The sequence below is a fragment of the Blastococcus sp. SYSU DS0973 genome (assembly GCF_054051055.1).
In genome coordinates this window covers 280,727-336,144 of sequence record NZ_JBJHAN010000002.1, presented here as the reverse complement: position 1 = coordinate 336,144, position 55,418 = coordinate 280,727, and the positions used below count along the sequence as shown (strand labels likewise).

The 55,418-nt window shown below is 74.7% G+C and carries 57 protein-coding genes and 1 tRNA gene; 34 read left to right on the top strand and 24 right to left on the bottom strand.

Annotated features, from left to right (window positions below):
* The first annotated feature begins 171 nt into the window (after positions 1-171).
* From ACI791_RS05445 to mnhG, 9 genes are all read left to right on the top strand, one after another.
* Positions 172-774: a helix-turn-helix domain-containing protein gene (locus ACI791_RS05445; RefSeq protein ID WP_456585108.1), complete on the top strand. Its 603-nt coding sequence runs from the start codon at positions 172-174 to the stop codon at positions 772-774.
* Entirely contained in the window at positions 771-2,075 is a 1,305-nt protein-coding gene (locus ACI791_RS05440) for an MFS transporter (RefSeq protein WP_456585107.1), read from the top strand. Before ACI791_RS05445 ends, ACI791_RS05440 begins: the two co-directional genes overlap by 4 nt.
* 26 nt (positions 2,076-2,101) lie before the next feature.
* Positions 2,102-3,922 carry an ABC-F family ATP-binding cassette domain-containing protein gene (locus ACI791_RS05435; RefSeq protein WP_456585106.1) on the top strand — a complete coding sequence of 607 codons (1,821 nt, stop codon included), beginning with the start codon at positions 2,102-2,104 and terminating at the stop codon, positions 3,920-3,922.
* Between the two features lie 213 nt (positions 3,923-4,135).
* A complete protein-coding gene (locus ACI791_RS05430) occupies positions 4,136-7,021 on the top strand; it encodes a Na+/H+ antiporter subunit A (RefSeq protein ID WP_456585105.1) in 2,886 nt (961 codons plus the stop codon).
* Positions 7,018-7,545 carry a Na(+)/H(+) antiporter subunit C gene (locus tag ACI791_RS05425; protein ID WP_456585104.1) on the top strand — a complete coding sequence of 176 codons (528 nt, stop codon included), beginning with the start codon at positions 7,018-7,020 and terminating at the stop codon, positions 7,543-7,545. The genes ACI791_RS05430 and ACI791_RS05425 overlap by 4 nt, the downstream gene beginning before the upstream one ends.
* The gene (locus ACI791_RS05420; RefSeq protein WP_456585103.1) at positions 7,542-9,305 is read left to right on the top strand and encodes a Na+/H+ antiporter subunit D; all 1,764 of its coding nucleotides are present in this window, start codon (positions 7,542-7,544) and stop codon (positions 9,303-9,305) included. The genes ACI791_RS05425 and ACI791_RS05420 overlap by 4 nt, the downstream gene beginning before the upstream one ends.
* Complete coding sequence (locus ACI791_RS05415; protein ID WP_456585102.1) at positions 9,302-9,889, top strand: Na+/H+ antiporter subunit E; 588 nt, start codon at positions 9,302-9,304, stop codon at positions 9,887-9,889. Before ACI791_RS05420 ends, ACI791_RS05415 begins: the two co-directional genes overlap by 4 nt.
* Complete coding sequence (locus tag ACI791_RS05410) at positions 9,886-10,197, top strand: monovalent cation/H+ antiporter complex subunit F (protein ID WP_456585101.1); 312 nt, start codon at positions 9,886-9,888, stop codon at positions 10,195-10,197. Before ACI791_RS05415 ends, ACI791_RS05410 begins: the two co-directional genes overlap by 4 nt.
* Positions 10,194-10,649 (top strand): monovalent cation/H(+) antiporter subunit G, encoded by a 456-nt coding sequence (mnhG, locus tag ACI791_RS05405; RefSeq protein ID WP_456585100.1) that lies wholly within the window; start codon positions 10,194-10,196, stop codon positions 10,647-10,649. The genes ACI791_RS05410 and mnhG overlap by 4 nt, the downstream gene beginning before the upstream one ends.
* A 25-nt stretch (positions 10,650-10,674) precedes the next feature.
* Here the strand turns inward: mnhG and leuA are convergent, their stop codons facing one another.
* From leuA to ACI791_RS05390, 3 genes are all read right to left on the bottom strand, one after another.
* Positions 10,675-12,411, bottom strand: coding sequence for a 2-isopropylmalate synthase (leuA, locus tag ACI791_RS05400; RefSeq protein WP_456585099.1), 1,737 nt, complete (start codon positions 12,409-12,411; stop codon positions 10,675-10,677).
* Positions 12,412-12,583: 172 nt separating this feature from the next.
* Positions 12,584-13,228 (bottom strand): helix-turn-helix domain-containing protein, encoded by a 645-nt coding sequence (locus ACI791_RS05395; RefSeq protein WP_456585098.1) that lies wholly within the window; start codon positions 13,226-13,228, stop codon positions 12,584-12,586.
* A 273-nt stretch (positions 13,229-13,501) separates the two neighbouring features.
* The gene (locus ACI791_RS05390; RefSeq protein ID WP_456585097.1) at positions 13,502-15,097 is read right to left on the bottom strand and encodes a phospholipase D family protein; all 1,596 of its coding nucleotides are present in this window, start codon (positions 15,095-15,097) and stop codon (positions 13,502-13,504) included.
* A gap of 74 nt (positions 15,098-15,171) precedes the next feature.
* Between ACI791_RS05390 and ACI791_RS05385 the strand changes: the two genes are divergently transcribed.
* The 3 genes from ACI791_RS05385 (at position 15,172) to ACI791_RS05375 (ending at position 18,060) form a co-directional block, all read left to right on the top strand.
* The gene (locus ACI791_RS05385) at positions 15,172-16,437 is read left to right on the top strand and encodes an aspartate kinase (RefSeq protein WP_456585096.1); all 1,266 of its coding nucleotides are present in this window, start codon (positions 15,172-15,174) and stop codon (positions 16,435-16,437) included.
* Entirely contained in the window at positions 16,434-17,489 is a 1,056-nt protein-coding gene (locus ACI791_RS05380; protein ID WP_347059138.1) for an aspartate-semialdehyde dehydrogenase, read from the top strand. The genes ACI791_RS05385 and ACI791_RS05380 overlap by 4 nt, the downstream gene beginning before the upstream one ends.
* Positions 17,490-17,577: 88 nt before the next feature.
* On the top strand, positions 17,578-18,060 hold the full coding sequence (locus ACI791_RS05375) for a hypothetical protein (protein WP_456585095.1): 483 nt from the start codon (positions 17,578-17,580) through the stop codon (positions 18,058-18,060).
* Here the strand turns inward: ACI791_RS05375 and ACI791_RS05370 are convergent.
* The 5 genes from ACI791_RS05370 to ACI791_RS05350 form a co-directional block, all read right to left on the bottom strand.
* A complete protein-coding gene (locus ACI791_RS05370; RefSeq protein WP_456585094.1) occupies positions 18,057-19,871 on the bottom strand; it encodes a prolyl oligopeptidase family serine peptidase in 1,815 nt (604 codons plus the stop codon). The genes ACI791_RS05375 and ACI791_RS05370 overlap by 4 nt on opposite strands.
* Positions 19,872-19,875: 4 nt before the next feature.
* Positions 19,876-20,985 (bottom strand): hemolysin family protein, encoded by a 1,110-nt coding sequence (locus tag ACI791_RS05365; protein ID WP_456585093.1) that lies wholly within the window; start codon positions 20,983-20,985, stop codon positions 19,876-19,878.
* Entirely contained in the window at positions 20,982-22,346 is a 1,365-nt protein-coding gene (locus tag ACI791_RS05360; protein WP_456585092.1) for a hemolysin family protein, read from the bottom strand. The genes ACI791_RS05365 and ACI791_RS05360 overlap by 4 nt, the downstream gene beginning before the upstream one ends.
* Positions 22,347-22,438: 92 nt before the next feature.
* Positions 22,439-22,512, bottom strand: a tRNA-Pro gene (locus ACI791_RS05355).
* Between the two features lie 109 nt (positions 22,513-22,621).
* Positions 22,622-23,533, bottom strand: a complete 912-nt coding sequence (locus ACI791_RS05350) for a metallophosphoesterase (RefSeq protein ID WP_456585091.1) — start codon at positions 23,531-23,533, stop codon at positions 22,622-22,624.
* Positions 23,534-23,585: 52 nt separating this feature from the next.
* Here ACI791_RS05350 and ACI791_RS05345 point away from each other — a divergent pair, with 52 nt between their 5' ends.
* Positions 23,586-24,038 carry a GatB/YqeY domain-containing protein gene (locus ACI791_RS05345; RefSeq protein ID WP_456585090.1) on the top strand — a complete coding sequence of 151 codons (453 nt, stop codon included), beginning with the start codon at positions 23,586-23,588 and terminating at the stop codon, positions 24,036-24,038.
* 45 nt (positions 24,039-24,083) lie between these two features.
* Here the strand turns inward: ACI791_RS05345 and ACI791_RS05340 are convergent, their stop codons facing one another.
* Genes ACI791_RS05340 through ACI791_RS05330 form a run of 3 tightly spaced genes read right to left on the bottom strand, consistent with a single transcriptional unit; the run spans position 24,084 to position 28,630 of the window.
* Entirely contained in the window at positions 24,084-26,342 is a 2,259-nt protein-coding gene (locus ACI791_RS05340; RefSeq protein ID WP_456585089.1) for a transglycosylase domain-containing protein, read from the bottom strand.
* A 42-nt stretch (positions 26,343-26,384) separates the two neighbouring features.
* Positions 26,385-27,602: an ArsA family ATPase gene (locus ACI791_RS05335; protein ID WP_456585088.1), complete on the bottom strand. Its 1,218-nt coding sequence runs from the start codon at positions 27,600-27,602 to the stop codon at positions 26,385-26,387.
* Positions 27,602-28,630: an ArsA-related P-loop ATPase gene (locus ACI791_RS05330; RefSeq protein WP_456585087.1), complete on the bottom strand. Its 1,029-nt coding sequence runs from the start codon at positions 28,628-28,630 to the stop codon at positions 27,602-27,604. The genes ACI791_RS05335 and ACI791_RS05330 overlap by 1 nt, the downstream gene beginning before the upstream one ends.
* Before the next feature lie 104 nt (positions 28,631-28,734).
* Between ACI791_RS05330 and ACI791_RS05325 the strand changes: the two genes are divergently transcribed.
* From ACI791_RS05325 to ACI791_RS05315, 3 genes are read left to right on the top strand one after another with little or no spacing between them, the layout of a single operon-like run.
* A complete protein-coding gene (locus tag ACI791_RS05325; protein WP_347059149.1) occupies positions 28,735-28,905 on the top strand; it encodes a hypothetical protein in 171 nt (56 codons plus the stop codon).
* Complete coding sequence (locus tag ACI791_RS05320) at positions 28,902-29,393, top strand: RidA family protein (RefSeq protein WP_456585086.1); 492 nt, start codon at positions 28,902-28,904, stop codon at positions 29,391-29,393. The genes ACI791_RS05325 and ACI791_RS05320 overlap by 4 nt, the downstream gene beginning before the upstream one ends.
* Positions 29,390-30,184 (top strand): NUDIX hydrolase, encoded by a 795-nt coding sequence (locus tag ACI791_RS05315; RefSeq protein WP_456585085.1) that lies wholly within the window; start codon positions 29,390-29,392, stop codon positions 30,182-30,184. Before ACI791_RS05320 ends, ACI791_RS05315 begins: the two co-directional genes overlap by 4 nt.
* Positions 30,185-30,391: 207 nt before the next feature.
* On the opposite strand, the gene ACI791_RS05310 is transcribed toward ACI791_RS05315, so the two are convergent.
* Together ACI791_RS05310 and ACI791_RS05305 are read right to left on the bottom strand one after the other, a co-directional pair.
* A complete protein-coding gene (locus ACI791_RS05310; RefSeq protein ID WP_347059153.1) occupies positions 30,392-31,066 on the bottom strand; it encodes a Crp/Fnr family transcriptional regulator in 675 nt (224 codons plus the stop codon).
* A gap of 142 nt (positions 31,067-31,208) precedes the next feature.
* Entirely contained in the window at positions 31,209-31,451 is a 243-nt protein-coding gene (locus ACI791_RS05305) for a hypothetical protein (protein ID WP_347059154.1), read from the bottom strand.
* A 98-nt stretch (positions 31,452-31,549) separates the two neighbouring features.
* On the opposite strand from ACI791_RS05305, the gene nth reads away from it, so the two are divergent.
* The 5 genes from nth (at position 31,550) to ACI791_RS05280 (ending at position 35,400) form a co-directional block, all read left to right on the top strand.
* Entirely contained in the window at positions 31,550-32,350 is an 801-nt protein-coding gene (gene nth / locus ACI791_RS05300; protein WP_456585084.1) for an endonuclease III, read from the top strand.
* The gene (locus ACI791_RS05295) at positions 32,350-32,925 is read left to right on the top strand and encodes a redoxin family protein (protein WP_456585083.1); all 576 of its coding nucleotides are present in this window, start codon (positions 32,350-32,352) and stop codon (positions 32,923-32,925) included. The genes nth and ACI791_RS05295 overlap by 1 nt, the downstream gene beginning before the upstream one ends.
* Entirely contained in the window at positions 32,922-33,683 is a 762-nt protein-coding gene (locus ACI791_RS05290) for an NUDIX hydrolase (protein WP_347059157.1), read from the top strand. Before ACI791_RS05295 ends, ACI791_RS05290 begins: the two co-directional genes overlap by 4 nt.
* A gap of 17 nt (positions 33,684-33,700) precedes the next feature.
* Positions 33,701-34,150, top strand: coding sequence for a cupredoxin domain-containing protein (locus tag ACI791_RS05285; RefSeq protein ID WP_456585082.1), 450 nt, complete (start codon positions 33,701-33,703; stop codon positions 34,148-34,150).
* Between the two features lie 68 nt (positions 34,151-34,218).
* Positions 34,219-35,400 (top strand): MarP family serine protease, encoded by a 1,182-nt coding sequence (locus tag ACI791_RS05280; protein WP_456585081.1) that lies wholly within the window; start codon positions 34,219-34,221, stop codon positions 35,398-35,400.
* An 89-nt stretch (positions 35,401-35,489) separates the two neighbouring features.
* Here the strand turns inward: ACI791_RS05280 and ACI791_RS05275 are convergent, their stop codons facing one another.
* The 3 genes from ACI791_RS05275 to acs form a co-directional block, all read right to left on the bottom strand.
* Positions 35,490-36,416 carry an alpha/beta fold hydrolase gene (locus ACI791_RS05275; RefSeq protein ID WP_456585080.1) on the bottom strand — a complete coding sequence of 309 codons (927 nt, stop codon included), beginning with the start codon at positions 36,414-36,416 and terminating at the stop codon, positions 35,490-35,492.
* 5 nt (positions 36,417-36,421) lie between these two features.
* Positions 36,422-36,919, bottom strand: a complete 498-nt coding sequence (locus tag ACI791_RS05270; protein ID WP_456585079.1) for a phage holin family protein — start codon at positions 36,917-36,919, stop codon at positions 36,422-36,424.
* Between the two features lie 168 nt (positions 36,920-37,087).
* Positions 37,088-39,043, bottom strand: coding sequence for an acetate--CoA ligase (gene acs, locus ACI791_RS05265; protein WP_456585078.1), 1,956 nt, complete (start codon positions 39,041-39,043; stop codon positions 37,088-37,090).
* A gap of 134 nt (positions 39,044-39,177) precedes the next feature.
* Between acs and ACI791_RS05260 the strand changes: the two genes are divergently transcribed.
* The 4 genes from ACI791_RS05260 to ACI791_RS05245 all read left to right on the top strand — a co-directional run bounded on the left by ACI791_RS05260 (position 39,178) and on the right by ACI791_RS05245 (position 42,077).
* A complete protein-coding gene (locus ACI791_RS05260; protein ID WP_456585077.1) occupies positions 39,178-39,888 on the top strand; it encodes a (2Fe-2S)-binding protein in 711 nt (236 codons plus the stop codon).
* A 79-nt stretch (positions 39,889-39,967) separates the two neighbouring features.
* A complete protein-coding gene (gene ygiD, locus ACI791_RS05255) occupies positions 39,968-40,819 on the top strand; it encodes a 4,5-DOPA-extradiol-dioxygenase (protein ID WP_456585076.1) in 852 nt (283 codons plus the stop codon).
* A gap of 285 nt (positions 40,820-41,104) precedes the next feature.
* Positions 41,105-41,464 (top strand): hypothetical protein, encoded by a 360-nt coding sequence (locus tag ACI791_RS05250; protein ID WP_456585075.1) that lies wholly within the window; start codon positions 41,105-41,107, stop codon positions 41,462-41,464.
* Positions 41,442-42,077, top strand: a complete 636-nt coding sequence (locus ACI791_RS05245; RefSeq protein ID WP_456585074.1) for a class F sortase — start codon at positions 41,442-41,444, stop codon at positions 42,075-42,077. The genes ACI791_RS05250 and ACI791_RS05245 overlap by 23 nt, the downstream gene beginning before the upstream one ends.
* Positions 42,078-42,080: 3 nt before the next feature.
* Here ACI791_RS05245 and cobA read toward each other — a convergent pair whose 3' ends face one another.
* Both cobA and cobC read right to left on the bottom strand, forming a co-directional pair.
* On the bottom strand, positions 42,081-43,304 hold the full coding sequence (cobA, locus tag ACI791_RS05240) for a uroporphyrinogen-III C-methyltransferase (RefSeq protein ID WP_456585073.1): 1,224 nt from the start codon (positions 43,302-43,304) through the stop codon (positions 42,081-42,083).
* Positions 43,305-43,315: 11 nt separating this feature from the next.
* The gene (gene cobC / locus ACI791_RS05235) at positions 43,316-44,434 is read right to left on the bottom strand and encodes an Rv2231c family pyridoxal phosphate-dependent protein CobC (protein WP_456585072.1); all 1,119 of its coding nucleotides are present in this window, start codon (positions 44,432-44,434) and stop codon (positions 43,316-43,318) included.
* A 206-nt stretch (positions 44,435-44,640) separates the two neighbouring features.
* Here cobC and ACI791_RS05230 point away from each other — a divergent pair, with 206 nt between their 5' ends.
* Both ACI791_RS05230 and ACI791_RS05225 read left to right on the top strand, forming a co-directional pair.
* On the top strand, positions 44,641-45,705 hold the full coding sequence (locus tag ACI791_RS05230; RefSeq protein ID WP_456585071.1) for an AbrB family transcriptional regulator: 1,065 nt from the start codon (positions 44,641-44,643) through the stop codon (positions 45,703-45,705).
* A gap of 141 nt (positions 45,706-45,846) precedes the next feature.
* Positions 45,847-46,062, top strand: a complete 216-nt coding sequence (locus ACI791_RS05225) for a hypothetical protein (protein ID WP_347059173.1) — start codon at positions 45,847-45,849, stop codon at positions 46,060-46,062.
* A gap of 7 nt (positions 46,063-46,069) precedes the next feature.
* On the opposite strand, the gene ACI791_RS05220 is transcribed toward ACI791_RS05225, so the two are convergent.
* Complete coding sequence (locus tag ACI791_RS05220; protein ID WP_456585070.1) at positions 46,070-46,573, bottom strand: type II toxin-antitoxin system PemK/MazF family toxin; 504 nt, start codon at positions 46,571-46,573, stop codon at positions 46,070-46,072.
* Between the two features lie 172 nt (positions 46,574-46,745).
* Here ACI791_RS05220 and ACI791_RS05215 point away from each other — a divergent pair, with 172 nt between their 5' ends.
* Positions 46,746-46,943, top strand: coding sequence for a hypothetical protein (locus ACI791_RS05215; protein ID WP_347059176.1), 198 nt, complete (start codon positions 46,746-46,748; stop codon positions 46,941-46,943).
* Between the two features lie 7 nt (positions 46,944-46,950).
* On the opposite strand, the gene ACI791_RS05210 is transcribed toward ACI791_RS05215, so the two are convergent.
* Positions 46,951-47,574 (bottom strand): MSMEG_1061 family FMN-dependent PPOX-type flavoprotein, encoded by a 624-nt coding sequence (locus tag ACI791_RS05210; protein WP_456585069.1) that lies wholly within the window; start codon positions 47,572-47,574, stop codon positions 46,951-46,953.
* Between the two features lie 40 nt (positions 47,575-47,614).
* On the opposite strand from ACI791_RS05210, the gene ACI791_RS05205 reads away from it, so the two are divergent.
* A complete protein-coding gene (locus tag ACI791_RS05205; RefSeq protein WP_456585068.1) occupies positions 47,615-48,004 on the top strand; it encodes an acyl-CoA thioesterase in 390 nt (129 codons plus the stop codon).
* Here the strand turns inward: ACI791_RS05205 and ACI791_RS05200 are convergent.
* From ACI791_RS05200 to ACI791_RS05185, 4 genes are all read right to left on the bottom strand, one after another.
* Positions 47,991-49,505, bottom strand: a complete 1,515-nt coding sequence (locus ACI791_RS05200) for a cobyric acid synthase (RefSeq protein WP_456585067.1) — start codon at positions 49,503-49,505, stop codon at positions 47,991-47,993. The genes ACI791_RS05205 and ACI791_RS05200 overlap by 14 nt on opposite strands.
* Positions 49,502-50,167, bottom strand: a complete 666-nt coding sequence (locus ACI791_RS05195; RefSeq protein ID WP_456585066.1) for a lysophospholipid acyltransferase family protein — start codon at positions 50,165-50,167, stop codon at positions 49,502-49,504. Before ACI791_RS05195 ends, ACI791_RS05200 begins: the two co-directional genes overlap by 4 nt.
* 117 nt (positions 50,168-50,284) lie before the next feature.
* Positions 50,285-50,998 carry an ANTAR domain-containing protein gene (locus ACI791_RS05190; RefSeq protein WP_456585065.1) on the bottom strand — a complete coding sequence of 238 codons (714 nt, stop codon included), beginning with the start codon at positions 50,996-50,998 and terminating at the stop codon, positions 50,285-50,287.
* A gap of 334 nt (positions 50,999-51,332) precedes the next feature.
* Positions 51,333-52,349 (bottom strand): cobalamin biosynthesis protein, encoded by a 1,017-nt coding sequence (locus ACI791_RS05185; RefSeq protein WP_456585064.1) that lies wholly within the window; start codon positions 52,347-52,349, stop codon positions 51,333-51,335.
* 67 nt (positions 52,350-52,416) lie between these two features.
* Between ACI791_RS05185 and def the strand changes: the two genes are divergently transcribed.
* From def to ACI791_RS05160, 5 genes are all read left to right on the top strand, one after another.
* Positions 52,417-52,974, top strand: a complete 558-nt coding sequence (def, locus tag ACI791_RS05180) for a peptide deformylase (RefSeq protein WP_456585063.1) — start codon at positions 52,417-52,419, stop codon at positions 52,972-52,974.
* A gap of 30 nt (positions 52,975-53,004) precedes the next feature.
* Positions 53,005-53,139: an FBP domain-containing protein gene (locus ACI791_RS05175; RefSeq protein WP_456585062.1), complete on the top strand. Its 135-nt coding sequence runs from the start codon at positions 53,005-53,007 to the stop codon at positions 53,137-53,139.
* Positions 53,140-53,149: 10 nt separating this feature from the next.
* Entirely contained in the window at positions 53,150-54,328 is a 1,179-nt protein-coding gene (locus ACI791_RS05170) for a glucose-1-phosphate adenylyltransferase family protein (protein ID WP_456585061.1), read from the top strand.
* Positions 54,329-54,366: 38 nt separating this feature from the next.
* Positions 54,367-54,696 carry a tetratricopeptide repeat protein gene (locus ACI791_RS05165; protein ID WP_456585060.1) on the top strand — a complete coding sequence of 110 codons (330 nt, stop codon included), beginning with the start codon at positions 54,367-54,369 and terminating at the stop codon, positions 54,694-54,696.
* Between the two features lie 135 nt (positions 54,697-54,831).
* Entirely contained in the window at positions 54,832-55,344 is a 513-nt protein-coding gene (locus ACI791_RS05160) for an FKBP-type peptidyl-prolyl cis-trans isomerase (RefSeq protein ID WP_456585059.1), read from the top strand.
* Positions 55,345-55,418 lie beyond the last annotated feature (74 nt).

Below are 55,418 nucleotides of genomic sequence, written 5' to 3'. Positions count from 1 at the left end.
GTAGCGCCGCTGAGCCCCGCTGTCTTCCCGCCCGCCGGGGCGAGATCGCCGATCTCGTCCGCATCAGCCCCGTGCAGTCGGCGAGATCGCCGATCTCGCCCGCGGAGTGGGGGTGGCGGAGGAATGCAAACACTCCTTTGCAAGCAAAGCTTTGCGACCTAGGGTGCGCTCGTGACCACACCGCCCGAACCGCTGGAACCAGCCGTCGAGGTGACCGACGTCCGCGCCCTGCGCGCGCTGTCCCACCCGCTGCGCAACCGCCTGCTCGGCCAGCTGCGCCTGCACGGGCCGGCGACGGCCAGCCGGCTGGGCCGGGCCGTGGGGGAGAGCAGCGGATCGACGAGCTACCACCTGCGGCAGCTGGCGACCTACGGCTTCGTCGAGGAGGTCGAGGGTCAGGGGACCGGCCGCGAGCGCTGGTGGCGCGCCCGGCACCGGATGACCGGTTGGCGCGCCGCCGACCTCGTCGCCCAGGAGGGCGGTGCGGAGGTGCAGGAGGAGATGACCCGGCTGCAGATCGACCAGCACGCGAGGGTGCTCGACGGCTGGTACGAGCAGCGGGACCGGCTCGGCCCGGGCTGGACCGACGCCGCCTCGCTCAACGACTACGCGCTGCGGCTGACGCCCGAGCAGGCCCGCGCGCTGACCGGGGAGCTGGCCGCCACGCTGGCCCGCTGGCTGGCCGCCCACCCCGCGAGCGCCTGTCCCACCGAGGGGAGCGAGCAGGTCTGCGTCCTGCTCGACGTGCTGCCGCTGCCGGAGTGGCCGTCGTGACCGGCCCGGTGACCGTCCGTTCCGCGACCCGGCGGCTGGTCGGCCTGACGGCGCTGCGCTGGCTCCCGGTCGGGCTGACCACGCCGATCACCGTGCTGCTCGCGCAGGCCCGGGGGCTGTCGCTGGCCGAGATCGGCCTGCTGTTCACCGTCCACGGCGTCGTGGTGCTCCTGCTCGAGCTGCCCACCGGTGGGCTGGCCGACGTGCTCGGCCGTCGCCCGGTCGTGATCGCCGGCGCCCTCCTGCATCTCCTCTCGTGCGTCGTCTACGCCACTGCCACCGGCTTCGCGGGCTTCCTCGTCGGCGTGCTGCTCCTCGGCCTGGGTAGGGCGCTGGACTCCGGGCCGGTCGAGGCCTGGTACGTCGACACCGTCCAGCGTCTCGACCCGGCGGCCGACGTCGCGCCCGGCCTGGCGAAGCACTCGGCGGCCGACGGCGGGGGCCTCGCGCTCGGCGCGGTGGTGGGCGGGTTCCTCCCGGGGCTGCTCGGCGGCGTCGGCGACGGAGCTGTGGGAGACGCCCTGGCCGTGCCCTACCTGACCGCGGCCGCCCTCGACCTGGTGTTCGTCGCCGCCGTGTTCCGGCTGCTCTCCGAGGCGCGGCCGCCGCACGAGGGCCGCGCCCGCGCCGTCCTCGTGGCCGGGGTGCGCGCGGTGCCGGCGACCGTGGCGGGCGCGGTGCGGTTGTCGGTGACCGACGGCCCCATGCGCCTGGTCCTCCTGCTGACCGCGCTCGGCGCGGTCGGCCTGGTCGGCTGCGAGCTCCTGGGCCCGGTGCGCTTCGCCGACCTGGCCGGAGGCAGCGACGACGGCGCCGCCGTCTACGGCAGCGTGCTGGCTATCTCGTTCGGCGCCGCGGCCGCCGGGGCAGCAGCCGCCCCAACCCTGCGGCGGCTGCTGCGGGGCTCGACCCGGGCCGCCTGCGCGGTGCTCGCCGCCGTCGGCGGGCTGGCGCTGGCCATCCTGGCCGGCCCCGACGTCCTGGCGGTGGCCGCCACCGGCTTCGCTTGCTACTACGTCGCGCACGGGGCCTCGTGGCCGCTGCTCAGCGCGGTCCTGCACACCCGGGTGATCGCCGTCCACCGGGCCACCGCGGTCTCGGCGATGTCCCTGGCCATGGCGCTGGGCGGCATCGTCGGCAACCTGACGGTCCCGCCGCTCGTCGCGGCCGCCGGCCTGGAGGCGGGGTTCGTGGCGGTCGCGGCCGTGGTCGCTCTCGGCGTGCTCGGCTGCCTGCGCCTGCCCCGGTCGACCGTCGTGGAGACCGCCGTGGCCCCCGGGGAGGTGCCCGTCGGATACTGAGGGCCCATGACTTCTCCGAGCAGCCGATGAGCGCGCCCCTCAACCTGGTCAACCTAGAGCGGGTGCACAAGGCGCACGGCACCACCGTGATCCTCGACGACGTCTCCCTCGGCGTCGCCGCCGGCGAGCGGATCGGCGTGGTGGGCCGCAACGGCGGCGGCAAGAGCACCCTCCTCTCGCTGCTCACCGGCGCCGACGAGCCCGACTCCGGCCGGGTGACCCGCCGCGGCGACCTGGCGATGGGGGCCCTCGACCAGAGCGGCACCCTCCCGCCGGGGACGACGGTGCGTGACGTCGTCCTGCCCCCGTCGATGTTCGCCGCCGAGCACGAGTGGGCCGGCGACCCCGCCGTCCGCTCGGTGCTGACCGGCCTGGAGCTCGACCGGCTGGGCCTGGACGCCCCGGTGGCCCCGATGTCCGGTGGCGAGCGTCGCCGGGTCGCCCTGGCCGCGCAGCTGATCCGGCCGCTGGACCTGCTGATCCTCGACGAGCCGACCAACCACCTCGACGTCGAGGGGGTGGCCTGGCTGGCCGAGTACGTGAAGCAGCGGGCCGGCGGCATGGTCGTCGTCACCCACGACCGGTGGTTCCTCGACGAGGTGTGCACGACGACGTGGGAGGTCGCCGACGGGAGCGTGCACGCCTACGACGGGGGCTACTCCGCCTACACGCTGGCCCGGGCGGAGCGGGCGCGGATCTCGGCGGTGACCGAGGAGCGGCGGCTCAACCTGGTGCGCAAGGAACTGGCCTGGCTGCGCCGCGGCCCGCCGGCCCGCACCAGCAAGCCCAAGTTCCGCATCGAGGCCGCGCAGGCCCTGATCGCCGACGAGCCTCCGGCCCGGGACTCCATGGCGCTCAAGGGCTTCGCCGCCCGGCGCCTGGGCAAGACCGTCTACGACGTCGAGGGCGTCGACTACGCCGTTCCCACCGACGACGGCCCGCGCACGCTGTTCCGCGACCTGACCTGGCACGTGGGCCCCGGCGACCGGATCGGCATCGTCGGGGTCAACGGCGCGGGCAAGACGTCGCTGCTCAAGCTGCTCGTCGGGGAGACGGAGCCGGACTCGGGGACCGTCGTCGTCGGGCAGACGGTGGCGCCGGCGTACCTGTCCCAGCACGTCACCGAGCTGCCGCGCACGCTGCGGGTGGTCGAGGCGGTGCAGGACGTCGCCCGCGTCGCCCGGATCGGCAACCAGGAGATCTCGGCGTCGTCGCTGGCCGAGCGCTTCGGCTTCGCCGCGAACCGGCAGTGGACGCCGGTGGGCGACCTGTCCGGCGGCGAGCGGCGGCGGCTGCAGCTGCTGCGCCTGCTGATGGCGGAGCCGAACGTGCTGGTGCTCGACGAGCCGACCAACGACCTCGACATCGACACCCTCACCGCGCTGGAGGACCTGCTCGACGGCTTCCCCGGCACCGTGCTCGTGGTGAGCCACGACCGGTACTTCGTCGACCGGGTCTGCGACAAGGTGGTCGCCCTGCTGGGCGACGGAACGCTCGCCGAGCTGCCCGGCGGGGTGGACGAGTACCTGCGCCGACGCGCGGCCGGTGGTGCGCCGCTGACCACGGCGTCGGGGGACGGCGGGCCGCGTCCGGTGGGCGCGCCGTCGACGTCGCCTCCCGCGGTCTCCGCGGCCGAGGCGCGGGCGGCGAAGAAGGAGGCGAGCAAGCTGGAGCGACGGATGCTCAAGCTGGACGCCGACGAGAAGAAGCTGCATGAGCAGCTCGCCGCCGCGGCCACCGACTACGCGAAGGCGGCGGAGCTGGACGCCCGGCTCAAGGAGCTGCAGGCGGAGAAGGAGCAGGTCGAGGAGGCCTGGCTGGTCGCCTCCGAGACGGCCGAGGGCTGAGCGCCGTCGGATAGGTGTCCTCGACTGCGCGGCAGAGTGCGGGTCGGGTCAGCCGACCGCCGGGGCCGGGCGCAGGCCGTGGCGTTCGCCCACGGAAGCGGGCTGGTCACACCCGGCGGCCGGTGACCACCGCCGGTAATCTGGGCTGACCGCCCGCCGGCCGTCCGAGGACGTAGTGGTCGTCCCCGAGCCCACCGAGACTCCCGGAGACCCGTGCTCGCTGTCCTGCTCCTCCACGCGCTGGCCGCGGTGCTGGCACCCGTGCTCGTGCGCTGGTGGGGGCGGCAGGCGTTCCTCGTGCTCGCGCTCGTGCCGGCGACAGGCTTCGGATGGGTGCTGACCCGGCTGCCCGGCGTGACCGGAGGCGGCGAGGTCACCGAGACCGTGCCGTGGGTGCCGGCGCTCGACCTGGTCGTCGCCCTGCGGCTGGACGCCCTCGCGCTGCTGTTCGCGCTGCTCGTCACCGGGGTCGGCGCCCTCGTGCTGGTCTACTGCTCGCGGTACTTCGAGCCCGACGACGAGCGGGCCGGCCGCTTCGCCGGTCACCTGACCGCCTTCGCCGGCTCCATGCTGGGCCTGGTCCTCGCCGACGACCTGTTCCTGCTCTACGTGTTCTGGGAGCTCACGACCGTCTTCTCGTTCCTGCTCATCGGCGGCTCGGGCACCAAGCTCGCCGCCCGGCGCGCGGCGAGCCAGGCGCTGATCCTGACCACCGCCGGCGGCCTGGCCATGCTGGTCGGGCTGATCATGGTCGGCGGGGCCAGCGGCAGCTACCTGCTGTCGGAGGTCGTCGCCGCTCCCGGCAGCGGGCCGTTCCTGGTCGCCGGGACGATGCTCGTGCTCGCCGGGGCGGTCACGAAGTCGGCGATGATCCCGTTCCACTTCTGGCTGCCCGCCGCCATGGAGGCGCCGACGCCGGTCAGCGCGTACCTGCACGCCGCGGCGATGGTGAAGGCCGGCATCTACCTCGTCGCCCGGTTCGCCCCCGGCTTCGCCGACGTGCCGGGCTGGCGGCCGGTGGTGCTCGGGCTGGGCGTGGCGACCATGCTCGTCGGCGGCTATCGGGCACTGCGGCAGAACGACCTGAAGCTGCTGCTCGCCTTCGGCACGGTCAGCCAGCTGGGCTTCCTCATGGTCCTGGTGGGCGCGGGCAGCCGGGAGCTGGCCGCCGCCGGGCTGGCCATGACGCTGGCGCACGCGCTGTTCAAGTCCACCCTGTTCCTGACCGTCGGCGTCATCGACCACGCCACGGGCGTCCGCGACCTGCGCCGGCTCTCCGGGCTCGGCCGCCGGCTGCCGGTGCTGGCGGTCGTCGGCGGCCTGGCCGGCGCCTCCATGGCGGGCCTGCCGCCGTTGCTCGGCTTCGTCGGCAAGGAGGCGGCGTTCAGCGCGCTCTGGGCGGGCGGGCTGCCCGACCGCACCGCCGCCGTGCTCGTGCTGACCGGTCTGGTCGTCGGTTCGATGTTCACCGCCGGCTACACGGCGCGCTTCCTGTGGGGCGCGTTCGCCCGCAAGGCCGGCCTCCCGCCCACCGAGCCGGCCGAGCTGGCCCACCCCCCGGGCCCGCTGTTCCTCGCCGCGCCGACGGTCCTGGCCCTCACCGGGCTGGTCGCCGGACCGGCCAGCCCCCTGCTCGAGCCGTTGGTCGCCGGCTACGCCGACCGCCTGCCGCTGCTCGCCCCCGAGGCCGAGAAGCTGGCGCTCTGGCACGGCGTCCAGCCCGCGCTGGGTCTGTCGGCGCTCACCCTGCTCGGGGGCGCCGCCCTGTTCGCCGCCCGGCGGCGGGTGTTCCGGCTGCAGCGGCGGCTGGCCGTGGGGGCTTCTGCCGACGAGGGCTACTGGAACACCATGCAGGCGCTCGACCGCCTCGCCGTCCTCGTGACCGGGACGACGCAGCGCGGCTCGTTGCCGGCTTACCTCGGGACGATCCTGGTCGTCGTGCTGGCGCTGCCCGGCTCCGTGCTGCTGTTCCGGGCCCCGTGGCCGGGGGAGTGGCGGGCCTGGGACACCCCGATCCAGGCCCTCGTCGGGGCGGTCGTCGTCATCGCGGCGGTGCTGGCCGTGCGCATCCGCCAGCGGCTGTCGGCGGTGCTCGTCGTGGGCGTCTCCGGCTACGGCCTCGCGGTGCTGTTCGCCCTGCAGGGCGCCCCCGACCTGGCGCTCACCCAGTTCCTGGTCGAGACGCTCACGCTGGTGGTGTTCGTGCTGGTCCTGCGCAAGCTGCCCAAGGACATCACCGAGCGGCACCGTCCCCGCGAGCGCGCCGTGCGTGCCGCCGTCGCCGTCGCCGTCGGCCTGGTGATGGCCGGAGCCGGGGCGGTCGCGCTGGGGGCCCGCACCGCCGAGCCGGTCTCCGTCGCCTACCCGGAGGCGGCCTACGAGCTCGGCGGCGGGCAGAACGTCGTCAACGTGACGCTGGTCGACATCCGGGCGTGGGACACCCTCGGCGAGATCTCCCTGCTGGTCGTCGCGGCGACCGGGATCGCCAGCCTCGTGTTCCTGCGCCGGCGCACCGGGACCGTCGACCGGCTCGACCCCGTGCGCCTGGCCCGCCAGGAGAAGCGCTCTCGTCGGGCCCCGCGCCGGCATTGGCTGGCGGCATCGGCCGCGCTGGCCCCCGAGCGGCGCTCGGTGGTGCTGGAGGTGGTCACCCGGATCCTGTTCCACTCGATCGTCGTCTTCTCGGTGTTCCTGCTCTTCAGCGGGCACAACCAGCCCGGTGGCGGCTTCGCCGGCGGCCTGGTCGCCGGGCTCGCCCTCGTGCTGCGGTACCTGGCCGGTGGCCGCTACGAGCTGGGGGAGGCCGCCCCGGTCGACCCGGGGCTGCTCCTCGGGATCGGGCTGCTGCTGGCCGGCGGGACCGGCGTCACCGGGTTGCTGCTCGGCGCCGAGGTCCTGGAGACGGCGATCCTGGAGACCGCGCTCCCCGTGCTGGGCGACGTGAAGCTGGTGACCTCGCTGTTCTTCGACGTCGGGGTCTACCTGATCGTGGTCGGGCTGGTCCTCGACATCCTGCGCAGCCTGGGCGCCGAGCTCGACCGCCAGGCCGACGAGCACGACCCGATCGACGCCACCCCCGGTGAGGTGATCGCCCGATGACGCCGACCGTCGTCCTACCGCTGGTCATCGGCGCGCTGTACGCCGCCGGGGTCTACCTGCTGCTCGACCGCAGCCTGACCCGCGTGCTGCTGGGCTTCCTCCTCCTGGGCAACGCGACCAACCTGCTGCTGCTGTCCACCGGCGGCCCGGCCGGCCTCGCGCCGATCGTCGGGTACGCCGAGCCGGCGGAGATGAGCGATCCCCTGCCGCAGGCGCTGATCCTCACCGCCATCGTCATCACCTTCGGCATCGCCTCGTTCGTGCTCGCGGTCATCTACCGGTCCTGGCGGCTGGTCCGGCAGGAGGTCGTGCAGGTGGACGAGGAGGACCGGCGGGTGGCCAGCCGGTCGGGCACCGACGCCGATGAGATCGACCCCGACGACCTCGCGCCCGAGGACCGGTCGGCCGCGCACGCCGACACCGGGGTGAGCGACCAGGACGTCGTGGCGCGGCTCGAGCAGAACTTCGCCGGGATCCCCTCCGACGACGTCGACCTGCCCCCGACCCGGCGGAGGAAGCGGTGACCGGCGTCCTCGCCCCGCTCCCCGTCCTGCTGCCGCTGCTCGGTGCGGCGGCCGCGCTGCTGGTCGGTGGGCGGCACCCGCACGTGCAGCGGACGTTGAGCGCGCTGGTGCTGAGCTCGGTGCTCGCCGTCTCCGTGGCGCTCCTGGTGCTGGCCGACGCCGAAGGGGCGGTGGCGGTCTCGCTGGGCGGCTGGCCGGTCCCGCTGGGCATCGTGCTGGTCGTCGACCGGCTGTCGGCGCTGATGCTCGTGGTGGCGGCGACGGTGGCGCTGGGGGTGCTGTTCTTCGCCGTGGGGCAGGGTGCGGCCGACGGCGACGAGGAGACGCCGATCTCGATCTTCCACCCGACGTTCCTCGTGCTCATCGCCGGCGTCGCCAACGCCTTCCTGGCCGGCGACCTGTTCAACCTCTACGTCGGCTTCGAGATCCTGCTGACCGCCAGCTACGTGCTGCTGACCCTCGGCGGCTCGGCCGCACGCATCCGCGCCGGGATCACCTACATCGTGGTCAGCCTGCTCAGCTCGCTGCTGTTCCTGGCGGCGATCGCGCTGGTCTACGCCTCGACCGGCACGGTGAACATGGCCCAGTTGGCCGGTCGGCTGGCGGCGCTCCCGGAAGGCACCCAGCTGCTGCTGCAGTCGATGCTGCTGATCGCCTTCGCGATCAAGGCGGCGGTGTTCCCGCTGTCGGCCTGGCTGCCCGACAGCTACCCGACGGCCCCTGCGCCGGTGACGGCGGTGTTCGCCGGGCTGCTCACCAAGGTCGGCGTCTACGCGATCATCCGCACCCAGACGTTGCTGTTCCCCGGCGGCGGGCTGGACCGGGTGCTGATGTGGGCGGCGCTGGCCACGATGCTGATCGGCATCCTGGGCGCAGTGGCGCAGACCGACATCCGGCGGATCCTGTCGTTCACGCTGGTCAGCCACATCGGCTACATGATCTTCGGGATCTCCCTGGCCTCCGAGGCGGGGCTGGCCGGCGCGATCTTCTACGTCGTCCACCACATCGCCATCCAGACCACCCTCTTCCTCGTCGCCGGGCTGGTCGAACGGCAGGGCGGGTCGACGTCCGTCGACCGCCTCGGCGGGCTGGCCACCGCGTCCCCGCTGCTGGCGGTGCTCTTCTTCGTGCCCGCGATGAACCTGGCCGGCATCCCGCCGTTCTCCGGGTTCATCGGCAAGCTGGGGCTGCTCCAGGCCGGGGTCGCCGACGGCGGCGGGCTGCCGGTCGTCGTGGTCGGGGCGGGCGTGGTGGCCAGCCTGCTCACCCTGCTGGCCGTCTCCCGGGTCTGGACCCGGGCCTTCTGGCGGCCGCCGGCCCAGTCGCCGGCGGCGGACACCGACGCCGCGGCCGCGGCCGACGCCGGGCCGGAGCTCGGCCCCGCGCCGCTGCCCGGTCTCGCCGACGAGCACCAGCCCGCCGGCGAGAAGGAAACCGCGGCGACCGACGACGCGGCGTCCCTGCTGACCGGCACTCCCCGGCGGACGGCGGCCCGGCGTGCGGCCTGGGCGCGGCACGCCGCCGTGGCGACCGCCGCCACACCGCCCACCGACGGGTTCGGGGACCCGGAGGACGGGCTGGCCTCCGCACGGCCGCTGCCACGCGTGATGGTGGGAGCGACGACGGCGATGGTGGTGGTGACCGTCGGGCTCACCGCGATCGCCGGGCCGCTCTACGGCGTCGCCGAGCGCGCGGCCGAGGACCTCCGCGACCGGGATCCCTACGTCGGGGCCGTCATCGGGGTGGAGGAGGCGCCGTGATCGATGAGCCGTCGGGCGTCGCCCACCAGCTGCGGCACCAGTTGCCGCTGCTGGTCTGGCTGGTGCTCGTCTGGAACTTCCTGTGGGGCACGTGGTCGTGGGCCAACCTGCTCGGCGGGGTCGTCGTCGCCCTGCTGGTGACCGTGCTGCTCCCGCTGCCACCGGTCGTGGGCGGCACCCAGGTGCGTCCGCTGGCCCTGCTGCGCTTCCTCGGGTACTTCCTCGTCGACCTGGTGACCTCGGGGGCGGAGGTCGCCTGGCAGACCGTCCGGCCGAGCGGGATCGGCCGCAGCGCCATCATCCGGGTGCAGCTGCGCACCGACTCGGACCTGTTGCTGACGATCCTGGCCGAGTCGCTCACCCTGGTGCCGGGGTCGATGGTGATCGACATGGACCGTGAGCGGCGGACCCTGGCGGTGCACGTCCTGCACGTGGCGGACGAGCGAGACGTGCTGCGCCAGCGGGAGTCGGTCCTGGCCCAGGAGGAGCGGGTGGTGCGGGCGTTCGGGTCCGCTGGCGAGATCGCCGCACTCGGCCTGTCGCCGGGTGAGCGGGCCGAGGCCCCGGGGAGGCGGACGCCGTGACCGTCGTCTCCTGGCTGACCTACGGGTTGCTCGGCGGCGGGGCGCTGCTCGCGCTGGTCCGGCTCGCCCGCGGCCCGTCGCTGCTGGACCGGGTGGTGGCCACCGACACGCTGCTGGTCATCATCGCGGCGGGTTTGGCCGTGCACGCGGCGCTGGAGCGGGACCCGACCGTGGTCCCCGTGCTGGTCGTGGTGTCCCTGCTGGCATTCGTGGGGTCCGTGTCGGTGGCGCGCTACATCGGCGGCATGATGCTGCGCTCGCGGCCGGACGAGCCGGCGGACCGGCCGGCGGGGGAGGTGCCGCGGTGAACGACATCTCCACCGCCGGCGACGTCGTGGCCGTCGTCCTGCTGCTCGTCGGGTCGTTGCTGTGCCTCACCGCGGGCCTGGGCCTGCTGCGGTTCCCCGACGTCCTGACCCGGATGCACGCCGGCACCAAGCCGCAGGTGCTGGGTTTCCTGCTGATCATGCTCGGGGGCGCGATCCGGCTGCAGGGCTGGTCGACGACCTGGATGCTGTTGCTCGTCGCGGCGTTCCAGATGCTCACCGCGCCGGTGAGCGCGCACATGATCAGCCGGGTGGCCTACCGGCGACGGCACATCCGTCGGGACCTGCTGCTGGTGGACGATCTGAGCGGCGGCGAGGCGCGCGACAGCGTCTACCGGGGGGACGAGCCCGCCGATGCCCCGCCGCAGGAACCGGGCCGGGCGCTGGCGGAGAGCCGCCGGGAGGACGAGGCCGACCGGGAGCAGCCCGGCTGACCCCGCCCTCCGCGGCGGTGCGTCGTCAGCGCTGCGCCCGGTTCACCGCGGAGACGACGGCGTGCAGGGAGGCGGTGACGATGTTGGAATCGATGCCCACGCCCCACAGCACCCGGTCGCCGACGGCGCACTCGACGTAGGCGGCGGCACTGACGCTCGCGTGGCCCGGGTCCATCGCGTGCTCGGCGTAGTCGAGGACGCGGACGTCGACGTCGACGGTCTTGAGCGCGTCCACGAACGCGGCGATCGGGCCGTTGCCGCGGCCCTCGACCGTCACCGGTACGCCCTGGTCGACCAGCTCCACGACCATCTCGTCGAGCTGGTCGCCGTGCGCGGTGTGCCGGTGGCCGGACAGGGAGAAACGGCCCCACGGTGCGGCCGGGTCCGGCAGGTACTCGTTGGTGAACGCGGTCCACATCTGCTGGGCGGTGACCTCGCCGCCCTCGTCGTCGGTGTGCCGCTGGATGACCGCGCTGAACTCGATCTGCAGCCGGCGCGGCAGGTCCAGGTGGTTCTCGGTCTTCATGATGTAGGCGACGCCGCCCTTGCCGGACTGGCTGTTCACCCGGATCACGGCCTCGTAGCTGCGCCCGACGTCCTTGGGGTCGATCGGCAGGTAGGGGACGGCCCACGCCTGCCGCTCGACGGGGACGCCGGCGGCCTGGGCGTCGGCCTCCAGGGCCTTGAAGCCCTTGTTGATCGCGTCCTGGTGGGAGCCGGAGAAGGCGGTGTAGACCAGGTCGCCGCCGTACGGGTGCCGTTCGTGCACACCGAGCTGGTTGCAGTACTCGACGGTGCGGCGGATCTCGTCGATGTCGGAGAAGTCGATCTGCGGGTCGATGCCCTGGCTGAACAGGTTCAGGCCGAGGGTCACCAGGTCCACGTTGCCGGTGCGCTCGCCGTTGCCGAACAGGCAGCCCTCGATGCGGTCGGCACCGGCCCGGTAGCCCAGCTCGGCGGCGGCGACGGCGGTGCCCCGGTCGTTGTGCGGGTGCAGGCTCAGCACGACGGAGTCGCGCCGGCCCAGGTTGCGGTGCATCCACTCGATCTGGTCGGCGTAGACGGTCGGCTCGGCCATCTCGACGGTCGCCGGCAGGTTGAGGATCGTCGGCCGGTCGGGGGTGGGCTCCCAGACGTCGGTGACGGCGTTGCAAATCTCGACGGCGAAGTCGAGCTCGGTGCCGGTGAACGACTCGGGGGAGTACTCGAACCGGATGTCGGTCTCGGGCATCTGCTCGGCCAGCTTGCGCACCAGCTGGGCGCCGTGGACGGCGATGTCGACGATCCCCGCACGGTCGGATCCGAACACGACCCGCCGCTGCAGGGTCGACGTCGAGTTGTAGAGGTGCACGATCGCCTGCTTGGCGCCGCGCAGGGACTCGAAGGTGCGCTCGATCAGCTCGTCGCGGGCCTGGGTCAGCACCTGGATGGTCACGTCGCCGGGGACCAGGTCGTCCTCGATCAGCTGGCGGACGAAGTCGTAGTCGGTCTGGCTGGCCGCCGGGAAGCCGACCTCGATCTCCTTGTAGCCCATGCGGACCAGCAGGTCGAACATGCGCCGCTTGCGGTCGGGCGTCATCGGGTCGATCAGCGCCTGGTTGCCGTCGCGCAGGTCGACCGCGCACCAGCGCGGGGCTGCGGTGGTGACCGTCTCGGGCCAGGTGCGGTCGGCCAGCACCACGGGGGTGAACGGCGCGTAGCGGTGCGCCGGCATCCCGGAGGGCTGCTGGGGATTGCGCGCGTGCGGGTGGGTGTCGCTCATGGGGAGGCTCCTGGTGCGGGCTGCTCGTGCGCGGAGTGCGCACGGCTCCGGGGACGGTCAGCGGGCGTCGGGAACGCCTGAACCCCGCGGCGAGGAAGCCGACCTAGGAGAGGGCCTCGCCGCGGCGGGTAAGCAGGAGGCTGCCGCGCACGCCGCCCACGGTAGCAGCGGGTCAGCCCACGTCGCAGCGACACGGGCAGTCCGCGGCGTGGACCGGGCGTCCGCTCCAGTCGTCCAGCGCGTCGCACTCGGCGAGGCAGGTGCAGGTGAAGCCCGTCAGCGCCGGTAGCGCACCGGCGGCCCGCCCGCGTTCCAGGTCCTCACGCCGTCGCCGCGCCGCCTCTGCTCGTCGGGCGGCGCGGCGTTCGGCGGGGGAGTCGCCGGCCCGGGGCAGCTGGTGGTCGTCGGGCACTCCCCGGAGCCGCCGTTCACCGTCCCGGGCGCTGCGGGAGAGGTCGAAGGTGTACCAGGGCTGCAGCCGGCTGTACCGCTCGGCGCCGTGCCACCACCCCTCGTCCGAGTAGCGCGGATCGAGGTGCGCGGGGAAGCGCCGTCCCCCGTGGTCCCGAATGGCCCGGTCGGACATCGGCACCACCTCCGTGCCGTCCGCGCCGACGAGCGCCAGCCCGAGCCGTGCCACGGCGAGCACGCTGAGCAGTGCCCCGACCGGCAGGTCGCGTGCGCCCGCCTCCGCCGCGGCCAGCGTGGACTTCGCGATCCCGGCAGCAGCGGCCATCTCCCGCTGGGAGAGATCCGCCGCCCGGCGGGCGCGGCGGAGCATTCCGGCCAGCAGCTCCGCCTGGTCCCCTCCGCGCACGCCGGAGATCGTGGCCCGCGCCCGGCGGCGCGGCGCAGATGGTCCTGTGGAAGCCAGTGCCCTGCTCACAGGGGTCGGCTGGGGGCTGGTCCTGCGGAGTCCCCTGTGCCCAGCCGGAAGGTGGGGGTGGTGGTCGGCCCGGGGCCTCGCCGGCACCGGCGGGCCGGTGGATGCCTCTGGGGAAGCTGGTGCCCTGCCCACAGGGGTGGGCAGGGCACCAGCTTCGCGGAGTGCCCGGTTGAGGCCGGGAGGTGGCGTGCAGGCGGCGGTCGATCAGAAGGCCTTGCGCAGACGCAGCTGCAGGGGGCGGCCGTCGGGGTCGACCAGCAGCCGGTAGACCGGGGTGGCCCACAGCCGGGTCAGCCAGGACAGCGTCTCCGGCCGGTGCGGCCGGATCCGTCCCGGTGGACGGGCGCCGCGCCGGCCGTTCGCGTGCCACTCGTCCAGGGCGGCGGCCCGGGCATCGAGGGTCGCCACGAACCGCTCGGGATCGACCAGCAGGTCGTCCTCGCTGCCGTCCTGCGGCAGGTCGAGGTGCTCGCGGGCGAGCTCCAACCGCAGGTCGCGGGCGAAGGTCCGGGCGCAGTCACCGGTTCCGGCCGGGTCCCGGGGCTCGCGGGGGTCCCTGGTCGTGTCGAGGACCGCGGTGGACAGCTCGCTGTCGTGGGTCCAGGAGCGCCGGTTGAAGTTGTCGCTGCCGATGCTGGCCCAGACGTCGTCGACGACGCAGACCTTCGCGTGCACGTAGACCGGGGTGCCGGCGTGGTTCTCGACGTCGAAGACGTGCACCCGCTCCTCCCCGCCCGCGCGGATGCACAGATCGATCGCCTGCCGGCGGCCGACGTACTGCGGTGTCGCGTTGAAGGCCCCCTCCTGGTCGGGGATGCGCGGGACGACGACGACCAGGTGCAGGTCGGGGTCGTCGGTCAGCGCGTCGGCGAACAGCTGGGCGACCTCGGAGGACCACAGGTACTGGTCCTCCAGGTAGATCAGCCGCCGGGCCCTCTTGACCGCCTTGCTGTAGCCGCGGGCGATCGAGCGCTCGCCCTCGGGGGCGAAGTCGTAGCGGGGAAGGATCTTGGGGTAGGTCCGCAGCGTCTGGACCAGGTGCGGCCCGCAGGGCGGGGGCGGTGGGAGTTCCGCCGGCAGCGGCGAGGGATCGAGCCGGGCCCGGCGGAACCGGTCGATGACGTACGCGATCGGATTGCCCCGGACGGGGCTGGTCGGGTCGTCCCACCGCTCGCGGAACGCGGTGTCCAGGACGGCGACGGCGGGCCCGCGGATCTCGGCCTGCACGTCGTGCCAGGGCGGGGTCGGCCCGTACGCCGAGGCCATGTCCACCGGCTGCGGGTCGCCGCCGTGGTCGGCGTCGTCGCGGCGGCTGTGGCACAGGTCGATCCCGCCGGCGAAGGCGACGTCCCGCGACGGGTCGGTGGGACAGCGGATCAGCACGATCTTCTGGTGGTGGCTGCCCACCCGGCGCACGCGCTGGTCGAGGACCACCCGGCCGCCGTCCTCCTCGATCTCCCGGTCCAGCGCCCGGTTCTGCTCCTTGCTGTAGGCGAGCCAGTCGGTGTGCGAGCGCCACACCAGGCCGCGGACGTCGACCCCGCGGTGCGCCGCGGCGCTGAAGAGCTCGTTGACGGTCGGCCCGTCCGGGCGCAACCGCTGGTCGGGATCACCTCGCCAGTCGGTGAACCACAGACGGTCCCCCTCGCCCAGGCCTTCCACGACCTCCACCAGCCGCTCGAAGTACGCGACCCCGTGGACGAGCGGCACCACCCGGTTGCCGTCGGTCCAGGCCGGAAGCGGTGTGCCGGGGTTGCCGCGCTCCTGCGCGGTCAGCAGCCAGTGGCTCGGGTCGTCCACCGGGTGATCACATCCGGACCGCCGCGTGGACGCAAGCGCCGGTCACCCGCACGACGTCGGTAGCCTGTGTACCCGTGGCCCTCGTCGTCCAGAAGTACGGCGGCTCCTCCGTCGCCTCCGCAGAGCACATGAAGCGTGTCGCCGAGCGGATCGTCGCCGCCAAGAAGAACGGCGACGACGTCGTCGTGGTCGTCTCCGCGATGGGCGACACCACCGACGAGCTGCTCGACCTGGCCAGCCAGATCACCGACGACCCGCCCGGTCGCGAGCTCGACATGCTGCTCACGGCCGGTGAGCGGATCTCCATGGCGCTGCTGGCGATCGCGATCTCCGAGCACGGCTACGAGGCCCGCTCGTTCACCGGTTCCCAGGCCGGCGTCATCACCACGTCCAGCCACGGCAGGGCGCGGATCATCGACGTCACCCCGGGCCGGCTGCGCGACGCCCTCAACGAGGGTTCGGTCGTCATCGTGGCCGGCTTCCAGGGCGTCAGCCAGGACACCAAGGACATCACCACGCTCGGCCGGGGTGGCTCCGACACCACCGCCGTCGCGGTGGCGGCCGCACTGGGCGCCGACGTCTGCGAGATCTACACCGACGTCGACGGCGTCTTCACCGCCGACCCGCGCATCGTCCCCAACGCCAAGCGGCTGGAGACCGTCACCTACGAGGAGATGCTCGAGCTGGCGGCGTCCGGCGCGAAGGTGCTCATGCTCCGCTGCGTCGAGTACGCCCGCCGCTACGGGATCCCCGTGCACGTCCGCAGCTCCTACTCACAGCTTCCCGGCACGATCGTGGCCGGTTCGATGGAGGACCTCCCGGTGGAACAGGCGATCATCACGGGCGTCGCGCACGACCGCTCCGAAGGCAAGATCACCGTCTTCGGGGTACCCGACCGGCCGGGTGAGGCCGCGCAGCTGTTCCGCGTGCTCGCCGACGCCGAGGTCAACATCGACATGATCGTCCAGAACGTGTCGGCCGAGGCCAGCAAGCTCGCCGACATCTCCTTCACGCTGCCCAAGAGCGACGGCCCCACCGCGCTGGCGGCGCTGGAGCGGGTCAAGCACACCGTCGGCTACACCGACGTCAGCTTCGACCAGCACATCGGCAAGGTCAGCCTGGTCGGCGCCGGCATGCGGTCGCACCCGGGTGTGTCCGCGAAGTTCTTCGGCGCGCTCGCCGACGCCGGCGTGAACCTGGAGCTGATCAGCACCTCGGAGATCCGCATCTCCGTGGTCTGCCGCGACACCGACGTGGACATCGCCGTCCGCGCGGTGCACGACGCGTTCGACCTCGGCTCCGACGTCGAGGCGGTCGTCTACGGAGGGACCGGACGATGAGCACCTTCACCAGCGACGGTCTGCGCGTCGGCATCGTCGGGGCCACCGGCCAGGTCGGCCGCGTCGTCCGCGACCTGCTGGCCGAGCGGAACTTCCCCCTCGCCGAGCTGCGCTTCTTCGCCTCCGCCCGCTCGGCCGGCTCCACGCTGCCGTGGGCCGGCGGCGAGATCACCGTCGAGGACGCCGCCACCGCCGACCCCACCGGCCTGGACATCGCGATCTTCTCCGCGGGGGCGACGACCTCGCGCGCGCAGGCGCCCCGGTTCGCCGCGGCCGGCGTCACCGTCATCGACAACAGCTCGGCGTTCCGGCGCGACCCCGACGTCCCGCTGATCGTCAGCGAGGTCAATCCGCACGCGCTGGCCGACATCCGCAAGGGCATCATCGCCAACCCGAACTGCACGACCATGGCGGCGATGCCGGTGCTCCGGCCGCTGCACGACGAGGCGCAGCTGGTGCGCATCGTCGCCAGCACCTACCAGGCGGTGTCCGGCAGCGGGGTCGCCGGCGTCGACGAGCTCGACGGCCAGGTGAAGGCGGTCGTCGACAAGGCCGCCGAGCTGACCCACGACGGGTCGGCCGTGGCCTTCCCCGACCCGGTGAAGTACGTGGCGCCGATCGCGTTCAACGTGCTGCCGATGGCCGGCTCGGTCGTCGACGACGGCACGTTCGAGACCGACGAGGAGCAGAAGCTCCGCAACGAGAGCCGCAAGATCCTGGACATCCCCGAGCTGCGCGTCTCGGGCACGTGCGTGCGCGTGCCGGTCTTCACCGGGCACTCGCTCTCGCTCAACGTCGAGTTCGCCCGGCCGCTGACGGTCGAGCGCGCCACCGAGCTGCTGTCCACGGCGCCCGGGGTGGAGCTCGCCGACGTCCCGAACCCGCTGCTGGCCGCCGGCCGCGACCCGAGCTACGTCGGGCGCATCCGGCAGGACCCGGGGGTCGACGACCGTCGCGGCCTCGCGCTGTTCGTCAGCAACGACAACCTGCGCAAGGGCGCCGCGCTGAACACCGTCCAGATCGCCGAGCTCATCGCCGCCCGCGGCCGGTGACGGAGGACCTCGTCCCTCCCCGCCCCTCGGGAGCTGCGGGCGGGGCCCTGGGACGAGGTCATGGAGTGCATCCCGGCAGGATGGCGCGGTGACGCCCGACGACGACCGGCCGGACCGCGACCTGGCGGTCGAGCGCGGACGCCCCCGCCCCGACCGGTATCTGCTGCTGGGCTGGGTGGAGCTGGAGCTCGCGCTGGAGGCCGGCGTCCGGGTCGACGCCGCCCACGCGGTGGTCACCGACGCGGTGGTGCACGCGTTCGGGGCCGGGATGTTCGGCCGGCTGGCCGAGGTCCTGGCCGCGGAGCGGCGCGACCCGCAGGACCTCGCCGTCCTGCTCGACGACGACGACCTCGCCGAGCGGGTGCTGGCCGCGTTGCACGAGCGGGCGGGCGCCGACGACCAGGCGCCCGAGCCGCCGGACGCCCACCTCGTGTGGTCGGCGTTCTCGCCGGACGACCCGTACGGGGGCCGGGGAGCGATCCGGCGGGCGGTGCGCCGGCGGGCGGAGAGCGCCCGCCGGGCGCTGCTGGAGCCCCGCCGTCCCCGCGTCGCCGGCCGGCGGGACCGCTAGTAGGGCCGCACATGCCGCAGCGCGAAGGCGAGGGCGACTTCCACCTGGCGGATCGTCTCCTCGATGACCAGCGAACCGTGCCCGGCGTCGAAGCGGTAGACCTCGTGCTCCTTGCCCAGCTCCTCGAGCCGGCCCAGGTAGTTGTCGATCTGCCGGATCGGGCAGCGCGGGTCGTTCGCGCCGGCCACGACGAGCACCGGCGCGGCCACGGCGTCGACGTAGGTCAGCGGCGAGGAGCGCACGTACACGTCGCGGACCTCGTCGGGTGACCCGCCGAACAGTGCCCGGTCGTAAGCCCGCAGGCCCTCCATCTCGTCCTCGTAGGCGGCCAGGTAGTCGGCCACCGGCACCTCGGCGATGCCCGCCGCCCAGCGCTCCGGCTGGGTGCCCAGGCCCAGGAGCGTGAGGAAGCCGCCCCACGACCCGCCGGTCAGCAGCACCCGCTGCGGGTCGACGACGCCCTCGGCGACCAGCGCGTCGTAGACGGCGCCGATGTCCTCCAGTTCGGTGAGCCCCGGGCGCCCGGTGAGCGCGTCGCGCCACGTGGAGCCGTAGCCGGTGGACCCGCGGTAGTTGACGTGCACGACCGCGTACCCGGCGTCGACGTAGGCGGCGCGGCGGGCGCGGTAGGAGTCGTCGTCGGCGGCCTCGGGCCCGCCGTGCACCAGGAACGCCGTCGCGTACGGCGCCGCGCCCGCCGGCCGGACGAGCAGCGCGTGCACGTCGCCGCCAGGACCGGGGACCCAGCGGTCCTCCACCGGATAGGCGGCGGGCGGCTCCTCGTCGCTCACCGTCAGCACGACCGGCCCGTCGGCCCGGCGGATCACCGGCGGCCGCTCGGAGTTCGACCAGGCCAGCTCCACGGTTCCGTCGGGGCGGGCGGTGGCCCCGCGGACGACGCCCGGGGGTGTGTCCAGCTTCGTCAGGGCACCGGAGGCGAGGTCGTAGCGGTACAGCTCGCTGCGGGCGGCGTGGTCGTGCCCGACCAGCAGCGCCGAGCCGTCGGGGTACCAGCCGGCGGTCACGTCACCGGGCAGGTCGAGCACGATCTCGGTCTCGGTGCCGGCGACGACGTCCCAGAGCAGCAGCTCCTCGCGGCCGCGCCGCTCGTGGCCGACCAGCAGCCGCCGGTCTCCGGGCAGGGGCGCGAACTCCAGGGCGTGCAGCCCGCGGCCCTCGCCGTCCCACTTCTCGGCGACCACGGCAGGTGCCTCCTCCGTCGTCACAGCCGTCCGCAGCACGCGCAGCGCCGGGTAGCGCGGGTCGCCGTGCTCGGAGTGCGAGACGACCAGCAGCTCGTCGTCGCGGGTGAGCGCGTCCACCGAGGCCGGGTCGGGGTGCCGGTAGACCACCCGCGGCGTGCCGCCGGAGGGCGCCAGCCAGAGCTCGCTGCCGTCGTCGGTGCTGCGGCCGAGAGCGACCAGCGACCGCCCGATCTCCAGTCCCGCCGGGTAGGCCGGGCCCACCTCGGGAACCGCGACGGTGTCCTCCCCGCCCTCGAACGGCTGGGTCATCCACACGCCGAACTCGTCGCCGTCGTCGTCGGCGAACCACCAGATGGTCCCGCCGTCGGGGCTGAGGGTGGCGATGAGCGTCCCGTTGGGCCGGTCGGTCACCTGGCGGTGGGTCCCGGTCCCGCGGTCCCACGCGTACTGCTCGACCACGCCGCTGAGATCGGAGGAGTAGAGGTTCCGGTCCGGGGCCTCCTCCGCCCAGTCCGGCAGGGAGACCCGCGGAGCGCGGAACCGGGCCTGCCAGCGGGCGGTGACCTCGGGGGAGAGGGCGGGGACGGTGCTGGGCTCGGAGGTCACCGGGTCATCTTCCCCCGGCGCCCGCGCCGGCCACGGGGGCGGTCCCGTCGGGCGCGGCCGCCTGCTGCTCCTCGACGCGGCGTCGCTCGGCGGCGGCGTCGCGGACATCGCCGATCAGCTGCTCCAGCACGTCCTCCAGGGCCACGATGCCGCTGGTGCGGCCGTCCTCGACCACCCGGCCGAGGTGGGCACCGGCCTTCCGCATGGCGGCCAGCACCTCCGGCAGCGGCTCGTCGGCCCGCAGCTCCACGAAGGGCCGCACGTCGCGGTCGGGCATCGGCTCGTCGCGGCGCCCGGCCGGCACGTCGAGCACGTCCTTCACGTGCACGAACCCGGCCAGGTCGCCGTCGGCCCCGCGCACCGGGTACCGGCTGTACCCGTGCTGGGCGACGACGGCCTCCAGCTCCCGCGGGGTGGTGCTGCGGGGCACGGTGATCAGCCGGTCCAGCGGCAGGACCACCGTCGACAGGTCGTTGTGCTCGAAGGTGAGCGCACCGGCGGCCAGCTCGCCCATCCCGGCGCCGAGGTGCCCCTCCTGCTGGGACTGGTTGACCATCGAACGGATCTGCGCGGCGTCGAAGCTGGCGGACACCTCGTCGGTGGGCTCGACGCCGAACAGCCGGACGAACGCGTTGGCGATCGTGTTGAAGAACCAGATGAACGGCTCGAGCAGCCGGACCATGACCGCCAGCGGAGGCCCCAGCACCAGCGCGGCCCGGTCGGGCCCGGCGATGGTGATGTTCTTGGGCACCATCTCGCCGATGACGATGTGCAGCACGGTGATCAGCGCCAGCGCGATGACCAGCGCGATCGGGTGCAGCAGGCCCTCCGGCAGGCCGGCGGCCTCCAGTGGGACCTCGATCAGGTGCGCCACCGCGGGCTCCCCGACGGCGCCCAGCCCCAGCGAGCACAGGGTGATGCCGAGCTGGGCGCCGGCCATCATCTGCGACACGTTCCGCATCGCGGCGAGGGTCTTGACCGCGCGGACCGAGCCGGCCTCGGCCCGGGGCTCGATCTGGTCGGCACGGGTGGAGACCAGCGCGAACTCGGCGGCCACGAAGAAGGCGTTGCCCAGCAGCAGGGCGACCAGGAGCAGCAGGCTGACGACGGTCATGCCGGCACCTCCGCGCGGGCGCGGGACGCCGTGGCGCCGCCGGCGTCGGTCCCCGGCGGGTCGGCCGGCCCGGCCAGCCGCTCGGCCCGGACCCGCGCCACCCGGCGTCCTTCCAGGGTCTCCACCCGCAGCCGGACGCCGTCCAGGGTCACGCAGTCACCCTCCTCGGGCATCCGCTGCAGCTGCTCGGTCAGGAAGCCGGCCAGGGTCTCGTACCGACCCTCCGGTACGGCGATCCCGGTGCGGTCGAGCACCTCGTCGGGGCGCAGCAGGCCCGAGAGCAGCCAGGTGCCGTCGTCGACGCGGCGCAGCGTCCGCAGCGGCCGATCGGTCTCGTCGGTGATCTCGCCGACGAGCTCCTCCACGATGTCCTCCAACGTCACCACACCGTGCGTGGCGCCCCACTCGTCGACCACGAGTGCCAGCTGGAGGCCCTGGTCGCGCAGCAGGTCCAGCAGCCGCTCGAGGTGCATCGACGACGGGACGGCGAGCACCGGGACGGCGAGCTCGCCGACCGTGCGGTGGGCCCGCTCCGCCTCCGGCACCGCGACGGCGTGCTTCACGTGCACCACGCCGGTGACCTCGTCCAGATCGGAGCCGTACACGGGGAAGCGCGAGTTGCCCGAGTGCACGGCGGCGGCGACGACGTCGGCGGCCGTGGCGCTGGCCCGCAGGGTCCACAGCTGCGTCCGCGGGGTCATGACGTCGGTGGCGTACTTGCCGCCGAGCTGGAGCGAGCGCTGCAGCAGCCGCGCCGCGACGGGGGAGAGGTCACCTTCCTCCGCCGAGCGCCGGGCGACGGCGGCGAGCTCGTCGGCGTCCCGGGCGGTCTCCAGCTCCTCCCGCGGTTCGAAGCCCAGCCGCCGGACGATGGCGTTCGACAGCCGCTGCAGCGCGTTGACGACGGGGCCGGTGACGCGGGTGAACGCGCGCATCCCCGGGGCGACGAAGCCGGCCACGGCCAGCGGGTTGGCGATGGCCAGGTTCTTGGGCCCCAGTTCGCCCAGCAGCATCTGCAGGGTGGTCGCCAGCGCGATGGCCAGGCCCACCGACACCGCGGTGGTCGACCCGCCGGTGAGGCCCACGGCCTCCAGGGGGCCGCGGAGCAGCTGGCCGATCGCGGGCTCGGCCAGGTAGCCGACCAGCAGCGTGGTGATCGTGATGCCCAGCTGGGCGGCCGACAGCTGGGTGGACAGCGTCCGCAGCGCGCGGACGACGCCGCGCCCGCGGCGGTCGCCGGCGGCGGCGGCGTCCTCGGCGCGGCCGCGGTCGACGGTGGTGAGGGAGAACTCGGCTGCGACGAAGAAGCCGGTGAGCGCCGTCAGCAGGACGGCGGCGAGGAGGAGCAGCCATTCGGTCATCGCGGCGTCCGGTGCCCGCCGGGGGTGGACTCCAACCGGAGGGTGTCCGGAACGACTCAGGGGCCGCCTTTCGGCGGCCCCTGAGCTGAGGGTCGGGGTGACAGGATTTGAACCTGCGGCCTCGTCGTCCCGAACGACGCGCGCTACCAAGCTGCGCCACACCCCGAGGTGCGTCGACGAGTCTAGCGCTAGACGCCGGACCGCTCGGCGGCGGGTCGCGGCCCCTTCCGAGGCTCGACCCGAGACTGCGAGGGCGAGGAGGAGGGTGTCCTCCTTCAGGCGGGGCGTGCGGTGAGGGTCAGCAGCGTCGCCTCCGGCGGGCAGGCGAACCGCACCGGGGCGTACGGGCTGGTGCCCAGGCCGGCCGACACGTGCAGCCAGGTGCCGGCCGGGTGCGCGGGCGTGGGCGGTGCCCAGCGGTGCAGCCAGCGCACCCGGTCGCGGTCGATCCCGCAGTTGGTCACCAGCGCCCCGTAGAACGGCACCCGCAGCTGCCCGCCGTGCGTGTGCCCGCAGAGCAGCAGGTCGTAGCCGTCCGCGGCGAACCGGTCGAGCACCCGCGGCTCGGGGGAGTGCGCCAGCCCGATCCGCACGTCCGCGGTGGGGTCCGCCGGGCCGGCGACGAGGTCGTAACGGTCCCGCTCCAGGTGCGAGTCGTCGACGCCGGCGAACACGATCCGCCGGCCGCCGACGGTCAGCTCCCCGCGGTCGTTGGTCAGGTCCAGCCAGCCCCGGTCGCGCATCCCGTCGCGCAGGTCACGCCACGGCAGCTCGTCGCCGTGGACCCGCTTGTGGTCGCGCTTGAAGTACTTGAGAGGGTTCTTCGGCCGGGGCGCGAAGTAGTCGTTGCTGGCCAGCACGAAGGCGCCGGGCCGGTCCATCAGCCGGTCCTGGGCGCGCAGGGTGGGCGCCACGGCGTCGAAGCCCGCGAGGTTGTCCCCGGTGTTGATCACCAGGTCGGGTTCGAGCGCGGCCAGTCCGGCGATCCACTCCTGCTTGCTCCGCTGCCCGGCGGTCATGTGCAGGTCCGACAGCTGCAGGATGGTCAGCGGCGTGGAGCCGGGCGCCAGCACCGGGACGTCGAAGCGGCGCAGCGTCCAGCGGGTGCGTTCGTAGAGGCTCGCGTAGGCGGTTCCCGCCACAGCGGCGGCCGCGGCGGCGGTGGGGACGGTGGTGTACCAGCGCACCCGCGAAAGCCTACGGGCGCGGGCCGGGGCGGCGTCGTGCGAGGCTGGACCAGTGCCCGACCTCAAGGAACAGCTGCGCGCCGACCTGACCGCGGCCATGAAAGCCCGCGACGAGCTGCGCACCGCCACCCTGCGCATGGTGCTCGCCGCCGTCAGCGCGGAGGAGGTGTCGGGCAAGGAGGCCCGCGAGCTCACCGACGACGAGGTGCAGGCGGTGCTGCGCCGCGAGGCCAAGAAGCGCCGCGAGGCCGCCGAGGCGTTCGGCTCGGCCGGTCGCGCCGAGCAGTCCGCCCGCGAGCAGGCGGAGGGCGAGGTGCTCGCGGGCTACCTGCCGGCGCAGCTCGACGACGCCGACCTGACCGCGATCGTCGCCGACGTCATCACCCGCACCGGCGCCTCGGGGATGAAGGACATGGGCAGGGTCATGGGCGCGGCGAACGGGGCGGTCGCCGGCCGGGCAGAGGGCGCGCGGGTCGCCGCCGAGGTCCGCCGCCAGCTCGGCTGAGAGCGCCGGGGGACGGCGGCGCGGACCGCCGTCCTCGATGACGCGCTAGTCGTCCTCGCCGACCTCGGCACCCTCGGCCACCTCGACGGGGGGCTCGACGCCCGCATTCCCGTCCTCCACGGGCTCGGGCTGGGGCTCGGGCTCGGGCGCCGGAGCGCTCGGGGCCGGCGCCGGCGCCGGCGCGCTGGGGGCGGCGCGCTCGGAGCGGTTGGCCGTGCTGCTGGTCCGGTCTCCGGTGTCCCTGCCCGACCGCGGCGACTGCCGCGTCCCCTGCTCGACGACCGGGTCGGCAGGCGGGAAGGAGACGGCCTCCTCGGCGTTGAGGATCGGGGCCATGGCGGTGCGCCAGGCGGTCGCGCCCAGCCCGCCGCCGTACCCGGGGACGCGCTCCTGCTCCTTCGGGTTGAAGACCATGACGCTCGCGGCGTACCGCGGCGTGTAGCCCACGAAGGCGACCGACTGGTTGTCCTGCGACGTCCCGGTCTTGCCGGCGATCTGGTGCCCGGGCACGTACGCCCGGGAGCCGGTCTGCAGCGAGTAGCCCGGCTCGACGTCCTTGCGCAGGATCTGGTTCATCGTGGTGGCCACGCCGGCCGGGATCGCCTCCGGGGTGCAGTTGCCGCCCTCGGGTACGACCGGCTCCCCGTCACGGGTGAGCGGCTCGCCGTTGCGGTCGAGCACCACGACCACCGGGATCGGGGTGCACCGGGTGCCGTTGGCCGCCAGCGTGGCGTACGCGGTGGCCAGGTCCAGCGGGCTGGTGGCGTCGGTGCCGAAGGCGAACGAGCCACGGTTCTCGGAGACGATCTGGTCGGCCGGGGTCTGGTTGGGCCCGTCGAAGGTCATGCCCATGGCCTGCGCCGTGCGGACCGGCGCCTCGATGCTGCCCAGCTCGTCCTGCAGGTGCAGGAAATAGGTGTTCGACGACGCGTAGAGCGCCTGCTCGAGCGTCATCGTCCGCGGGTAGTTGGTGCCGACGTTCTCCACGTCGTAGGGCTTCGGGACGCCCCGGTCGGGGTCCCAGTCCTTGTAGACCCGCGAGAGGTAGGGCTCCGCCGAGGTGAGCGTGTAGTCCTTGCCGTACCCCTGGGCCAGGGCGGCGGCGGCGACGAACGTCTTGTAGGTCGAGCCGGCCCCGGCGCTCGCCGTCGCGTTGAGGACGACGGACTCGCACTCGGGCTCGCTGCAGCCGTAGCGCCGGTTGGCGCTCATCGCCAGCACCTTGCCGGTGCCCGGCTCGACCGCCGTGTACAGGGCGACGAGGCTGCTGCCCATCGGCTGGGCGTCGAGCACGGCCTGGTCGCCGGCGATCTGCATGTCGGGGCGCAAGGTGGTCTGGATGGTCAGCCCGCCGTTGTCCAGCTCGTCCCGGGTCAGGCCGAGGGTCCCGATGAGGTACTGGTGGGCGTAGGCGCACAGGAAGCCGCCGATGGCCGCGTCGATGCAGCCGTTCGGGGGCGCCTGACCCGGCGCGACCTCCACCGGGGTCGGCGCGATCTCGGTCAGTTGCTGCTCGCTGATGTGGCCCAGGTCGTGCATGCGCTGCAGCACCTGGTTGCGCCGGATCTGGGCGTTCTCCGGGTTGTTGATCGGCTCGTCGTAGAACGGGCTCTGCACCAGCCCGGCGAGCATGGCCGCCTGCGGGAGGGTGAGGTCGGCGGCGTTGACGCTGAAGTAGCGCTGGGCCGCGGCCTGGATGCCGTAGGCGCCCTGCCCGAAGTACACGAGGTTCAGGTACCGGGTGAGGATCTCGTCCTTGGAGTAGGTGTCCTCCAGGGCGAGGGCCAGCCGGGCCTCCCGCAGCTTGCGGCCGACGGTCTGCGCGTCGGCGGCGGCCCGGTCCTCGGGCGTGGTGGCCGTCTGGAGGAGGGTCTGCTTCACCAGTTGCTGGGTGAGCGTCGAGCCGCCCTCCTGCACCGAGCCGGCGGCGACGTTCTTCACCAGGGCGCGCATCGTGCCCTGCACGTCGAGGCCGTTGTGGTCGTAGAAGCGGGAGTCCTCGATGTCGACGAGGGCCTGCTTCATGACGTCGGAGATCTGGTCGGAGGTGACCGGGATGCGGTTGTGCTCGTAGAAGTTCGTGATCAGCGAGCCGTCGGCGGCCAGCACCCGGGTGACGCCCGCGGGCGTCTTGTCGGTGAGCTCCACCGGGAGCGCGTCGAGCAGCGACACGGAGTTGCGTGCGGCGAGGCCCGGGCCGCCGATCCAGGGCAGCATGAGTCCGGCCACGAGCGCGCCGGCGACGACGATCGTCGCGGCGAGCTTGGCGAGCAGACGGGTCCGGACGCGCGCGTTCTCCGACATCGCGGCCAGGGTACGTCGCGCGGGGGCGTGGGGGGGCTGCGCTCAGCCGCGGCGCGCGGGCAGGACCCGCGTCCTCGGCGTGCCCGTCGGCGTGTCGCCGTCCGCGCCGGTCAGCGCCTCGGCCATGACCTCCAGCCCCGCCAGGTCGTGGACGTCCCCGGCGGCCGCCGGGACCGTGCGCACCGCGACGTCGGGGTGGGCGCTGGTGAACCGGTCGGCCAGGTGCTGCTCCCGCGCGGCCAGCTGCATGCGCTCGGCGTGCACCCGCAGCGCCGCCGCCGCCAGCACGGCTGCGTCGCCGCCGGCCTCGGCGACGGTCTCGGCCGCGGCGTCCGCACGGGTGGCCGACAGCGAGGTCGTCGCCGGGGGGTGGGTGCGGTTGACGACCAGCCCGGCCAGCGGCATGCCCTCGGCGGAGAGCCGGTCGACGAAGTAGGACGCCTCGCGCAGCGCGTCCGGCTCGGGGGCGGCGACGACCACGAACCAGGTGCCCGGACGGCGCAGCAGCTCGTAGGTCGCCGTCGCCCGTTCGCGGAAGCCGCCGAACATGGTGTCCAGCGCGGCGACGAACGCGGAGATGTCCCGGAGCAGCTGGCCGCCCAGGATCTTGCTGACGATGCGGCTGAACAGCAGGAAACCCGCGCTGGCGAACTTGAAGCCGGCCCGGCTGGGCGCCGTGAGCAGCCGGATCATCGTGCCGTCGAGGAACCGGCCCATGCGGTTGGGGGCGTCGAGGAAGTCCAGCGCCGACCGCGACGGTGGCGTGTCGACGATGATCAGGTCCCACTGGTCGCTGGCCCGAAGCTGGCCCAGCTTCTCCATCGCCATGTACTCCTGCGTGCCGGAGAAGGATGAGGAGAGCGCCTGGTAGAAGGGGTTGTCCAGGATCGCCTGCGCCCGGTCGGGCGTGGAGTGAGCGGTGACGATGTCGTCGAACGTCCGCTTCATGTCCAGCATCATCGCGTGCAGCTCGCCCGGTGCCCCCGGGACGTCGACCCGCCGCGGCTCGTTGTCCAGCTCGACGAGGCCGAGGGACTGCGCGAGCCGCCGGGCAGGGTCGATCGTCAGCACGACGACCGTCCGCCCGGCCCGGGCCGCGGCGAGCGCGAGAGCCGCCGACGTCGTCGTCTTCCCGACCCCGCCGGCGCCGCAGCAGACGACGATGCGGGTCTCCCGGTCGGCGATGAGGGCGTCGAGGTCCATCGCCGGTGCCTGCCGCGGCGCCCGGGTGCGCGGCTCGGTGGTGGTGTCGGCGGCCATCAGGCGACGCCCCCGGTCGCAGCCGCGGTGTGCTCCGCCGGCCCACCGTCCGTGCGCAGGTGCTCCTCGAGCCGGCCGGCCAGCTCGAACAGGCAGCCGAGGTCCACGGGACCGGGCAGCAGCGGCAGCTCGACCGTGGGGCGGTCCAGGGCGGTCACCAGGTCGCGCAGCGCGTCCTGCGAGGCCCAGCGGCGGGCGTGCTCCACCACCTCGGCAGCCAGGGCGTCGGCGAGCTCGGGGCCGCCCGGGAGCTGCGCCGTCGTGAGCGCGGGGGCGAGGTCCGCGCCGGTCAGCTGGCCGGCGGCGGCCCGGGCGAGCGCCCCGGCCGGCAGCACCGGCTCTGCGGCCATGTTCACGACGACCGAGCCGATCGGCAGCCCGGCGGTCTGCAGCTCGGCGATGGCGTCGGCCGTCTCCTGCACCGGCATGTCCTCCAGGATGGTCACCAGGTGGACCGCCGTCTGGGGGGAGCGCAGCACCGCCATGACGCCGTCGCTCTGGGTCTTGATCGGGCCCGACCGGGCCAGCTGCGACATCTCGCCGGTGACGCCGAGGAACCGGGTGATGCGCCCGGTGGGCGGGGCGTCGACGACCACGGCGTCGTAGACGTGCCGGCCGTCGCGGCGGCGGGTCACCGCCTCCTTGATCTTCCCGGTGATCAGCACGTCGCGGAGGCCCGGTGCGATCGCCGTGGCGAAGTCGATCGCGCCCATCTTCCGCAGCGCCCGGCCGGCGCGCCTCAGGTTGTAGAACATGTCGAGGTAGTCGAGGAGCGCCTCCTCGACGTCGATGGCCAGGGCCTTCACCTCGCCACCGCCGCGCGCGACGGCGACCCGGCGCTCCTCGTAGGGCAGCGGTGGGGTGTCGAACAGCTGGGCGACGCCCTGTCGACCCTCGGTCTCCACCAGGAGCACCGAGCGCCCGTCGGCGGCCAGGGCCAGGGCCAGGGCGGCGGCGACGGTGGTCTTGCCCGTTCCCCCCTTGCCGGTGACCACGTGCAGGCGCGCGGGCGACAGTTCGGGAGACACGCCCACCAGCGTAGGAGCTGGTGAGCGGGTCGGCCCGCCCCGGCAGCACCGGGAGGACGGCGGCGATGCCCACGGCACGGGGCGGCTGCAGTAGCGTCGGGCCCATGAGCGAAGCCGCCCGCCAGAAGTGGGAGTACGCGACCATCCCCCTGCTGGTCCACAACACCAAGGCGATCCTGGACTCCTGGGGCGTCGACGGGTGGGAGCTGGTGACCGTCCTCCCCGGCCCCGCCGGGGCCGAGCAGCTGGTCGCCTACCTCAAGCGCCCGGCATGACCAGCCCCGCCTCGGCGGCCGGCGCACCGGCGCAGAGCTGGCACGCCCGGCTCGCGGAGCTGGGCATCCGGCTGCCCTCGGTCGCCCCGCCCGTGGCCTCCTACGTGCCCGCCGTCCGCGCCGGCTCGCTGGTCTTCACCTCCGGCCAGCTGCCGTTCGCCGAGGGCGGCCTGCGCCGCACCGGCAAGGTCGACGGCTCGGTCGACGTCGAGGCCGCCGCGGCCGACGCCAAGCTGTGCGCCCTGAACGCGCTGGCCGCGATCGACGAGCTGGTCGGGCTGGACTCGGTCGCCCGCGTGGTGCGCGTCGTGGGCTACGTCGCCAGCGTCGAGGGCTTCACCGGCCAGCCGCGGGTGGTCAACGGCGCCAGCGAGCTGCTGGGCCGGATCTTCGGCGAGGCCGGCACGCACGCCCGCACCGCCGTAGGGGTGGCGGAGCTGCCGCTCGGCGCGCCCGTGGAGGTCGAGCTCACCGTCGAGCTCCGGTGAGCGCCGAGCCGAAGCAGGCGGCGACGGTCCTGCTGCTGCGGGACGGGGCGGCCGGGCTCGAGGTCTACCTGCTCCGCCGCACCGAGGGGATGCCCTTCGCCGGCGGGATGACCGCCTATCCCGGCGGCGGCGTCGACCCGCGGGACGGTGACACCGAGATCGGCTGGGCCGGGCCTGCGCCCGCGCAGTGGGCGACCGCCTTCGGCTGCGACGAGCGCACCGCCCGCGAGCTGGTGTGCGCCGCGGTGCGGGAGACGTTCGAGGAGGCGGGTGTCCTGCTGGCCGGGCTGCCCGACGGCGGCGGGGTCGTGCCGTCGGTCTCCGGGAACGACTGGGAGGAGCAGCGCCAGGCGCTGCTGTCGCGCGAGCTCTCCCTCGCCGGGCTGCTGGCCGACCGCGGCCTGGTGCTGCGGTCGGACCTGCTGCGCCCCTTCGCGCACTGGATCACCCCGCCGGTCGAGCCCCGCCGCTACGACACCAAGTTCTTCGCCGCGGCCCTGCCGGTCGGCCAGGAGGCGCGGGACGTCTCCGGTGAGGCCGACGAGGCCGCGTGGCTGAGCCCGGCCGCGGCGCTGGCCGAGCTGGATGCCGGCACCCGCCCGATGCTGCCGCCGACGTCGCACACGCTGGGTCAGCTGACCGCGTTCCCCGACGTCGCCGCCGCCCTGGCCGGCTCCCCGCCGGATCCGCTGCACCCGATCAGCCCCCGGTTCGAGGAGACCCCCGAAGGTCGCTGGGCGGTCCTGCCCGACGGCACCCGCATCCGCCTGGCGGTGCCCCTGCCGTCGTGATCCTCCGGATCACACCGCTGTGACACCGCACCCCTCCGGGGCGCACCGCGGTCAGGTGCCGTCGCTGGCTCGCGCTGAGCCGCTGCGTCGCGCCTGCGCGGATCCCCTCCGGGGGCCCACTCGGCACGACCGGCCCGGCGCACCTCTGCAGTGGAGGCGAGAGGCCAGGACCTGTGCGGTGCCGGGCCTCTCGCGTCCAGGGTGGTGTCAGCGTGCGCGGCGGCGCAGGCGCTCCTCGTCGAGGACGACGACGGACTTGCCCTGCAGCTGGATCCAGCCGCGGTGCACGAAGTCGGCCAGGGCCTTGTTCACCGTCTCGCGGGAGGCGCCGACCAGCTGGGCCAGCTCCTCCTGGGTGAGGTCGTGCTTGACGCGCAGGCCGTCGGAGTCGCGGTTGCCGAAGCGGTCGGCCATCTGCAGCAGCGCCTTGGCGACACGACCGGGCACGTCGGTGAAGATCAGGTCGGCGACGGAGTCGTTGGTGCGGCGCAGGCGGCGGGCCAGCACGCGCAGCAGCTGCTCGCCGATCTCCGGGTGCGCCTCGATCCAGGGCAGCAGCACCGACTGCGGCATGCGCGCCAGCTTGACGTCGGTGACGGCGGTCGCGGTCGCGGTGCGCGGGCCCGGGTCGAAGACCGACAGCTCGCCGAACTGATCCGACGGGCCCATGACGGCGAGCACGTTCTCCCGGCCGTCGGGCGAGCGACGGGACAGCTTGATCTTGCCGGTGATGACGATGTACAGGCTGTCGCCGGGTTCGCCCTCGTTGAACACCACCCGGCCCCGGGGGAGGGTGATCGTCTCGAGCCGGCTGATGACGGGGTCCACCGCGTCCTCGGAGAGCCCCTGGAAGAGCCCCGACTGAGCCAGCACCTCGTCCACTGCACGTCCTCTCACACGATCTTCGGGCGCAGGGATGCCCGCGCTCGCAGCGAGTCTAGGCGGCTGTGCGGTCTGTCACCCGTTCGGTGGTCCGGAGCCTCCCCCGTCCGAGCGAGAGGCCGCCGTTCCGGCGTGCTGCCGGTCAGACCAGCGGGGGGTTCTCGGACCGGCGCCGGCCGCCGCTGCGGCGGCGCCGCCAGCGGGACAGTGCCCGCCGCAGGCCCGAGGTGGCGAGGGTATCGACCTCGCCGGGCGTGGCCGTGTTCAGGAACTCGCTGACCTCGCGGGGTGACGCCGGGCGGCGGAGGGGCTCCTCGACCCGCTCCATGACCAGCAGGAACGCGATCAGCAGCGGTGGGAACAGGATGACACTGAGGGCGACCATCCCGACCTCCTCTGCGTCGTCGGCGGCACCGGGGAGCGGTCCGTCCCCGATGATGGCACGGCACGAGAGGGTCGGCAGGGCCGCATACCCTCGACCGCGTGTCCGCACCCGCGTCCCCACCGGCCTACGCGCGCCCGACCCGAGCCAGGCGCCCCACCCGCGCGGCGCTGACCGGGGCCTCCCCGTTCGACCCCGGCGAGACGCCGCTCGGGCGCACCCGCCGCGCACGGCGGATGGCCCGCGAGCTGGCGGTCATCCACCCCGACGCGCACTGCGAGCTGGACTTCACGAACGCCTTCGAGCTGCTGGTCGCCACCGTCCTGTCGGCGCAGACCACGGACAAGACGGTCAACAGGGTCACCCCGGCGCTCTTCGCGCGCTACCCCGACGCGGTGGCGCTGGCCGGTGCCGACCGGGAGCAGCTGGAGGCCATCCTCAAGCCGACCGGCTTCTTCCGGGCGAAGGCGACCTCGGTGCTGGGTCTGAGCCAGGCGCTGGTCGAGCGCTTCGACGGCGAGGTCCCGCCCCGGATGGCCGACCTGGTCACCCTGCCGGGGGTCGGCCGGAAGACGGCGAACGTCGTCCTCGGAAACGCCTTCGGCGTCCCGGGGCTGACGGTCGACACCCACTTCGGCCGGCTCGTGCGCCGGTTCGGCTGGACCGAGGAGGACGACCCGGTCAAGGTCGAGGCCGAGATCGCGCAGCTGGTGCCGAAGAAGGAGTGGACCGACTTCAGCCACCGGGTGATCTTCCACGGGCGGCGGGTCTGCCACGCCAAGAAGGCGGCCTGCGGCGCGTGCGGGCTGGCGCAGTGGTGCCCGTCGTTCGGCATCGGGCCGGTCGACCCGGAGCTCGCGCTGAAGCTCGTGAAGACCCCGACGGCCTCGGACACCGAGTGATGCGCCGGGTCGTGCCGGTCCTCGGCCTCGTCTGCGCCGTGCTGCTCGGCGGCTGCTCCTCCGGCGACGACGGCGCCGCCGCGGCGCCGTCCACGACTCCCCCCGCCGCCGCGCTGACCGCCTGCCCCGAGCAGCCCGACAGGCAGGCGGCGGGCACCGAGCGGCTGCCGGCGCTGTCCTTCGACTGCCCCAGTGGCGGCTCCCTCGACCTGGGCCGCGCCCCCGGCGTCCCCATGGTCGTGAACCTGTGGGGGAGCTGGTGCCCGCCCTGCCGCGAGGAGATGCCGATCCTGCAGGAGTTCGCCGAGATGGCCGGGAACCAGGTGCGGATGGTCGGCGTGATCAGCAAGGACGGGCTGCCGCAGGCCGCCTCCTTCGCCGAGGACGCGGGCGTCACCTTCCCCAGCGCGTTCGACGGCGAGGGCCGGCTGATGGCGGAGCTCGGGCTCAACGTGCTGCCCTTCACCTACTTCGTCGACGCCGACGGCGCGCTGGTGCACACCGAGTCCGGTCCCGTCGGCTCGCTGGACGAGCTGCGCGGCCTCGTCGCCGAGCACCTGGGGGTGCAGCTGTGAGCGCCGGTTCCGACGTGGACGGGCTTCCGGAGTACCTCCGGCGGCTGATCGACGCCGCAGCCGACCTACCGCTGCGGCACCGCATGCCGAAGGCCACCGCCACCGCTCGGCGGTCGGCGGTGCTGATCCTCTTCGGCGAGAGCGCAGCGGGGCCCGACGTGCTGCTCATCGAGAAGTCCGCACACCTGCGCAGCCACGCCGGCCAGCCGGCCTTCCCGGGCGGTGGGGTCGACCCCGGGGACGACTACCCCGTCGGGACGGCGCTGCGCGAGGCGCAGGAGGAGGCCGGGATCGACCCGGCGGGCGTGCGGGTGCTCGCGACGCTGCAGGAGCTCTACCTGCCGCCGTCCGACCGGCTGGTCGTGCCGGTGGTGGGCTGGTGGGACGACCCGCGCGACGTCAGCGTCGGGGATCCGCACGAAGTCGCCCGCGTGGCACGGGTACCCCTCGCCGAGCTGGCCGACCCGGACAACCGGTTCCGGCTGCGGCACCCCTCGGGCTACGTCGGACCGGCCTTCGCGGTGGCCGACATGCTGGTGTGGGGATTCACCGCCGGGCTGCTGGAGGCGATCCTCGAGGCAGCCGGCCTGGCCCGGCCGTGGGACGCCACCGACGTGCGTCCGATCCCCGAGGCGATGCTGCGGCCCTACACCCTGCCGGGCTCCGGGGACGACGACGAGGCAGGGGGCGCCGCCGCGCCGGCGGTGGCCGATCCCGCGCCCGACGGCGCTCCGACGCGTACGGTTCGGCCCCGATGAGCAGTAGGAGGACCTCCGTGCCCCCCGCCACTCGCACGCTCCTGGCGGGTCCCCGCGCGAGGGCCGTCGCGGTCGCCGCCGTGCTGGTGCTGCTGGCCGGGTGCGGCGAGGACCCGGCGCCGGCGGCGCCCGCCACCGAGGGCCTCGGCGAGGTGACCGTCGCCGCCGACGGCGTCCAGGAGGTCACCGTCCAGACCCGGGACGACTACGAGTTCCACCCCGACCGGTTCACCGTCGCCCCCGGCCGGGTGCGGCTCACCGTGGTCAACGCGGCCGACGAGATGACCCATAACCTCGAGTACACCGACGAGGAGCTGCCGGCGCCGATCGACGCCGGCGTCCCCTTCCTCGCCCCCGGGCAGCAGGAGACCATCGAGTTCGAGGTGGCGACGCCCGGCGACTACCCGTTCGCCTGCACGTTCCACCTGCAGCTCGGGCAGGTGGGCACGATGACGGTCAGCGGGTGACCGCGGTCACCACTGGCGCCGGAGCGTCGGGACCGGCGCCCGGCACCTCCCGGCCACGGGGGAGCTGAGTGTCCCTCGTCGACCTGGTCCTGATCGTCCTCGCCCTGCTGTTCGCGCTCTCCGGTTTCCGCCAAGGGCTGCTCGTGTCGGCCACCTCGATCCTCGGGTTCCTCGGCGGTGCCGTGCTCGGCGCGCAGCTGGCGGGGCCGGTGGGGGACCGCATCGAGGGCTCCAGCGTGACGCGCGTCTTCGCTGCGCTGGTCGTGGTGCTCGCGGGGGCGCTCCTCGGCCAGATGCTGGCCGGGGCGGTGGGCCGGGCCGTGCGCGCCCGGGTGACCTGGGAGCCGGCCAAGATGGTCGACTCCGTCACCGGCGCGGTGGTGTCGGCGGCGTCGGTGCTGCTGGTCGCGTGGATGGTCGCCTCACCGCTGGCGAGCTCGCCGTTCCCGCAGGTGGCCAGCCAGGTCCGGCAGTCGGCGCTGGTCCAGGCCGTCGACCAGGCGGTGCCCGACGGCGTCCGCACCGTCTACGAGAACCTGCGCGAGGCCATCGACCGGCGGGGGCTGCCCGACGTCCTCGACCCGCTCACCCCGACCGATGCGCGCGCGGTCCCGGCGCCGGACCCGGCGCTGCAGAACAGCGAGGTCGTCGCCTCCGTCGAGGGATCGGTCGTGAAGATCCGTGGGGTAGCGCCCTCCTGTTCCCGGCAGATCGACGGGTCCGGGTTCGTCTACGCACCCGAGCGGGTCATGACCAACGCCCACGTGCTGGCCGGCGTCACCGATCCGGTCGTCCTCGCGGAGGGAAGGGAGTACGACGCCGTTCCCGTCCTCGTCGACGAGGAGGTCGACGTGGCGGTGCTCGCGGTGCCGGGCCTGCCGCAGGTGCCGCTGCGCTTCACCGAGCAGCCGGCCGACTCGGGCGACGACGCGATCATCATGGGCTTCCCCGGCGGCGGCCCCCTCTACGTCGGCGCGGCCCGTGTCCGGAGCCGCGGCGAGATCAGCGGCCCGGACTTCCGGAACACCCGGACCGTCGTCCGCGACGTCTACGCGCTCTACGGGCAGGTGCGGGCCGGCAACTCCGGTGGTCCGCTGTTCGCGCCGGACGGCAGCGTCCTGGGGGTCGTCTTCGCCTCGGCGATCGACGACCCGGAGACCGGCTACGCGCTCACCGGCCCGCAGGTCGCGGAGGCGGCGGCGCGAGGCAGCCGGGCCGGGGCCGAGGTCGGCACCGGCTCCTGCGAGTGATCCCGGTGTAACCGCGAAGCGCAGTCATCGAGGTCGGCCGAAGGCCCGGCTGGAGTGCCTGAGAGTCCGGCGCCAGCCGGTCCAGCCCCTCACCGGAGGTGCGAGATGATGGCCCGGCTGACCTCGTCCGGGGCCTCCTCCTGGGGGAAGTGGCCCACCCCGGGCAGCTCACGCCACTCGTAGGCGCCGGCGACGTACCGGCCGGAGCCGCGCGCGGTCTCCGGCAGGACGTACGGGTCCAGCGCGCCGTGCAACTGCAGGGTCGGCGCGGTGATCGGGGCGGCCATCCGGCGCGCGTAGCGCAGGCCGTCGGGCCGTATCTGCGACCGCCCCGCCCAGCGGTAGTACTCCATCGCGCCGTAGGCGGCCTGCGGGATGCGCGCCGCCGAGCGGTACCGGTCCACGGCGGCGGCGAAGTCGGTGGTGCGGGCCCACTCCGGCCCGGCCCAGCGCTGCATCAGGTCGGCCACCGGGTCGTCGTCGAGGCGGGTCAGCCGTCGCTCGGGCAGGCGCGGCACCTGGAAGCCGAGGGCGTGCCGCAGTGCCCGGCGTTGCCGGCGGTCGGTCATGCCGGCCCGTAGCAGCCGCGGGTGGGCCATCGAGACGACGACGAGGCGGTGCACCACGCGGGGGTGCAGGGCGGCCATCGTCCAGCCGAGCAGACCGCCCCAGTCGTGGCCGACCACTGCCGCGTCGCGCTCACCGAGCGCCCGCACCAGAGCCGCGACGTCCGCGGAGAGGGTGGGCAGGTCGTACCCGCGGGGCGGCTTGTCGCTGGCGCCGTAGCCGCGCAGGTCCGGCGCCACCGCGCGGAAGCCCGCGTCGGCCAGGGCGGTCAGCTGCGCACGCCAGGTCCACCAGAACTGCGGAAAGCCGTGCAGCAGCAGGACCAGCGGCCCCTCGCCGGCCTCCGCGGCGTGCAGGCGCACGCCGTTGGCGGAGATGTCGCGGTGGGTCCACGGCCCGGGGAGCAGGACGCTCGTGGCGTCGGGACGGCCGTCCGGGGGGACGGTCATCGGCCTCAGACCCGATAGGGCTCGTTGCGGCGCTCGACCTTGCCGCCACGGACGACCGGCACCTCGCGGTGCCGGGCCCCCGGGACCTGCCGGTGCATCACGTCGGGCAGCTCGCGCAGCGACTCGATCGTCCGCTCGGGCTTCTCGATCTTGTTCATCATCTTCTTGCCGATGAGCGCCGCGATGCCGGCGAGCGCGATCAGCAGCCCGAAGACGATCAGGTAGGAGATCCACCGGGCCAGACCGAGCCAGGTGAGGAACTCGGCCAGCGCGATGAAGAAGAAGATGCCGGCGAAGGCGGCGAAGACGCCGGCCGCGGCGAAGGAGGCGGCGCCGACGCCGCCCTTCTTCGCCGACGCGCCGATCTCCGCCTTGGCGAGCTCGATCTCGTTGCGGACCAGCGTGGAGACGTCGGCCATCGCACTCTGCACGAGCGTGCCGATGGAGGGCTCGACGGCCGGGCTGGCCCCGTCGGTGCGGGTCGACGACACACTGTGGGCCACGGGTGGCTCCTCCTTCGGTCCTGCGTTCGGGGGTGCCCGGCGCGTACGGCGGCTGCACTCCTGGTCACCGGAATCGTGCCCCACGAACGCTCGGCGCGCGCTCGGAGTCCCCGGACGGGACCGCGCAGCGCACTCGCGGCCCCGTCCGGGGCGCCGCTCCGGGGGCTCCTACTCGGCGGGTGCGGCGGGCAGCTGGTCCTTGATCATGTTCATCACCGAGGAGTCGGTGAGCGTGGTGACGTCGCCCAGCTCGCGGTTCTCGGCGATGTCGCGCAGCAGCCGACGCATGATCTTCCCGGACCGGGTCTTGGGCAGCTCCTGCACCACCATGATCTGGCGCGGCTTGGCGATCGGCCCGATGTCGCGGGCGACGTGGGTGCGCAGGGTCTGCACGATCTCGTCACCGGTGGCCTCCTCCTCGCTCACGCTGCCGCGCAGGATGACGAAGGCCACGATGCCCTGGCCGGTGGTCGGGTCGCTGGCGCCGACGACGGCGGCCTCGGCGACCGTCGGGTGGCCGACCAGCGAGGACTCGACCTCCGTGGTGGAGATGCGGTGGCCGGACACGTTCATGACGTCGTCCACCCGGCCGAGCAGCCAGATGTTGCCCTGGGCGTCCTTCTTCGCGCCGTCGCCGGCGAAGTAGACGTCGTTCCCGAAGCGGGACCAGTAGGTGTCGACGTAGCGGTCGTCGTCACCCCAGATGGTGCGCAGCATCGACGGCCACGGCTCGGTGAGCACCAGCAGCCCGGTGGAGTCGTCGGTGAGCTCGTTGCCCTCGTCGTCGACGACCTTGGCGGAGATGCCGGGGAAGGGGTGCTGGGCGGAGCCCGGGGTCAGGTTCGTGACGCCGGGCAGCGGCGTGAGCATGTGCGCCCCGGTCTCGGTCTGCCACCAGGTGTCCATGATCGGGCAGCGGCCACCGCCGATGTGCTTGTGGTACCAGAGCCACGCCTCGGGGTTGATCGGCTCGCCGACCGAGCCGAGCAGCCGCAGCGAGGAGAGGTCGAACCCGGCCGGGACGTCCTCGCCCCACTTCATGAACGTGCGGATGACCGTGGGCGCGGTGTAGAGGATCGTCACGCCGTACTTCTGGATCAGCTCGAACCAGCGGCCGCGGTGCGGGGTCTCCGGGGTGCCCTCGTACATGACCGAGGTGGCGCGGTTGGCCAGCGGCCCGTAGACGATGTAGCTGTGGCCGGTGACCCAGCCGACGTCGGCGGCGGTCCAGAAGACGTCGGTGTCCGGCTTGAGGTCGAAGGTCGCCCAGTGGGTGTAGGCGACCTGGGTGAGGTAGCCGCCGCTGGTGTGCAGGATGCCCTTCGGCTTCGCCGTCGTGCCCGACGTGTACATGATGTAGAGCGGGTGCTCGGCGTCGAAGAACTCGCACTCGTGCTGGGCGGACTGCCGGCCCACGGCGTCGTGCCACCACAGGTCGCGGTCGTCGTTCCAGTCGACGTCCTGCTCGGTGCGCTTGACGACCAGCACGTGCCGCACGCCCTCGGTGCGGGCCACCGCCTCGTCGACGGCGGGCTTGAGCGCGCTGGGCGCCCCGCGGCGGTACCCGCCGTCGGCGGTGATGACCACCTGCGCGTCGGCGTCGGTGATCCGGCTGGCCAGCGCATCGGCCGAGAAGCCGCCGAAGACCACCATGTGCACCGCGCCGATGCGGGCGCAGGCCAGCATCGAGATGATCGCCTCGGGGATCATCGGCAGGTAGATGGCCACCCGGTCGCCGGCCCGGACGCCGAGCTCGGTGAGCGCGTTGGCGCACCTGCAGACCTCGTCCTTGAGCTGGGCGTAGGTGATCGTGCGGGTGTCGCCCGGCTCGCCCTCCCAGTGGTAGGCCACCTGCTCGCCGTGACCGGCCTCGACGTGCCGGTCGATGCAGTTGTAGGCGACGTTGAGCCGGCCGCCGACGAACCACTTGGCGAACGGCGGGTTGCTCCAGTCGAGCACCTCGTCCCAGCGCTGCGCCCAGGTCAGTCGCTCGGCGGCCGAGGCCCAGAACGCCAGCCGGTCGCGGGCGGCCTCGTCGTACACCTCGGGGCCGACGTTGGCCTGCGCGGCCAGGGCCTCGGGGGGCGCGAAGGTCCGGCCGTCCAGCTGGGGCGTCTCGCTCATGGGGTCCTCCCGAGGTCCGGCGTCGCCTGGGGCTGCGACGGTGCAGCGTGGTGCAGCACACACCGTATGGCCCGGGCGGCCCGGCGTCTTCCCCGTGCACCGTGGTGGTCCCGGCGCTGCGGCAGACTGGCCGGGTGAGGGCGGCGCAGGCGGAGGTGGCGGCGCGCATCCCGGGCGCCGGCGCCCTCGGTCTCGTACCCCCGCCCGGCGCCGTGGCGGTGCCGGCGGAGCAGCTCGCCGACCCGGTCCGGCTGGGTGAGCTGCTGGCCGCCCGGGCCGCCCGGCAGCGGGCCGGCGACCTCCGGGTGCACGCCACGGTGTGGTGGTACTCGGCGTCCGCGGTGCTCCTGGCCCCGGTCCTGGCGGGCCTGGCCGTGGGACGGCCCCTGTCGGCCCGTCCGGCCGACACGACCGCGTACCTCGGCCCCGGCGGGCTGCCGGTGGCAGCGGTGTCGACGGCGTTGGACGCGGACCCCGCGGCCGGCGTGCGGGAGTGCCTGACGGCGGTCGTCCCGGCGCTCGCACAGGCAGGCCGGATGCGGCAGCGACCGCTGTGGGGCATCGCGACGGACTCGCTGGCCAACGGCCTGCTGACCCTCGGCCGGGCGCTGGGTGACGTCCCGGCGGTCACCGCGCTGGCCGCCCCGCTGGCCGCCGCCGTCGGGTTCCCGCTACCGCTGCCCCGGTACGTCGACGTCGACGGCACGCGGTTCACCGCGCGGGTCTCCTGCTGCCTGGTGGACCGGCTGCCGCACGGCCCGACGTGCTTGTCCTGCCCGCGTCGGCCCCCCGGGGACCGCCGGGTGCTGCTCGAGGACGCCGCGACCCGGATGCCGCGGGCGTGAGCGGGACGGGGTGCCCCTCGCCGCGCGGCGGCGCACGGGAGATGATCGACGGACCCGGCGACGAAGGGGGAGTTCAGCGATGCCCGTGATGCCTGCCGCGTTCCTCGGCCACGGCAACCCGATGAACGCGCTCGAGAGCAACCGGTACACCGAGGCCTGGCGGGCCTTCGGCCGGTCGGTGCCCCGGCCCCGGGCGATCCTCGTCGTCTCGGCGCACTGGTACGTGCAGGCGACGGCGATCACCGCGATGCCCCGGCCGCGCACCATCCACGACTTCTTCGGGTTCCCCCGGGAGCTCTTCGACGTCCGCTACGAACCGCCGGGGCTGCCCGAGCTGTACGAGGAGGTGGCCGACGTCGTGCACCCCACGTGGGTGGGTGCCGACCACGACAGCTGGGGCATCGACCACGGCGCCTGGTCGGTGCTCGCGCACGCGTTCCCCGATGCCGACATCCCGGTCGTCCAGCTGTCCATCAACGCGCTCAAGTCCTTCGACTACCACCTGCAGCTGGGCGCGGCCCTGGCCCCGTTGCGCGAGGACGGCGTGCTGGTGATCGGCAGCGGGAACGTGGTGCACAACCTCGGCGGGGTGAGCCGGGCGCTGCCCGACGCGGGGTTCGACTGGGCGCAGCGGTTCGACGAGGCGGCCAAGGAGTGCATGCTCACCGACCCGACCGACGCCGGCCGGCTCGACGGGCACCGCGACTTCGACCTCGCCGTCCCGACGCCGGACCACTTCCTGCCGCTGCTCTACGTCGCCGGCATCGCGGGGGCGACCGGCGCCCCCGTCGACGTGCTCGTCGACGGCTACGCCTACGGCTCGCTGTCGATGACGGCCTACACCGTCGGCATGGACGCCCCGGAGCTGTCGGGCTCCGGCGTCGCCGCGGCTTTGCCGGAGGGACCTCCGCCGGACGGCGCGAACATCTGACGGAGGGGCTCCTCGCCCCCGCCCTCCGCATGGTCCGGGCGGGGCTCTGCGAGGAGCCGGGCCGGCACGTTCCAGGTGGCTGTGCCAGCACCTCGGCGGGCGCCGCCGGCCGGTGGTGCATACGTGTGCACGTCAGGTACCAGTGACCGCGTGATGACGGCTGGTCAGGACACTCGGGCGGCGCAGGGACGTGCCTGACCGGTCCACCGGGGCGTCGTTGCGTCGATCAGTGATGCCACGCCCGTCCCGTCGCCGGGAGCGGCGGACCCGGGGACGGGCGCGGAGGTGCCCCTGGAGCTGCCCGCCGAGTTCGAGTCGGCGCTGCAGCAGCTCGCGGCCGCGCTGCGGCTGCCGCAGGACTGCGTGGACGGCGTCACGCGGAGCCTGGAGCTCGTCGTCGGCGGCCTGGTCGTGCTCCCCGCCGAGCTCGAGGAGCTGGCCGGGCAGCTGCCGGGTGCCCTGGAGGGCCCGCCGGAGCCGGTGGCGCACCCGGTCGTCTACCCCGGCTACGCGCCGACGGGCGCCGAGGACGACGGCACCGACCTGCTGCCGGCCGCCCTCGGGAGCGCGCTGGCGCTCGCCGGCGCCGGCGCCGGTGCGGCCGCCTACCGGAGGCAGTGGCGTGCGGCCGATCCGCGGCGCTGACCTGCGGACCGCCGGCGCCTTCCTCGTCGTCCTGGCGGCCGGCCTCGCGCTGGTCCGGGTCGTGGCCGCCCGCCCGGATGCGGGCGGCGCGGCACCCGCGCCCGCCGTCTCGGCGATGGTCGCCACGGGGCCGATCGTCCCGGCCGGCCTGGTGATCCCCGCGATCGACGTGGACACCGTCGTCGAGCCGCGCGGCACGGTGACGTACGGGAACCCGTTCACCGGGCAGGCCGTCGAGGGCTACGGCGTGCCGGAGTCGATGGCGACGACGTCGTGGTGGTCCGACGGGCCGCCCCCGGGCTCCGGGCGCATGGCGGTCGTCCTCGGCCACCAGCAGGAGGGCGGGCCGGCGGTGTTCAACCGGTTGCACGAGCTGCGCCCCGGCGACGAGGTGCTGCTGCGCGACGGCGCGGGGGCGCAGCTGCCGCTCACGGTGCTGGGCCATCCGCTCAGGGGCCTGGACAAGTCGACCAGCGCGCTGGCCGAGGCCCTCAACGGGCACCCGGAGGGGGCCGCCGTCGCGCTGGTCACCTGCGGTGGCGAGTTCGACGACGCCGCCGGCACCAGTACCGACAACACCGTCGTCTTCGCCGCCCTGGCCCCCGCCGGCTGACCGTCAGCCGCCGGCGGTGAGGCCGACCACCTCGCCCACGACCCAGACCGCCGGAGGACGGACGCCCTCCGCCGTGATCGCCCGCGGCAGCTCGGCCAGCGTCGTGCGGACGGTGCGCTGAGTGGCCGTGGAGCCGTCGCTGACCACGGCCACCGGGGTGCCCGGGTCCCGGCCGTGCGCGACGAGCGCCGCGGCGATCGCCGGAGCGGTGTCGACGCCCATGAGCACGACGAGGGTGCCGCGCAGCCGGCCGAGGGCCGCCCAGTCGACCAGGGACTGCGGGTGCTCTGGTGGCAGGTGGCCGGAGACGACGACGAACTCGTGGGTCAGGCCGCGGTGCGTGACGGGGATGCCGGCCAGCGCGGGCACCGCGACGGCGCTGGTGATGCCGGGGACCACCTCGACCGGGATGCCCGCTGCAGTGCAGGCCTGCAGTTCCTCGAAGCCGCGGCCGAAGACGAACGGGTCGCCGCCCTTGAGCCGGACCACCCGTCGACCGGCGCGGGCGTGGTCGACGAGGAGCTGGTTGATCTGCTCCTGGGCCATCGACCGGCCGCGCGGCAGCTTCGAGGCGTCGATCACATCCACCTCGGGGGGCAGCGAGGCGAGCAGCGACTGGGGGCCGAGGTGGTCGGCCACGACGACGTCGGCGTGCGCCAGCGCCTGCCGCCCGCGGACCGTGATCAACCCGGGATCGCCCGGGCCGCCGCCGACGAGGACGACGCTGCCCCCGGGCGCGGGGCGGGCCACCCGGTCGCCGACGCTGCCGTCGGTCAGCCCGGCGACGATCGCGTCGCGCACGCCGACGGCCCGCTGGGGGTCGCCACCGCCGTGCACCCCGATCACCAGGTCGCCCTGCCGGCCGATGGCCGGGGTCCAGACGCTGGATGCCGCCCGGTCGTCGGCCCGCGCGCAGAAGACGTGCGCCTGCTCGGCCTCCTCGGCCACGGCCGCGTTGACGGCGGGGTCGTCGGTCGCCGCGACGGCGTACCAGGCGCCGTCGAGGTCACCGGGCCGGTAGGTCCGCCGGTGCCACGTCGCAGCCCCGGCGGCGGCCAGCGACTCCAGCGCCGGCGTCACCTCCGGGCTCACGACGGTGACGCGGGCCCGCGCCTCGAGCAGCCCGGCGACGCGCCGGTGGGCGACCCGGCCACCGCCCACGACGACGACCAGCCGGTCGCGCAGGCGCAGCCCGACCGGGTAGACCGTGCCCGACTCGGGGGGCACCGGGGTGGCGTTCAGCGGATCTCCTCGGGGATGCCGGGGGCGGGAACCGGTGCGGAGCCGGGCGCGTGCGTCCCCGACAGGATTCCAGCGAGGGTTCCGGCGAACGCACGCGAGGTCCGCGGATCCCGCACGGCGACCCGCAGGTGGTCGGTGGTCAGGCCCGGGAAGGAGTCGCCGCGGCGCACCGCCCAGCCAGCGTTCCGCAGCGCGGCGCGCACCCGCGCGCCGTCGGGGAGGCGGAGCAGGACGAACGACGAGCGGGGCTCGCCGAGCACCGCCACGCCCGGGGGGAGGGCGGCCAGCAGCGCCGCCCGGTGCCCGGTCAGCGCGACGGCGGCCTCGTGCGCCTCGGCGCGGGCGGCCGGGGTGCTGCACGCCACGAGCGCGGCGAGGGCGGGCGTGCTGACCGGCCACGGCGGCTGCTGCTCGGCCATCGCCGCGACGAGCTCCCGCGGGCCGAGGGCGTAGCCCACCCGCAGCCCGGCCAGTCCCCACGTCTTGGTCAGGCTGCGGACGACGAGCACCCCCGGCAGGTCGCTCCGGCCGGCGAGGGACTCGGGCTCGCCGGGCACGGTGTCGGCGAACGCCTCGTCGACCAGGACCACCCGGCCCGGCCGGGCCAGGGCGGCCACCGCGGCGGCCGGGTGCAGCACCGACGTCGGGTTGGTCGGGTTGCCCAGGACGACGAGGTCGGCGTCGTCGGGAACGGCCGCGGCGTCGAGCCGGTAGCCGTCCGCGGGGTCCAGGAGCAGCCGGGTCACCGGGTGCCCGGCGGCCCGCAGGGCGGCCTCGGGCTCGGTGAAGGACGGGTGCACGACGACGGCTCTGCGCGGCCGGAGCGCGCGGGCGAGCAGCACGAACGCCTCGGCGGCGCCGGCTGTCGGGAGCACCTCGGCCGGGTCGCGCCCGTGCGCCGCGGCGACCGCGGACCGGGCGGGGGAGAGGTCGGGGTAGCCGGCGCTCCGGTCCACCGCGTCGCGCAGCACCTGCCGCAGCCAGGCCGGTGGCGCGCCGGCCCGCACGTTGACGGCGAGGTCGATCAGGCCGGGGGCCAGCTCGGCGTCCCCGTGGTGCCGCAGGTCGGTCACGTCTCCTCTTCGCAGTCGGCGCTGGTGGAGCCATTCGACCACGGCCGGGTAACAGGGGTGTGGCGTCACTCGACGACGTGGAGAGGGGGTTGCTCCTCCGGCTGGAGGCCACGAGGCGGACGCCGGGACCCAGCCGGCCGGGCTGCGCGCCGACCGGGCGGCGCTCGCCGGAGGGGATGACTCCGCGCGGAGCGCCCGGCGCCCCGGCAGAGTGACCGCCGACGGGCGGAGTGCGGAGCGGGGGTGGGGTGCGGAGCAGGCGCGGGGCGAGGCTGCTCGACGCGGCGCTCGTGGTCGCCGCGGCCGCGGGGCTGGGGCTGCTGCTCGGCCTCGCCGGGCTGCCCTCGCCGGCGCTCTTCGGCGGCCTGGTGGTGGGCCTGGTCCGCGCACTGGGCGCGCGGTCCCCGGCGCGCGTGCCCGAACCCGCCGCCACGGCCGCGCAGGCGGTCATCGGGGTGGCCCTGGGCGCGCTGGTCGACGTCGGCACGCTGCGGGGGGTGGTGGCGAACTGGCTGCCGGTCCTGCTGGTCACCGTGGCGACCCTGCTGCTCAGCCTCCTGGCCGGGGTGGCGCTCCGCCTGCACCGGGGCATCAGCCCGGTGACCGGGGCGTTCGCGATGATCGCCGGCGGGGCCTCCGGGATCGTGGTGATGGCCCGCGACCTCGGAGCCGACGAGCGGATGGTCGCCGTCCTGCAGTACCTCCGGGTGCTGCTCATCGTGCTGCTGATGCCCGTCGTCGCCACCACCGCCTACGGCGCCACCGCCGGTGCGGGGCCGGCTGTCGGGGTCGCCGCCGGCCCCGGCTGGCCCGCCGGCCTGGTGCTCACGGTGGCCTGCTCCGTATCCGGGCTGGTCGTGGGGCGGCTGCTGCGCGTGCCGGTCGCCGCGCTGCTGGGCCCGTTGGTCGCCGCCGCTGTCGCCGACCTGAGCGGCCTCTCCGGCGGGGCCGAGGTGCCCGCGCTCGTCGAGGCGGCGGCCTTCCTGGTGATCGGCCTGCAGGTGGGGGTCAGCTTCACCCGCGAGAGCCTCCGGGCGATCGGGAGGGCCCTGCCGCTCGCGCTGGCGATCACGCTGGCCCTGGTGCTCGCCTGCGCCGGCCTCGGCGGGCTGCTGGCCGCGGTCACCGGGGTGACGGCGCTCGACGGCTACCTGGCCACCACGCCGGGCGGGCTGTACGCGGTGCTGGCCACCGCGCGCGACGCCGGTGCCGACATCACCTTCGTCCTGTCGGTCCAGGTGCTGCGGCTGTTCGTCATGCTCTTCAGCGCACCGTTGGTCGCCCGCTGGCTCCGGCGGTCGCCCTCCGGTTGAGCCGTCGCGGGTGACGGCGCCGCGGCCGGCTCTGACGGGCAGCCGGTCCGCGCCTACCCTCGTGGGTCGGCGCACGAGGGGGAGGAGACCCAGCTGTCCGAGCAGAACCGAGCCGCTGCGGAGGCCGGCACCGACGACTCGGTGCTGCTGTTCGTCGGCGGCCCCCTGGACGGGAGGGTCGAGATCCGGGAGGCCCGGCACGGTGACCCGCTCCCGACGGTGACCCACGTCCACCTGCACGGCGGGCCCAAGGTCGTGCACCGCTACGACCTGGAGCCGCTCAGCGAGGGCGTGGGCGTCTACAACCTGCGTCCGCAGGCGCGCCGGCCGGCGCGGGACGAGTCGGCCGCGGACTGACCGGGGCTCACCAGCCCTGCACGCGGCGCGCCTCGCCGACCACGCGGTCGAACCGGGCGCGGTCCAGCGCCGCACCCTCCCGGCGGACCCTCGCCGGGTCCAGCACCAGCAACCGGTCCAGCCGCACCTCGCTGGGGCGCCCCCGCGGATCCCAGGCGCCCGTGCCCACGTCGGTCCACCGCCGCCCGTGGCGGGCCTCGTCGGCGGCGTCCCGGTCGTGGTCCTGGCTGCTCAGCATCAGGCCCAGCAGCTCGTTCCCGCGGCGGCCGATGACCAGCACCGGGCGGTCCTTGCCCCGGCCGTCGTCCTCCTCGAACGGCACCCACGCCCAGACCACCTCGCCGGGGTCGGGGCGGCCGTCGTCGTGCGGCCGGTAGCTGACGTCGGGCGCGGGCGGGGCGGACCGCGGGGTGCGGCCGACGGGGTGGGCGGAGGAGGCCCGTCGCAGCGCGCCGAGCACGCGGCCGACCGCGCGCATCGCCGTCCGGACCCGGTGCGGAGAAGCTGCCATGGGCAGACCGTACGGACGGCCGGGCGGAGGAGGCGCAGCACGAAACGGCCACCGGGTGTCACATGTGACACATCGGCACCAATTGGTCACCGTCGGGGTTGGCGGCACCGAGAGGGGGGCACCATGCACGGGCGGGGTGCGAGGTCACGGGCCCCGGGAGAAAGGGGTGCCCATGACTTCGGCCGAGCCGGCCCGTCCCGCCATCCCGCGGGCGCGAGAGGTCCAGGCGAGCGTTCTCGCCGCCTTCCAGCTGGTGGAGGACGCACGGTACTTCGGCTCCGGCCGCAGGCGCCGGCGGCTGCGCGTGCGGGCCCTCGCCGAGCGGGCGGTGGCCGACCGCAAGCTCGCGCGGGACCTGCGCGCCGGCTGAGGGTCTTTTAGAGTTCCTCGGCCAGCTCCCCCCGGATGGTGGCGTCGTCCGGCAGGTCGTGCTCCAGAGCGCAGTGGTCCCGGAGCACCCGGCCGAACGACGTCAGCGCCGTGGGGTCCACCCGCCGCGCCGGGTCCCACAGGCCCGAGCGCATGACCGACTTCGGGCACTGGAAGTACGCCCGCCGCACCTCCAGGACGAGCACCGACAGCGGTGCCCGGCCGAACTCGGTGAGGTCCACCGGCAGCTCCTCCGGCGCGACCAGCGTCGCGGTGCCGTACACCCGCAGGGTCTGCTCGACGCCGGGGACCAGGAACATCAGGGCGGCGCGCGGGTTGACGGTCACGTTCCGCAGGCTGTCCACCCGGTTGTTGCCCGGCCGGTCCGGCAGCAGGAGCCGGCGCTCGTCGAGGACGTGGACGAAGCCCGGGTCGCCCCCACGCGGGGAGACGTCCGGCCAGCCCTCGGCGTCGGCGGTGGACAGCGTCGCGAAGGGGGCGTGCGCGATGAACTCCCGGCAGTGGGCGTCCAGGTGGTCGATCACCTTGTCCAGCACCAGGCCGCCCGGCGTCCGGTACCCGGCGAGCACCGGGTCGTCGGTGGACAGCGGAGGCAGCGGGACGTTGGGCACGCGACGACGGTAGACGGTCGCCCGGTTAGCGTGGCGCCTCGTGGCGCAGGTGTGGAGCTCCCCGGTCCGATACGTCGAGTGCGACCAGCAGGGCGTCGTCTTCAACGCCCACTACCTGACGTGGGCCGACGAGGCGTCCAACGGGTGGTGGGCCGCTCAAGGACTGACGTGGGACGAGCTGGTCACCCGCGGTGTGGACCCGGTGGTCAAGGCCAGCTCGCTGGAGTGGACGTCGTCCGCCCGCTGGGGCGACACCGTCACCGTGGACGCCGAGACGGAGGAGGTCGGCCGCACCAGCGCGACGGTGCGTTTCACCGTGCGCGTGGGCGACCGGGTCTGCTGCGTCGTCCGCACCACCTACGTCTCCGTCGCCGACGGCCGCGCCACCCCCTGGCCGGAGGACGTGCGGGCGCGGCTCACCGAGGGCTGAAGCCCGCGCCCGGCGGCAGGAGCGGCAGCCCGGGGGGAGGCCCGGACTCGATCAGCCGCCACAGCGCGTCGGTGTCGGCGTGCTCGGTGATCAGGTCGCCGAGGCGGTCGAGCCGGGCCTCGCGGACGGCCGCGAAGTCGGTGTCGGGCGCCGGCACGAACCGGCGGTCGGTGATCCGGGCGACCTCGGCGAGGAAGGCCCGGCGAAAGCCGTCGTTCTCCAGCGCGCCGTGCCAGGTGGTCCCGAAGACGGCGCCGGCCCGGGCGCCGTCGAGGAACGGCTCGGCGGACGGGGCGGCGCCGAGGTCCACGGTGACGACCCCGTGGTGGATCTCGTAGCCGTGCACCGGCTCACCCAGCGCCGAGCCCACCGGGCGGCCCAGGGTCTTCGCCCGGGCGAAGCGGACGTCGGAGGGCAGCAGCCCCAGCCCGGGCACGGTCCCCGCCCGGGACTCCACCTCGTCGGTGATCGTCCGGGCCAGCATCTGGTGCCCGCCGCAGATGCCCAGCACCGGCGTGCCGCCGGCGGCGCGGCGCAGCACGGCGTCGGCCAGGCCGGTACTGCGCAGCCACGCCAGATCCCCGACCGTCGCGCGGGTACCGGGCAGCACGACCAGGTCGGCGTCGGCGAGCTCCTCCGGGCGGGTCGCGTACCGCACGAGCACGCCGGGCTCGGCGGCCAGCGCGTCGAGGTCGGTGAAGTTCGACAGCCGCGGCAGACGGACGACCGAGACGCGCAGGACGTCGTCCCCCAGCGGCGCCGTCCCGGCCGTCGCGGCCGGCACGTTCAGCGAGTCCTCGACGTCCAGCTCGAGGCCGCCGAGCCAGGGCAGCACCCCGAGCACCGGCCGCCCGGTGAGCGCGGCCAGCTGGTCCAGCCCGGGACGCAGCAGCCGCACGTCCCCGCGGAACTTGTTGACCAGGAACCCGGCGACCAGCCGCTGGTCCTCGGGGGGCATGAGCGCCACCGTGCCGTGGAGGGCGGCGAAGACCCCGCCCCGGTCGATGTCCCCGACGACGACCACCGGCAGACCGGCGGCGGTGGCCAGCCCCATGTTGGCGATGTCGTCTGCCCGCAGGTTGATCTCGGTGGGCGAGCCCGCGCCCTCGCACACGACGACGTCGAACCGCGACCGCAGGTCGGCCAGGCTGCTGAGCACCTGCTCGAGCAGCGCCGCCTTCATCGGCCGGTAGGACAGCGCGGTCACGTCGGCGACGGGGCGGCCGAGCACCACGACCTGGCTGGAGTTCTCGCCACCCGGCTTGAGCAGCACCGGGTTCATGGCCGCCTCCGGCTCGACCTGCGCGGCGGCCGCCTGCATCACCTGCGCCCGGCCGATCTCGGCGCCGTCGGGGGTGACCATGGAGTTGTTGCTCATGTTCTGCGCCTTGAACGGCGCCACCGACACGCCCTGGCGCGCCAGCCACCGGCAGATACCGGCGGTGACTACCGACTTGCCGGCGTCGGAGGTGGTGCCGGCGACGAGCAGCGCCCCGCTCACGCGGCGTCGCGGGGGACGTCCCAGCCGGCCGTCTCCTGACCGGACAGCTCCGCGATCGCCACCATGATCCGGTCGGTCACCTCGCGGCGGGCGCGGTTGCGGTTCGCCTGCCCCGCCAGCTCCGGGAAGGTCAGCGGCTCGCCGAAGGTGATCGCGATGCGGTGGGGGCGGGGCCAGCGGGCGCCGACCGGCTGCACCTTGTCGGTGCCGTGCACCGCGACCGGGACGACGGGGCAGTCGGCGGTCAGCGCCAGCCAGGCGACCCCGGTCTTGCCGCGGGCCAGCCGGCCGTCCTTGGACCGGGTGCCCTCCGGGTAGAGGCCGAAGGCGGTGCCGCCCCGGAGGATCCCCAGCGCGGTGTCCAGAGCTGCCTGCGCGGCCCGGTGGGTCTCCCGCTCGACCGGATGCGCACCCAGCGCGGTGAACAGCGTCCGGGTGAGCCACCCGCCGAACCCCCGGCCGGTGAAGTACTCGGCCTTCGCCAGGTAGGCCACCCGGCGGGGGGCGGCCAGCGGGATCACGATGCTGTCGATGAAGGACAGGTGGTTGCTGGCGAGGATGACCGGGCGGTCCAGCGGCACGTTCTCGCGCCCGGTGATCTGCGGCCGGCACAGGACGTGGAACAGCGGTCGCAGCACGAACGTGGCCAGGACGTAGAACATCGGGGCTCCCCTCGGCGGCTCCGCGCCGCGGCTGCGGACACCACGGGCCGATCCGGATCCTGCCGGAACCCGTCCGGCGGCCGGGCGGCGGCTCCGGCGGCGGGCGGGGGCGGGTGGCTAGGCCGGCGGGCAGGCGTCCCGCAGGATGGCGCCGACGTCGTCCGGCAGCCCGCCGTGCCCCGCCGCCGAGCCGGTGAGCACCTGGGCGACCTCGCGCACCTTGCGGTGGGTGTGGCTGGAGATGTGGGCCAGCAGGTCGAACGCGACCTGCTCCGGGCAGCCGGTGAGCACCATGAGGATGCCCTTGGCCTGCTCGATGACCGCCCGGCTGGCCATGGCGGTGCGCAGCTGCGCGATCTCGGCGCGCAGCTCGTCGGCCCCCTGCGGAGCACGGGCCGGCGGGCGGCAGTCGGTGATGTCCACGCAGATGCCCTCGACCGCGCGCACGTCGCCGGCGTCGTCCCGGTCGGGCTCGCCCACCAGCACGACCGACCGCTGGGCACGCGTCGGGTGGACGATCCGGCACTCGAGCACGAACGGGCGTCCCGATCCGCAGGCGGTGAGGGCGGCGAGGAACCGGCTCCCGTCGTCGGGGTGCTGGGCACCGAGCAGCGCCTCGGTGCAGGGAGTGGTCACGCCGGCGTCGAGACCGAGCACCTCGTGCATCTCCGGCGACCACCACCAGCTGCCGGCCTGCCGGTCGTAGCGGTACCGGCCCGCCGCGGCCGCCGGGGCAGCGGTGTGCCGGGTGATGGTGCGGGACGACTCCGGCCCGCGGCCGTGCGTCGTGCGGGAGCCCGCGGATCGGGCCCGGGGGAGCGCGGGTGACACCGTCTGCCGACCTCCTCGGTGGAAGGCGCTCCAGTACCCGGCAGGCGCCGGCCGCCGGCTGCTCGACACCCGGTGCTCCGGCCCCGCGGGGCCGACCCTTCCGACTCCCGGACCGTACGTCTCCGTCGGTGTGGTCGCAGCGCCACGCCGGGTGGTCGGAAACCAGGTCTGCTGGGCGGCCCCCCGGCCCGGGGTGTCGCGACCCCGTGTGGCCGGGGCTCGACTCAGACGACGGTGAGCGGCTGCGCCGGGACGGCGGCGGGGCCGGCCCGCTCGCGCAGTACCGGCTCCGGCTCCGGCTCCGGCTCCGCGAGCAGGCCCACCGCGGCCGAGCTCATCCCCGGGTCGATCCGGCCGGCTTCCCGGTGAGCCCGCGGCTGCGGGGACTGCTGCACCGCCGCCGTACCCGCCAGGGGCGCCGCGCGAGCGTGGCCGCGATCGCGGCCGCCGTCCACACCGCGCGGGAGAGCGCCACGGCCCTGGGTACGTCCCTGGACGCCGGGGCCCGGCCGTCGCCCAGGGCCGGCCGGTCCTCCACCCGGCTGCCGTAGACGTTGCGGCCGCCCAGCCGCAGGCCGAGCGCCCCGGCGAGCGAGGCCTCGCACCGGCCGGAGTTCGGGCTCGGGTGGGCGGCGCCGTCCCGGTGCCACACCCGCCAAGCCCCGGCGGCTGAGCCTCCCACCAGCGGCGCGCACGCCACGGTCAGGGCGGCGGTCAGCCGGGCGGGCACCCAGTTGGCGACGTCGTCGGCGCGGGCTGAGGCCCAGCCGAAGCGGCGGTACCGGGGGGAGCGGTGGCCCACCATCGCGTCCAGGGTGTTCACGGCCCGGTAGCCGAGCAGCCCGGGCAGGCCTGCGACGGCCCCCCAGAACAGCGGGGCGACGGCGGCGTCGGAGGTGTTCTCGGCCACCGACTCGACGGTCGCGCGGGCCAGCTCGGGCTCGAGCAGCGCGCTGGGCTCCCGCCCGGCCAGGCTCGGCAGGGTGGCCCGTGCGGCGGCGAGGTCGCCGGCGGCCAGGGCGTCGTGCATACGTCCGGCCGCGCGGCCCAGCGACGTGCCCCCCAGCACCGCCCAGGTCGCGGCCGCGGTGGCCGCGGTACGCAGCACCGGGCGCCGCCGGGTGGCGCGGTCGGCGGCCACCCCGACGGTGGTCGCGCCGGCGACCAGCACGGCCCAGTGGACCGCCCCCGCGGCGCGCGAGTCGCGCCAGGTACGGCGCTCCAGCGCGGCGGCGACGGAGCCGAAACCGGCCACGGGGTGCCCGCGCCGGGGATCGGCGAGAGCGAGATCGGCCAGCGCGCCCAGGGCCAGGCCGAGCGTGGTCGCGGGGTCGGGGGCGGGGCGCGGCACGGCGCCATGGTGCCAAGCGCCCCGGAACCTCCCGCCGGGCGGGACGGCGTCCCTAGGATCGGTCGTCATGCGCCTGTTCGGCCGTTACGACGGCGTCGCCCGGCCGATCGTCACCTACGGCAGCAACCCGGTCCTGCACCGGCGCTGCGCGGAGGTGACCACCTTCGACGACGCGCTGCGGCGGCTGGTCCTCGACATGTTCGCCAGCATGGAGGCCGCCGACGGCGTCGGGCTGGCCGCCAACCAGATCGGGGTGGACGCCCGGGTCTTCGTCATCGACTGCCCGGACGCCGACGGCGAGGACGTCGTCGGCTACGTCGTGAACCCGTCGCTCACCCTGCTCCCGCCGGCCGGGGACGATCCCGCGGAGGAGGTCACCGAGGAGGGCTGCCTCTCGGTGCCCGGGCCGTACGCCGAGCTGCCCCGGGCCTTCCGCGCCCGGGTCGACGGCGTCGACCTGCACGGCGATCCGGTGACCATCGAGGCGACCGGGATGGCCGCCCGCTGCCTGCAGCACGAGGTCGACCACCTGAACGGGACCGTGTACGTCGACCTGCTGCCCGAGGAGCACCGCGAGCGGCTGCTCGCCGAGGCCGCGGGGCCGGGCGGCGAGCTGCCCGCCTGAGGGGCCGGCTCCCCGGCGCCGGACAACCGGGTGAGCGCGGCGGCGTCCCCGCTGTCCACGGCCCGGCGCACCGGCGAGGCCGGCCGCAACGGCATCACCGTGGGCACCCACGTCTGCGCCGACCGGCGGTGCTCGGAGCGGGTGCGGAGGCCCGCGCCTGGGTAGCGACGGGTGCATGGCGCTCCCGCGGATCCTCGTCCTCGTCCTCGCCGGTGGCGCCGGAGGCCGCCTCGAACTGCTCACCGAGCAGCGGGCGAAGCCGGCCGTGCCCTTCGCGGGGGTCTACCGGCTCATCGACTTCCCGTTGAGCAACTGCCAGAACTCGCAGATCCCCGACGTCTGGGTCTCCATCCAGTTCCACCCCACGTCGCTGCACGACCACCTGTCCAACGGCCGGCCGTGGGACCTGGACCGGACGACGGGCGGGCTGCTCACCCTGCCCCCGTACAAGGGCACCGAGCGCGGCGGCTGGAACACCGGGACCGCCGACTCGCTGTGGCGGCACGCGGAGCTGATCCGGGCCTTCGACGCCGACGCGCTGGTCGTCGTCAGCGCCGACGCGGTCTACAAGCTCGACTACCGGGAGGTCGTCGAGGCGCACCTCGGCTCCGGCGCCGAGGTCACGATGGTCACGACCGAAGTTGCGCCCGACGACGCGCCGCGCTACGGCATCGTCGAGGTGGGCGAGGGTGGCAAGGTCGACGGCTACGCCTACAAGCCGGACGAGCCGGCGACGACGACCGCCACCAACGAGGTCTTCGTGTTCTCCCCGACCCCCACGCTGGACCGGCTGGAGGCGCTCAACGCCGACGTCGGGGAGGAGGGGCTGGAGGATCTCGGCTCCCACCTGCTGCCGGCGCAGACGGCCGACGGCCTCGCCCGCGCCTTTCCCCTGCAGGGCTACTGGCGCGACGTCGGCACCATCCCGGCCTACTGGGAGGCCCACCGCGAGTTCATCGCCGCCGAGCCGCCGCTGGACCTGGACGCCCCCCGCTGGCCGGTGCACACCCGCGGTGGGCGGCACAGCGCGGCTCGGGTGCTGTCCGGGGCCGTCGCGGAGGACAGCCTGATCTCCGGTGGCACCCGGGTCGGCGGCGAGGTGCGCGGCTCCGTCGTCTCGCCGGGGGTCGTGATCGAGCGCGGTGCCACCGTCGTCGACTCGGTGCTGCTGCCCGGTGTCCGGGTCCGGGCCGGGGCCACCGTGACCCGGTCGGTGCTCGACGACGCGGTCGACGTCGGGAGCGGCGCATCGATCGGCGGGGACGGCGACATCACGCTGGTCGGGCGCAGGTCCCGGGTGGCCGGCGGCACCGAACTGGCCGCCGGCGCCCGCTACCCCGAACCGGAGGAGTGAGCGGGAAGCGGCCGGGCCCCGGCCGTGTTGCGCGGTGCATGACCCAGCACTTCGAGATCGACCTGCACTCGGAGTTCCTCCGGGCGGACCTCTTCTTCGCCATGGGTCAGCCCGCCGAGGCCGCGCGCATCCTGCAACCGGTCGTCGACGCCGAGCCGCGCAACGAGGGGGCCCTGGAGCTGCTGGCCCGCGCCTACTACGGCTCGGCGCAGCTCGGTGCCGCCGAGGAGTCGCTGAGCCGGCTGGTCGAGCTGGCGCCCAGCAACGGCTGGGCCCGCCGGGCCCTGGCCCGCACGCTCGAGCGGCAGAGCCGGGCGGGCGAGGCCACTGCCCACCACCGGATGGCCGACGCCCTCGGCGCAGCCTGACCGACGGCCCCCGGGCGCGCCGGACGGTTCTGGGACGATGGGCGTCAGGGGGCCGTCGTCCCCTCCGCATCCACACGGGCCGCCCCGCGCGCCGTCCCGGTCCCGATCCGAGCCCGCGCTCGACCAGGAGTTCCCATGACCCGCCGCACCGTTCCCGGGGCCCTGCTCGCCCTGATGGTCTCCGTCGTCCTGACCGCCTGCGGCGGCGACGAGGCGGGGTCGTCGAACGGGGAGTGGGCGACGGCCGTGGCGGAGGAGGTCAGTCCCGACCTCTCGGTCGCCCCCGAGGTGCCCGCAACCGACGCCGAGCCGCCGACGGAGCTCGTCGTCGAGGACGTCGTCGTCGGTGACGGCGCCGAGGCCGTCGACGGGAGCACCGTCGCGGTGAAGTACGTCGGCGCGTTCTACGAGACCGGCGAGGAGTTCGACTCCTCCTGGAGCCGCGCGGTCGACGAAACCCTGCCGGTGACCCTCGGTGCCGGCCAGGTGATCCCCGGCTTCGAGCAGGGCATCACCGGCATGCAGGTGGGGGGACGCCGGGTGATCGCCATCCCGAGCGAGCTCGGCTACGGCGACCAGGCCCGCGGACCCATCCCGGCCGACTCCACGCTGGTCTTCGTGATCGACCTGGTGGAGGTTGCCAGCTGAGACGGCGACCCGCTCATGCGCGCAGTGTGACGACGCGCCGCGCCACGCCGACAGTCCACCCCGGCGCTGCGTCG

What these genes read in the sequence shown, in the direction of transcription:
- ACI791_RS05435 (WP_456585106.1), top strand. Translation starts at nt 2,102, where the DNA reads ATGAGCGCGCCCCTCAACCTGGTCAACCTAGAGCGGGTGCACAAGGCG.
- acs (WP_456585078.1), bottom strand. Translation starts at nt 39,043, where the DNA reads ATGAGCGAGACGCCCCAGCTGGACGGCCGGACCTTCGCGCCCCCCGAG.
- ACI791_RS05365 (WP_456585093.1), bottom strand. Translation starts at nt 20,985, where the DNA reads ATGACCGTCGTCAGCCTGCTGCTCCTGGTCGCCCTGCTGCTGGGCAAC.
- ACI791_RS05425 (WP_456585104.1), top strand. Translation starts at nt 7,018, where the DNA reads ATGACGCCGACCGTCGTCCTACCGCTGGTCATCGGCGCGCTGTACGCC.
- ACI791_RS05360 (WP_456585092.1), bottom strand. Translation starts at nt 22,346, where the DNA reads ATGACCGAATGGCTGCTCCTCCTCGCCGCCGTCCTGCTGACGGCGCTC.
- ACI791_RS05275 (WP_456585080.1), bottom strand. Translation starts at nt 36,416, where the DNA reads ATGACCGTCCCCCCGGACGGCCGTCCCGACGCCACGAGCGTCCTGCTC.
- ACI791_RS05335 (WP_456585088.1), bottom strand. Translation starts at nt 27,602, where the DNA reads ATGGCCGCCGACACCACCACCGAGCCGCGCACCCGGGCGCCGCGGCAG.
- ygiD (WP_456585076.1), top strand. Translation starts at nt 39,968, where the DNA reads ATGCCCGTGATGCCTGCCGCGTTCCTCGGCCACGGCAACCCGATGAAC.
- ACI791_RS05340 (WP_456585089.1), bottom strand. Translation starts at nt 26,342, where the DNA reads ATGTCGGAGAACGCGCGCGTCCGGACCCGTCTGCTCGCCAAGCTCGCC.
- ACI791_RS05160 (WP_456585059.1), top strand. Translation starts at nt 54,832, where the DNA reads ATGACCCGCCGCACCGTTCCCGGGGCCCTGCTCGCCCTGATGGTCTCC.
- ACI791_RS05165 (WP_456585060.1), top strand. Translation starts at nt 54,367, where the DNA reads ATGACCCAGCACTTCGAGATCGACCTGCACTCGGAGTTCCTCCGGGCG.
- ACI791_RS05215 (WP_347059176.1), top strand. Translation starts at nt 46,746, where the DNA reads ATGACTTCGGCCGAGCCGGCCCGTCCCGCCATCCCGCGGGCGCGAGAG.
- ACI791_RS05380 (WP_347059138.1), top strand. Translation starts at nt 16,434, where the DNA reads ATGAGCACCTTCACCAGCGACGGTCTGCGCGTCGGCATCGTCGGGGCC.
- def (WP_456585063.1), top strand. Translation starts at nt 52,417, where the DNA reads ATGCGCCTGTTCGGCCGTTACGACGGCGTCGCCCGGCCGATCGTCACC.
- ACI791_RS05195 (WP_456585066.1), bottom strand. Translation starts at nt 50,167, where the DNA reads ATGTTCTACGTCCTGGCCACGTTCGTGCTGCGACCGCTGTTCCACGTC.
- leuA (WP_456585099.1), bottom strand. Translation starts at nt 12,411, where the DNA reads ATGAGCGACACCCACCCGCACGCGCGCAATCCCCAGCAGCCCTCCGGG.
- ACI791_RS05320 (WP_456585086.1), top strand. Translation starts at nt 28,902, where the DNA reads ATGACCAGCCCCGCCTCGGCGGCCGGCGCACCGGCGCAGAGCTGGCAC.
- ACI791_RS05220 (WP_456585070.1), bottom strand. Translation starts at nt 46,573, where the DNA reads ATGGCAGCTTCTCCGCACCGGGTCCGGACGGCGATGCGCGCGGTCGGC.
- ACI791_RS05170 (WP_456585061.1), top strand. Translation starts at nt 53,150, where the DNA reads ATGGCGCTCCCGCGGATCCTCGTCCTCGTCCTCGCCGGTGGCGCCGGA.
- ACI791_RS05295 (WP_456585083.1), top strand. Translation starts at nt 32,350, where the DNA reads ATGCGCCGGGTCGTGCCGGTCCTCGGCCTCGTCTGCGCCGTGCTGCTC.
- ACI791_RS05325 (WP_347059149.1), top strand. Translation starts at nt 28,735, where the DNA reads ATGAGCGAAGCCGCCCGCCAGAAGTGGGAGTACGCGACCATCCCCCTG.
- ACI791_RS05305 (WP_347059154.1), bottom strand. Translation starts at nt 31,451, where the DNA reads ATGGTCGCCCTCAGTGTCATCCTGTTCCCACCGCTGCTGATCGCGTTC.